Here is a 56589-nt window from a genome sequence, read left to right as displayed (position 1 = left end):
GCCGAAGCCGCCTCGGCCCTGAAGGCCCCCACGCCGCTGCTCGATGTGCCGCAATCGGTCACGGTGCTGACCCGCGAACAGCTCGACGATCAGGGCGTGACCCAGCTGGCCGATGCGCTGCGCTATGTACCCGGTGTCGTGCTCGGCCAGGGTGAAGGCAACCGCGATCAGATCGTGCTGCGCGGTCAGAACACCACAGCCGATTTCTATCTCGATGGCCTACGCGATGACACGCAGTACTACCGCTCGCTCTACAATATCGAACACGTCGAAGTGCTGCGCGGGGCCAATGCCCTGCTGTTTGGCCGGGGCGGCGGCGGCGGTGTGATCAACCGCGTGCGCAAGACGCCATCGCTTGCCGGTCTTGCGGTCGGGGCCAATGCTGCGGTCGGCACGTTCGGCGATTTCGCCCTTGCCGCCGATCTCAATGCGCCGCTGTCGCAAACCGTCGGCGCGCGCCTCAACGGCACTTACGAGGAATTCGACAACCATCGGCAGGACTATCATGGCCGCTATTTCGGCGTGAATCCCACGCTGGCCTTTGCGCCCAGCGCCGATACACGGATCGATCTTTCGTACAATTACGACGATGATCGCCGCACCGCCGATCGCGGCGTGCCCTCGCTCGGCGGCCTGCCGCTCGAAGGGTATCGCGACACGTTGTTCGGCCGCAAGGACACCAATGTGGCCGCCGTGCAGGCCCATATCGTCGAGGCGCGGCTGACCCAGCAGCTGGCCGACAGCCTGACGCTGACCGTCGCCGGGCAATACAGCCACACCGACAAGTACTATGGCAATATCTTCCCCGCCCACGCGGTTGATCCGGTCGCCCGCACGGTGGAACTCAGCGCCTACAACAGCAGCGTGCTGCGCAAGAGCTGGATCGGCCAGGCCAACATGACGTGGCAGGGCAAGACCGGCCCGATCAGCCACACGGTTATTGCCGGGATCGAAGGCGCCGATCAGGCGACCGACGCCGCGCGGACCGAAGGCATTTTCCCCGGCGGGGCGGCCTCGGTCGTGGTCTCGCTGGCGGATCGCATCGCCGTGCCTGCCATCACGTTCGGTGCGCCCAGCCGGTCCACCCACGCGAAGGTCGAAACGTTCTCGGCTTATGTGCAGGATCAGATCGAGCTGGCGCCGTTCCTCCAGATCGTTGGTGGCGTTCGCTATGATGCCTTCAAGATCCGCGCCGACAACCTGCTAAACGCGACCAGCGCCGCGCGCACCGATCGCAAATGGTCGCCCCGTGCGGGCGTGATCGTGAAGCCGATGGCCAATGTCTCACTCTACGGCAGCTATACCAAGAGCTTCCTGCCCCAATCGGGCGATCAGTTCAGCGCGCTCGATGCTGTGCAGGCCACGCTTGCGCCCGAGGAATTCCGCAATCTTGAAGTGGGCGCGAAATGGGACGTAACCCCGGTCCTTGCGCTGACCGTCGCTGCCTACCGGCTTGACCGCGAGAACTCGCGCTTCAACGATCCCGTCACCGGCCTGCCCCAGCTTTCCGGCAAGACTCGCACGCGCGGGATCGAGCTTTCCGCCACGGGCAAGATCCTGCCCCAATGGCAGGTCAGCGTTGGTTATGCGCTGCAGGATGGCAAGGTCCGCTCCAGCACAGCCACGGCGGCCGCTGGGCAGAGCCTGGCGCTGATCCCCGAAAGCCAGATCGCGTTGTGGACGCGCTACGATGTCAGCCCCCGGCTCGGCCTTGGTCTGGGCGTGACGCACCAGTCCTCCGTGTTCACCACGGTCAGCAACACCGTCACGCTCCCGGCGTGGACCCGCGTCGATACGGCGGTGTTCTACACGCTGTCCAAGGCGGTCTCGATCCAGCTCAACGTCAACAACCTGCTGAACGATCAGTATTTCCCGACCGCCCACACGGACAACAACATCTCCACCGCACAGCCCCGCAGCGCGCGGCTGGCCGTGCGGATGGGGTTCTAGAGCACTTTTTAAAGTGCTCTAAAGCCCGGGCGTTGTCGCCGTAGCCGGAACCGGCAGCGGCACGCCGGCCTCCGCGCCCCGTGCGATCCGCCCGGCGCGCTGGATCGTGCGGACAAGGCGCGGATAGACCCCGCAGCGGCAGATATTGGTGATCGCCGCCTTGATATCGGCTTCGGTCGGATCGGTGTTCTGGCTGAGCAGCGCGGCGGCGGCGATGATCAGGCCGGGCGTGCAGAACCCGCACTGGATCGCCTGTTCGGCCACGAAGGCCTGCTGCACCGGATGATTGCGATCAGCGCTGAGGCCTTCGATCGTGGTGACGGTGCGGCCTTCGGCTTCGCCCAGGGACAGGGTGCAGCTGGGCATGGCCTGCCCATCGACGATGACCATGCAGGCACCGCATTCGCCCGTGCCGCAGCCATACTTCGTGCCGGTGAGGTTGGCGGCATCGCGCAGCGCCCACAGCAGCGGGGTATCGGCCTCCAGCTTGATCTCGATCGGCTGGTTGTTGACGGTGAGGATGGCCATGGCGGCGGGGAACTAGCGCGCCGCCCGGCCCGCGGGCAACCTCAATCCCGCCAGGAGCGGTCGATCTGGTCGATCCGCCGCGTCCACGCGTTGAAATCGCCCACACCCGGCCCGCCGCCCGGAGGGTTGGCGAGGCTGAGATCGCGCTGGTGCACATCGATCACGTCCTGCGAAATCATGATCGGCGGACGGCCCATCGAAAGCGTCGCCATCTGGATTTCGCACGCGCGCTGCAGCGCCCATTGCTGCACGAACATCGCCTGCAGGCTCTTCGCCATGACCACCGGGCCGTGGTTGCGCAGCATCAGGATGTTCTTGTCTGCCAGATTGGCCAGCAGCCGCTCGCCTTCTTCGGCGCGCACGGTGATGCCTTCGAAATCGTGGTAAGCCAGCCGCCCGATGAAGTTGCAGGCATAGAAGTTGATAGGCATCAGCCCTTCTTCAAGGCTGCACACCGCCATCGTCGCCGTGGTGTGGACATGGCAGATGGCGTGCGCCCAATCGAGGTGGCGGTGGAAATAGCCGTGCTGGGTGAAGCCCGCGAGGTTCACCGGGTGCGGGTTATCGTCCAGCTTGTTGCCGTCGATGTCGATCTTCACCAGATTGCTGGCGCAGACTTCGGAATAGAGCAGGCCGAACGGATTGATCAGGAACGCGCCATCCTCTCCCGGCACGCGCAGCGAGATGTGGTTGTAGACCGATTCCGACCAGCCCATCAGATCGAAGATGCGGTAGCAGGCTGCCAGCTCCAGCCGCGCCTGCCATTCGGCGTCGCTGCAATGGATATTGGGGCGGATCTGGGTGGCCATCGCGTTCTCTCCCGCTATGCTGGCGTCGGTTATGTGCAATCTCTATCGCATGACGGCGGGCGCGCAAGCCATTGCGCAGCTGTTCCGGGCGGATGCCGCCGGGCGCAACTTGCCTGCGCTGGCGGAAATCTATCCGGATAGCGAGGCGCCGGTGGTGGTGGCGGATGGCGCTGCCCGGCGCTTGGATATGATGCGCTGGGGCTGGCCGCCGTTTGGCGAGATCAGGCGCCCGATCACCAATGTGCGCAATCTCGCCTCACCCATGTGGCGCAGCGCACTGGCCGATCCGGCGCGGCGGTGCCTGGTGCCGGTCACCGCGTTTTCCGAATGGTCCGCCGCGCCCGATCCGCAGACGGGGCGCAAGCGCAAGCACTGGTTCGATGTGCCGGACGATCCGCTGTTCGCCTTTGCCGGACTGTGGCGACCGGCGGAGGATGGCCCCCGGTTTGCCTTCCTCACGTGCGCGCCGAACGAAACGGTCGGCCGCGTGCATCCCAAGGCGATGCCCGTGATCCTGCGTCCGGGCGATCCCTGTGATCGCTGGCTGAGCGCAGACGGCGCAGGTGCGGCGGCGATGCAGGTGCCGCTGGGCGATGCATGGCTGCGCGAGATTGCAGAAGCCGCGCCGCAAGCAGCGCAGGACGTGCAGGGCCGCCTGCTGTGAACGCCGCGCCGGGAATGCAAGAATAGCACGAACATGGCAGCAAAACTGCGGCGCGGCTCTCGCCGTGCAAGTTGCCGTCAGGCGGGTTTGCTGTAGGGTGGCAATACTTGATCGGGGTGTCGTGCCATGTTCGATTTTCTGAAGAAGCAGTTCGTCGATGTCGTCGAATGGCTCGAACAGCCGGGAGAGCTGGCGTGGCGGGTGCCGTTCAAGGACCATGAAATTCAGCAGGGCGCACAATTGACCGTGCGCGAAGGCCAGATCGCGGCCTTTATCAACGAAGGCCAACTCGCCGATTACTTCGGGCCCGGGCTCCATACGCTTGAGACTGCCAACCTCCCGATCCTCACCAATCTGATGCATTGGGACAAGGCCTTCAAATCCCCGTTCAAGTCCGATGTGGTGTTCTTCTCGCTCAAGGAGCAGGCCGGGCTGAAATGGGGCACGGCCCAGCCGGTCACGGTGCGCGATGCCGAATTCGGCGCGCTGCGCCTCCGCGCCTTCGGCTCCTATTCCTTCGCGATCAACGAAATCGCACCTTTTGCGGCGCGCGTGCTCGGCACTTTGCCCGGCTTTGCCGTCAGCACGGTCGAACCGCAGCTGCGCGCCGCCATCCAGACCGCGCTTGCCACCGCGCTCGGCGGCAGCGGCGTGCCGTTCCTCGATCTCGCCGCCGATCAGCGGGCGCTGTCAGACCGGATCAGGCTCGAAGTCGACAAGGCCTTCGCGCAATGGGGCCTCACGTGCCGCTCGTTCCATGTCGAAAACATCTCGCTGCCCGATGCGGTGCAGGCGCATCTGGACAAGGCCAGTTCGATGCGCGTGCTGGGCGATCTGGGCAACTACACCCGCTTTCAGGCAGCCGAAGCGATCGAAGCCGCCGCCGGGGCGGAAGGCGGCCTTGCCGGGCTTGGCGCGGGCATCGGCGCGGCCGGCGTGCTCGGCCAGGCGATGGCGCAAGGGCTGGGTACGGCGCCATCATCTGCCGCTGGCGCGGCGGGGGGATCCTCCCCGCAGGAAGACCCGATCGCCGTGATCGAAAAGCTCCACCGGCTTGTCACCATCGGCGCGCTCAGCCAGCAGGAATTCGATGCCAAGAAGGCCGAACTGCTTGGCCGGATCGGCTGAAGCAGAGCTGACCCGCAAACCGATGAGCCTGTCTGAAGCGTGAGTGACGTGAACTGCCCGACATGCGGGGCCGGTGTGCCGATGCGGGGGGATGGCCTCCCCTATGCCACGTGTGCCTATTGCCGCACGCTGCTGATGCGCCATGGGCTGGCACTGGAGGCAGTCGGCACGGTAGCTGAACTGCCGGGCGATGTTTCCCCCATCCAGATCGGCACGTGCTTCACGGTCGATGCGCGCGAACTGCGCGCGGTTGGCCGCGTGCGCTGGGGGTGGAGCGGCGGTTCGTGGAACGAATGGCTGCTGCTTGCGGCCGATGGCACCCGGCATTGGCTGGGCGAGGCCATGGGCATGTACATGCTCACGGCCGAATACCCTGCCGCGCGCGATATTCCGGCGATCCGCAATTTCGCCGATGGCAACCCGATGGCGGTCGATGCCACGCTCAAGGCGGGCGGGCAGTGGTTCCACGTGGCCGACATCAAGGACGCCACGTGCCTTGGCAGCGAGGGCGATCTGCCCTTTCCCACCCTGCCCGGCTGGGCGATCACGAGCGTTGATTGCCGCAACGATGCGGGCGCCGCGCTCTCCGTGCAGCGCGACCGCGACGGCACGAGCGTGTGGCTCGGCCAGTGGTACGATCTTGCCAGCCTCGCCCCGCAAGGCCTGCGCGTGATCGAAGGCTGGGCGATACCGGGCGGCATGGCATGACGGCCATCCGCGCGATAACCTGTCCATCCTGCGGCGGTACGATCGAGGTGCGCGCGGCGGGCTATACGGTCACGCTCGCGTGCCAGCACTGCGGTTCGCTGCTCGATGCGACGCAGGCGGACGTCCAGATCATCACCGCCTACAAGCGCGCCGCGAAGAACTTCGCCATCGCGCTTGGCACGCGCGGCACTTTGCTCGGCACGGAATGGCAGGTGATCGGCGCGCTCAAGCGCTACAGCAGCGAAAGCGGCGATTGGCAGGAATTCCTGCTGTTCAATCCCTATGTTGGCTATCGCTGGCTCGTCGCGGCGGGCGGCGAATGGCAGTTCGGCACCATGCTGATGGACCGGCCCGATGGGAGCGGGCGCACGGTGGGCTGGCGCGGCCAGACTTATTCGATTGCGGGGACGGAAACCGCGAGCACCAGAACGGTGCTGGGCGAATTCTACTGGAAAGTGGCGCGCGGCGATTCCGCCGCATGCACCACGTATGAAGGCACCGACGAAGTCCTCTCGCGCGAGGAGATTGCGGGCGAGGTGACGTGGACGCAGCTGATCCCGGTCGATGCCGATGATGTCGCGTCGGCGTTTTCGGTCGCGCGCAAGTTCGAGCCCAAACCGGTTCGGTCCTCCTTCGCAGAGCGGTTCCTGAAGTCGCCCGGCCGTGGCGATCATGATCTGCCGATGATGTTTCTCATGGCGCTGGCTGCGCTGCTGGCCATCGGGCTGGTGCAGGAAGTCCTGAGTTACCCGCATGCGTGCACCAGAAGCCAGACCGAAGTCGTGGTCGGCGGTCCCACTTCGGTGCACCGGATCGGCGGAATCGAGGCGCGGCGGCCCTGGCAGTTCGTCACGATCGACGCGGTGAGCGACCAGTTCCACAACCGCTGGGTCGATCTCGACTACAGCCTCGTCAACCGCAAGACCCAGCGTTCGATCGATGCCTATGGCGTGGTCGAATACTACACCGGGACCGACAGCGACGGTCCGTGGAGCGAAGGCAGCTATGCGGCGCAGACGCTGTTTGCCAGTGTGCCGGGCGGGACATACGACATCTTCGTCGATACGGCGGCGCACGGCTGGCCGAGCGATCCGGTGGTTGCGCCCCCCGCCGATGGCACGGGCACCTGGGCTCCGTCCAATGCCGCAGAGCTCGCCGCGTCCGGCACCAATCCCTGGGCCGCACCCGAGAAGATCACGATCTGGTTCGAGGCGTGCACCGGCGGCTTCGCGTGGGACATGTTCTGGATGATGGCCTTCCTGCTGTTTGCCTTGCCCTTCACCATACTGTGGTGGAGGCACAACGACTGATGAGCAAATCGCTGATCCTGTTCGGCATCTGGTGTGCCTTCCTCGTCGCCTGCTCGGGCGTCGCCGCCTGGTATGGCTGGGCGCCATTTCCCGATAACGAACGCCCTTCATCCGCGTCCTATCGCGGCCCCACGCACAAGTAGCCCGCCCTTCAGGAGCCAAGCCCATGCTCAGTATCGATGTTGTCCTTGCCACGCTGCTGTATGCCGGTCTCGGCATCGTGATTTTCATCATCAGCTTCGTGCTGGTCGACAAGCTGACCCCGGGCGAGCTGTGGCGCGAGATCATCGAGCGCAAGAACATGGCCGTCGCCCTGCTTGCCGGGGCGGTCGCGATCGGCATTTCCAATATCATCGCCGCCGCCGTGCATGGCTGAAATCCCTTCGGGTGATGGGCCGGGTGAGGCCGAGGAGGCTGCGCCCGCTGCGCTGGCGGTCATCCTGCTGGTCTCGGTGCTGGTCGTCGCCACCTGCGGCCTGATCTACGAACTGCTCGCCGGCACGCTGGCGAGCTATCTTCTGGGCGACAGCGTCACCCAGTTTTCAACCGTGATCGGTACGTATCTCTTCGCGATGGGCGTGGGCAGCTGGCTTTCGCGCCACATCACGCGCGGCGAGCTGCAGGTCTTCGTGCGGGTCGAAATCCTGATCGCCGCGCTGGGTGGCTGGTCGGCGGCAGGGCTGTTCCTGCTGTTTCCCCATGTCGAGGATTTCCGCATCCCGCTCTATGCGCTAGTGCTGGCGATCGGGCTGTTCGTCGGCCTCGAGATTCCTCTGCTTATCCGCATCCTGCGCCACCGCTTCGCCTTCCGCGAGCTTGTCTCCAATGTCCTGACTTTCGATTATGTCGGCGCGCTCGTCGCCTCGCTGCTGTTCCCGCTGGTGCTCGTCCCATGGCTCGGCATGGTCCGCACGGGCTTCGTCTTCGGCCTCGCCAATATCGGTGTCGCGATTGCGCTGCTCGTGGCGATCCGCAAGCGCGAGAAGGTCGTCGCCGATCTTGCCGCGGCGCTATTGGTCGGTGCCTCGCTCGTCACAGGCCTCGTGCTGGCCGACCAGATCCAGCGCTGGTCCGAAATCGCCTTCTACGGCGAGCCTGTGATCTACGCCCGCTCGACACCTTACCAGCGCATAGTGATGACCCGGCGCGGCGCGGACATGCGGCTCTATCTCAATGGCAATCTCCAGTTCTCGACCCGCGACGAGTACCGCTATCACGAGGCGCTCGTCTGGCCCGTGCTCGGCCGGGTTGCCGATCCGCGCCGCGTGCTCATCCTCGGCGGCGGCGATGGGCTTGCCGCGCGCGAGGTGCTCAGCGATCCGCGCGTGGGTCATGTCACGCTGGTCGATCTCGATCCGGCGATGACGCGCCTGTTCCGCGATGCGCCGCAACTCGCCCGCCTCAATCGCGGCTCGCTGTCTTCCCCGCGTATCACCGTGATCAACGGCGATGCATTCCGCTGGGTGCGCCGCGCCGCTGGCCCTTATGACGCGATCCTGATCGACTTCCCCGATCCCACCGAATTCTCGCTTGGCAAGCTCTACACCGTCACCTTCTACCGCGAAGTGGCGCGCCTCCTGGCCCCCCGAGGCATGCTCACCGTCCAGAGCACGTCGCCGCTCGTCGCCCCGCGCTCCTACTGGACGGTGGCGAGCACGCTCGAAGCTGCCGGGCTCTCGGCGCGGGGCTATCATGCTTACGTGCCGAGCTTTGGCGAATGGGGCTTCACCTTGGCGGCGCACACGCCGCCGGGCGATGCCGTGGCGCTGCCGCAGGGCCTGCGCTTCCTCACCCGGTCGAGCGAGCGCGCGATGTTCGATTTTCCCCCGGACATGGCCCGGCGCGCCGTCCCGGTGAACCGGCTCGACAACCAGGCGCTCGTGCGCACGTTCGCCGAGGAATGGGGCCACTACGATGGCTGAGCCGACCCGCCGGCAAGTGCTGGGCGGTACTTTGGCGGGGGCAGGCGCACTGGCGCTGGGCGGTTGCAGCGAAACCCCGTTTCCCGGCACGCTCGGCGGTGCAAACCGCGAGCGCGGCCACTTGCTGCGCAGCCGCCGATATCCCGCAGTCGAAGGTGCCGCCAAGGAAATCGGGGTGATCATCGCAGGTGGCGGGGTGGCGGGTCTGGCGGCTGCATGGCGGTTTGCCGAAGCGGGCTACACCGATTTCGCCCTGCTTGAACTCGAAGACAGCACGGGCGGCAATGCCCGTTCTGGCCGCAATGCGGTCAGCGCCTATCCGCTCGGCGCGCACTACCTCCCCGTGCCCAACCGCGAGGCGGCTGCGCTGCGCCACATGCTCCGGCGCTTCGGCATCCTGCAAGGTGAGAAACAGGGCGAGAAGCAGGGCGCGCCGGTCTATGATCCCTATCAGCTCTGCGCCGATCTGGAGGAGCGCCTGTTCTGGCGCGGCGAATGGCAGGAAGGTCTCTACCCCGCGACCGGCCTTGCCGCCGCCGATAGCGCGCAGCGGGACCGCTTCAACGCCGCCATGGCCACCTACCGCGGTGCCATCGGCGCAGATGGCAAGCCCGCCTTTGCCATACCCCGCGCGCTCTCCAGCGCCGATCCGCGCTACACGGCGCTCGATGCGCAGTCCTTCAGCCAGTGGCTCGATGCGGGCGGCTACACCTCGGCCGTGCTGCGCGCCTATTTGCGCTATTGCATGCGCGACGATTACGGCACCGAGCCAGAACAGACCTCGGCCTGGGCCGGTATCCACTACTTTGCCGGCCGGCGCGGCTGGGCCGCGGATGGCGATGGCGACCGCGAACTGACCTGGCCCGAAGGCAACGGCCGCCTCGTCTCGCTCATGGCCGCAGCCGTCGCCCCGCACCTCCGCCCTGCGCACAGCGTCTTCGCCGTGCGGCGGGAAGGCGCGGGTGTCACGCTAAACGCGTTCGATCACGTCGCAGCCTGCAGCCGCCGCTGGCACGCGCGCAGCGTGATCCTTGCGGTGCCGCACTTCGTTGCCTCCCGGATCGCCCCTGCCGAAGCGGCGCAGGACGGCTTTCACTATGCGCCGTGGGTCGTCGCCAATGTCACGGTCAGCCGCCATCCGCGCGGGCCGGGCGTGGGCCTTGCGTGGGACAACGTCTCCACCGGCAGCGAATCGCTCGGCTATGTCGTGGCCACGCACCAGAGCCAGAGCAGCGGCGATGGCCCGACCGTGCTGACCTGGTACATGCCGCTCAGCCGCGAGACTCCTGCCGCAGCGCGCAAGATATTGATGACGCGCACGCTTGGCACCTGGCAGCGCCTGATCGCCGATGATCTCCTCACCATGAACCCCGATCTGGCAGGCGCCATCGAGCGGATCGACGTGTGGTGCTGGGGCCATGCGATGGCGCGGCCGTCGCCCGGTTTCCTCACCGATCCCGCCCGGATCGCGGCCATCGCCGCGCGCCCGCCAGTGGTCTTCGCGCATTCCGATCTTTCGGGCCTGTCTCTGTTCGAAGAAGCCCACTATCGCGGAATCGTCGCGGCGGAGGCGGTGCTCGGCCATGTCCACCACCCGTTTGAAAGCCTGCTCTGAGATGGCGCATCTTCCTGCCACCGGCCTCCACCTGATCGCCGATCTCAAAGGCGGCACCGGCCTCGGCGATTGCGCGCGCATCGAGCAGGCGGTTCGCGCCGCCGCCGCTGCGGCCAAGGCCCGCGTGATCGGCGCCCACTTCCACCACTTCGGCGAGGGACAAGGCGTCACCGGTGTCGCCCTCCTCGCCGAATCGCACATATCGATTCACACTTGGCCGGAAACGGGCGACACGGCGGTCGATCTCTTCATTTGCGGCCCTGCGGCAGATGTCGAAGCGGGCCTCGCCGTGATGGCCGAGATGCTGGGGGCCACTGTCGTGCGGCAACAGACCGTGGCGCGGCTGGGGCGCTAGACGACCGGGCCCGTTGTCTGGCTGATGGGCAGACGCCAAAGTTCAGAAAAGCCCGTCATCCTCGTCATCGTCATCCGTACCGCCGATTGCCATGCCTTCCGGCGCAGTGGCGATCACAGTGGCGATCTTTGTGTAGCGGTCATCAAGGGTCTGGTTGTGGACCTCCCGCTCATCGCCCATCGTGTAGGTGCGGGCCAGTTCATCCAGCATGGCCTGCACGGTGCTGGTCGTACCCGGATCGGCCTCGCCTGCTTGCAAACTAGCCTCACGCAGGGAATCGCTCACCTGAAGCATCGGCTGGACGAGCGCCGCGGCATCGCCGAGCGCGGACGTCGCGGAGGATAGATGGGAGCGCAAATCCTGCGCTTCGTCCTCAGCCTGTTGCATTGCCTGCCGTGCAGTTGTGTTGCAGTCGCCGATGGTGGCCAGAAACTGTGCGAGCAGATCGCCTGTCGTCGCACCGGATGGGCTGGCACGCGCCTGCAGGCGATGGCACGGTTCGGACAAGTTCCTTTGGGTCTCGTGGATGCTGTCGGCTATCGCATCGAGCCGGTTTGAGTAAGTCCTGATCTCGTTGGCTATCACCATCACCGGCCGCCCCACCTCTTGCGCAGTCCTGCAGCTCAGGCTGATATTGATCGCCATGTGCTGCACATCCAGCCGCAGCTCCGCTATGGCCTTGGCGCGCCTGGTAACTTCATCGACGGTGTTCAGGATGAGCGCCATCGTCGTCATCCCCTCGTTGTCGGCATGTTCAAGCTGCTGGAGCATGCCGTGGGCCTCGCCCACGCTGCACGCGATCCGGGCCAGAACGTCGGCATCGCCTTCGCCCGATCCGTCAGGTTTGAGATCGCCGAACTTCTGGCATTGCGCGCGAAGACGCTCCAGCGTGGCGGAAAGACTGTCCGTGTCGCGCGCATATTCCCTTGCCGCGGCTTCCGATAGCGCGGCGAGCAGCGCCAGAACCACGCTGGTATCGGCTTCGGGATCGAGCAGACTCAAGCCTTTCAGCACGTGCTCAAGCCGCTGGCGCACGCGATCCCCGATCTGGATTGCGGCAATGGCAGCGTGAAGCTCGGCCTGAATGGCCATGGCAATGGTCGACACAGTGCGCGCCATCAAGCCAAGGCTGGCCTGATGCGCCTGCAGTTTGTCCGCCTCGCCCAGCAGCGTTTCAGGTACCTTGGGAAAGACCCTGGCACATTCCAGATCGAGCTTGCGGTCGTTTAGGCTCATTGCCTGCAGGCTCGTGGTCAGCGCTTGCAGCATCTGGTCAAGACTTTGGCTGCCTGTGACCCCTTGGCCGAGCTTGGTGCGCATGGTGTCGGAAAACTCCATGAACTGCACCAGACCGGATGCCGTGATCTTGACGTTCATCCCGTAGATATCGAGCACCTTCAGGCACCGCAGGACTTCGGCCATACTGGCCCTGAGTTGGCAGGTGGCCCCATGCATGGTCGCGATTTCATCGGATCGCTGCTGGACGACCTGGCGCACGCCGAGCAGCGCGTTCGCAGCGTTCCGCAAGCCGCCGATGGCTTCAGAACCCACACCGCCATCGAAGATGCTCGAGACCTCGGTGAGGGCTGATACGATCCTTTCGATCCTGCCGACCGAGTGGCAGAGTTCCATGCTCGTACTGTTGAAACAACCGTCCAGCGACGCAAGAATTTCCCGAATGTCGTCCTGCAGAAGCCCCCATGCGGGAGCCTTCGTTGGTGCAGGTACGGCGAGTGTCAGTGCAGCCATCGCTCAGCGCGCCGCCGCGCGCAGGATTTCTCCGGCAATCGCGCCCAGGCTCAGGACCTTGTCGGCGGCACCGCGGGCAATCGCTTCCTTGGGCATTCCAAACACCACCGAGCTTGCCTCATCCTGCGCAAATGTGCGCGCACCAGCTTGCTTCATTTCAAGCAGGCCCTGCGCGCCATCGTCACCCATGCCGGTCATGATCACGCCGACCGCGTTCGACCCGGCGCAGCGTGCCGCCGAGCGGAAGAGCACGTCGACCGAAGGGCGATGTCGCGAGACGAGCGGTCCATCGCGGACCGAGACCAGATAGCGCGCCCCTTGCCGTTCGAGCAGCGTGTGCTTCCCGCCGGGCGCAATCAGCACATGGCCGCGCATGACCGTATCGCCTTCTTCGGCTTCCTTGACTGTGACCTCGCACAAGGAATTGAGACGGTTTGCAAAGGCCCGCGTGAACCGCTCCGGCATGTGCTGGACGACCACGATGCCGGGCGAGTTGGCGGGCAGCGCCTCAAGCACCTCGCGCAAGGCCTCGGTACCCCCGGTCGAAGCGCCGATGCAGACGGCCATTTCCGTGGTTCGGCTCATCGCCCTGCCGCTGGGGGGCGGGAGCACGGCATCGGCTGTGAGCTTCTGTTCCGGCCGCAGACGGGGCGGGGCAGGACGCCGCGCACTGACGCGGGCACGGGCTGCGCCTTTGACGACTTCGCGGATCATGTCGCGCGCCTCGGACAAGTGATCCGCTACGTCCATCCGGGGCTTGAGGATCACGTCGACAGCCCCTGCCTCCAGTGCCTGCAGCAGTGTTTCGGAACCCGCTTCGGTGAGCGACGAGCACATGACCACCGGCACCGGGCACTGGCTCATCAGCTTGCGCAGGAACGTGATGCCATCCATGCGCGGCATCTCCACGTCGAGGGTGATCACATCCGGCACCTGGGTCTGGATGATCCGCGCGGCGGCGAACGGGTCTGCGGCGGTGCCGATGACTTCGAGCCCGGGGTCTTCCTCGAGGATCGCTTTCAGTGTCTGGCGGACGCTCGCGCTGTCATCGACGATCAGCACGCGGACCCGGGGGGGGATAATGGGCATCATATCCTCCGGAACACGGTGCCGGCGACCTGTGTGAGGTCGTGCCGAAAGCCGGTGATCGATTCAGAGTGGCCGAGGAAGAGGTAGCCGCCGGGCAGAAGCTTTTCGCTGAGCCGCAAGACGACCTCTTCCTGCGTCTTCTTGTCGAAATAGATCAGGACATTGCGGCAAAAAATGACATGAACCGGCTCGTCGAGAGGGTAGGTATCGCCAATCAGGTTGAGCCGGCCAAACGCCACCTTGCGGCGCAGCTCGGGCGCAATGCGCACCTCGCCTCGCTGCGGATCCTTGGGTTCCAGCACGTAGCGCCTGCGCAAGTGGGGCGGTACGGGATCGAGCTGTTCGCGCGGATAGATGCCCTTGATGGCCGTTGCCAGAACGTCGGTATCGATGTCGGTTGCCATCACGCGGTAGTCCACACTCCGGACACGCGTGCAAAAGTCATCCAGCAGCATCGCCAGCGTATAAGGCTCCGCGCCTGTCGAGCACGCAGCGCTCCAGCATTTGATCTGGCGACAGCCCTCCTCGGCATAGAGCGGCAGCACCGTCTGCATCAGGTAATCGAAGTGCGCTGGCTCCCGGAAGAAGTCTGTCTTGTTGGTGGTGACGGCATTGATCAGGTGCTCGTGCTCGCCCGGTCCGACCGCTCCGCCGATCACCAGATCGCAATAGTCGCCGATGGTATCGAGGCCGAGCGCCTTCGCGCGCCGCCGCAACCGCCCCTCCAGCATCGTTTGCTTGCTGGCCTTGATGCTGATGCCGGTTTCGGCATGGATCAGGTCTGCCAGCACCTTGAACTGGCGCGGCGTGATCCGGTCATCTTCGGATGCCAGATGCATGGAAAGGGTACTGAGATCGTTCACGGTTGCACCATGGCGCCAGAGTGAAGCGAACGCGCCGCCCGGCTCATGCGGCCCGGCCGAAGTCGCTGTCTTCGTGATCGCTGCCGCCACTGGTCAGGTCGATGGCGAAGCCCTTCAGCCGTTCCTTCTGATGCGCCACCGAATTGGGCGTTGCGGGACGACCCTTGGCCCGCGCCAACGGTGCGGGCTTGGACTTTGGCTTGGCTGCGCGCTGCACCGGCTGGGAAACGCCGCGGCCCTCGTCACTCTGGAAGAATGCGGTGGTCTGCTGCAGTTCCTCCGCCCGTTCCGCGAGGGCATCGGACGTCGAGGAAATCTGCTCGGCAGCGCTCGCGTTCTGCTGGGTTACCTTGTCGAGTTGCTGGATGGCCTCGTTGATCTGCGAAGCGCCGATATCCTGCTCTCGGCATGCCGCGCTGATCTCGGTGACGAGTTCCGCAGTGCGGCGGATGTCCGGCACCAGCTTGCCCAGCATTTCGCCTGCCTCGCTGGCCGCTTTTACGGTCTCTGCCGAAACCGAAACGATCTCGGCCGCCGCAGTCTGGCTGCGTTCGGCCAGCTTGCGCACTTCGGAGGCGACAACCGCGAAGCCCTTGCCATGTTCGCCCGCGCGCGCCGCTTCCACCGCTGCGTTGAGGGCGAGGAGATCCGTCTGCCGCGCGATTTCCTGAACGATGCTGATCTTTTCGGCAATCGTGCGCATGGCGATCACGGCCTTGTCGACCGCGGCACCGGACAGTTCCGCATCGCGCGAGGATTGCCGGGCGATCTTCTCGGTCTGGGCGGCATTGTCGGCGTTCTGTTTGATGTTGGCGGCCATCTGCTCCATCGAGGCGGAGGCCTCTTCGGCGGATGCGGCCTGCTCGGTCGCCCCTTCCGAAAGCTGCTGCGAGCTGCTCGCCATCTGCGTGCTGCCATCGGCAACGTCGGTTGCCGCCGCGCTGACGTTGCCGGCAAATGCGCGAAGGTTGTCGACCAGCGTATTGATGGAATCGCGCATCTTCCGGTGATCGCCCTGGCATTCCAGTTCGACCCGCTCGCCCAGATCGCCGCCGCTGAGCTTGGTCAGGACCCGGTTGCCTTCTTCGATCGGCAGGATCGTGGCATCCAGCATCCCGTTGATACCGCTGATGAGGCGGGCAAAGTCTCCCACGAAACGCCGCTCGTCACCGCGTTCGCTCAGGCGCCCTGCGGTGGCCGCGTCGATCAGTGTCTGGATCTGCGAGGTAACCGCGCGCAAGTTCTGGCGCAGGGTTTCGATGGTATCGTTGATGAAGGCCTTCTTGCCCGGCAACTGCTCCATCGGCGCGTTGAAGTCACCCTCACCCAGCGCCTTGATGCAGGCCATTGCCTTCTTCTTTACCGCGATATGCTGGCTGACCATTTCGTTGATACCACGCGCAACCGTCGCGAAATCGCCCTCGAACTTTTGGTCATCGATGACCACGTCGATGTCGCCGCGCTCGTGCTCGGCCGACATGCGGTTCATATCCGCAATGAGCCCGACAAGGTTCTGCCGGAGCGCTTCGATGGTATCGTTGATGAACGCCTTCTTGCCCGGCAATTGCTCCAAGGGAGCCTTGAAGTTGCCGAGGCTGAACTCCCGGATCACGCTCATTGCCTGCTTCTTGACCGCGATATGTGCATTCACGAGGGTGTTGACGTCGCTTGCCATGCTCTCGATTTCGCCGTGAAACCGCCCGGCCGGGATCACCACATCGATGTCGCCGCGCGCATGCTCTGCCGTCATGTGCCGGATCGCACTGCCAAGCTCGACGAACGGCGAAAGCGACTTGTCGAGCAGGCCGTTGATCGCCTCGATCACACCAGCCGTGCGCGCGTTGCAACCCGGCGATTGCAGCCGCTCGCCCAGCTTGCCGCTGGCGATGGCGCTCTGGACCCGCGCAATCTCTTGCTCGAGAACCATGGGTGAAACCGTGTTGAAGGGATTGATCGACATATTTTTTCCTGTCCTGTTTGGTCATCGCCACAGCTGCGGATCTGCACGCCGTGCTTTGCCGCGAGGCGCTTCATGCGTTGGCCAATTGGCCTTCCCTGCGGACCGCGATGGCATCTTCGGTCGTGAAAATCCGGGCAGCGTCGACGATGACGACGAAGCCCGTGTCCCGGCGCACCACGCCGGTGATGTATTGTGAATTCCAGCGAATCCCGATGTCGGGCGCGGGTTCGATCTCCGCCTGCTCGAAGCTCGTGACACTCAGCACCCGATCAATCACCACGCCCAGGGTGAGCAAGCGATCGGCAAGCGGCACATCAAGAATGAGAATGCGCGTCGCCAGGGTCGGTTCAGCTACCGGCAGGCCCAGCCGTCGGCGGAAGTCCACAGTCGGTACGCCCTGCCCGCGCAAGTCGGTCAGGCCGACGAAGTACGCCGGACCGTTGGGCAAATGCGAGGGTGCGGCGTAATCGAGAATCTCGCGCACCAGCGACACCGGAAAGGCGAAGACCTCATTGCCAAGGCCGAACTCCACAACCTGCATTTCGCCCACGCCGCTCACGCCGCACGTCCGAAATCGGCATCGTCCACATCACTGCCGCCATCGGTCAGGTTGAGCGCGAAGCCGGACAGCCGGTCCATCTGATCTGCCACGGAATGGCGCGCGGCCGGCTTGGCCTGTGATCGCGGCGGCGCTGCGGGCTTGCGTGCCGGTGCAGTCTTGCGCCGGACTGGCGTGTTCTGGCGGATATCTCCGCCATGCTGATTGCCGGTGCGGAAGAAGGAGATGGCGCTTTGCAATTCCTCTGCCTGCGATGCCAGTTCTTCCGATGTTGCCGAGATCTGGTCCGATGCACTGGCGTTGATCTGGGTGACCTTGTCCAGCTGCTGGAGGGCTTCATTGATCTGCGATGCGCCAATGTCCTGTTCGCGGCAGGCTGCGCTGATTTCGGCGACAAGTTCGGCCGTGCGCCGGATATCCGGCACCAGCCGGGTCAGCATTTCGCCGGCATCGGTCGCCACTTTCACCGTCTCGGATGAAACCGAACCGATCTCGGCCGCAGCGCTCTGGCTGCGTTCGGCCAGCTTGCGCACCTCGGATGCCACCACGGCAAAGCCCTTGCCATGCTCGCCCGCGCGCGCGGCCTCCACCGCTGCGTTGAGCGCGAGAAGGTCGGTTTGGCGCGCGATCTCCTGCACGATGCTGATTTTTTCGGCAATCGTGCGCATCGCGCTGACGGCCTTGTCCACCGCCTCGCCCGAAGTTTCCGCGTCCTTCGAGGACTGCCGTGCGATCTTCTCGGTCTGTGCGGCGTTGTCGGCGTTCTGTTTGATGTTGGCAGCCATCTGCTCCATCGAAGCCGAGGCCTCTTCGGCGGATGCAGCCTGTTCGGTAGCGCCCTGCGAGACCTGGTCGGAGCTTGCCGCCAGCTGGCGGCTGCCCGCCGAAACATTGTCAATCGCTGCCGATGTCGTGCCGACTACGCTGCGCAGCCGGTCGATCATCCGGATCAGCGCATTGCCAAGCTGATCCTCATCCGATTGCGCCTTGTAGGCAACGGTGAGGTCTCCGTCGGAGATGCGATCCGCCACTTCTGCGGTCTGCTGCAAGCTTGCCACAAGCGCATTGATGGCATCGCGCATCCGCTGGTGATCGCCATGGCACTGGATATCGACCGTTTCCTGAAGATTGCCGACGCAGACGAGGCGCAAGACGCGATTGCCTTCCTCGATCGGCAGGATGATGGCATCGAGCATCCCGTTGATGCCCGAAACCAGCTTGGCAAAATCGCCGACGAAACGCGTTGCAACGCCGCGTTCGGAAAGTTGCCCGTCCGTTGCGGCTGCGATCAGGCGCTGGACCTCTGCGGTGATCTCGCGAAGGTTTGTCCGCAGCGTCTCGATGGTATCGTTGATGAAGGCTTTCTTGCCGGGGAACTGCTCCAGCGTGGCATCGAAATCGCCCTCGCCAAATGCCCGAATGCAGGCCATCGCCTTCTTCTTCACCGCGATATGGCCCGCGACCATCGCATTGATCCCGCGCGCCACGACGCCGAAATCGCCCTGAAATTTCCTGTCGTCGATCACCACATCGATGTCGCCGCGATCATGCTCCGCCGACATGTGGTTCATTTCTGCCATAAGGCCGACAAGGTTGCCGCGCAGGGTTTCGATGGTATCGTTGATGAAGGCCTTCTTGCCGGGAAACTTCTCGAGCGGCGCCTCGAAGTTGCCTTCGCCGAATGCCTGGACGCAAGCCATCGCCTTCTTCTTGACCGCAATGTGGCCCGCCACCATCGTATTGATCCCGCGCGCTACCACGCCGAAATCGCCGGGGAATTTGGCATGGTCGATGTCCACGTCGATATCGCCGCGCTCATGCTCCGCCGACATGTGGTTCATCTCGGCCAGCAAACCGGCAAGATTGCCGCGCAGCGCCTCGATGGTATCGTTGATGAAGGCCTTCTTGCCGGGCAGCTGCTCCATCGGTGCCTTGAAGTTGCCCAGGCTGAATTCGCGCAAGCAGGCCATTGCCTGCTTCTTCACGGTGATATGCGCGGCAACCAGATCGTTCACCTGCGTTGCCATCGTGCCGAACGTGCCTGGCAGCGCCCTGGCATCAATCACCACGTCGATGTCGCCGCGGCGGTGCTCATCGGTCATCCGCGCAATCTGCGCAGAAAGCTCCTCGACCGGCCTTGCGGCGGCGTCGAGGAGCCGGTTGAACGCGGCCATCACGGCGCGCGTCGGCTCATTGCCGGCGCTGTCATCAAGCCGCAGCGCCAGATTGCCGCCATTGAGCGCCTGCTCGATCCGGGCGATTTCCTGAAGGACCTGCCGTTCGGATACTTTTGAAAAGATGTTGCTCATTGCGCAGCCTCTGTCAGGGACATGAAAATTGCAGGCAGATCGGGAATGACGATGACCGAACCGGGCTGACGCACCAGTTCGCGCACGAATTCGCGTCGCCAGCGCAGGCCCAGCACGGGCGGCTTGCTGCTGTCGGCGCGTTCGAGGATCGTCACCTCATGGACCTTGTCGGACCGCAGGCCGATCTGCAGCACGTCTCCGCCGATCTCGGTCTCGATCACGACGATGCGGTGGTCCGGACTGGCTTCTTCCGCCGCATGGCGCGGTATGCCGAAGGCGACCCGCAAATCGGCAATCGGAATGATCTTGCCCCGGAAGTTTACCACGCTGCCGACAAGATCGGGCGCTCCGGGCACCGGGGTTTCCGGCAGAAGATCAAGGATTTCGCGAATGCTAACCGCCTCGATGGCAAGCCGCTCGTCACCAACGTCGAAGGTCAGCACTTCCAGCTGTCCGTTCGCGTCCCACGGCGCCTGGCCGGCGGCTGTGATGGTTTCACCCTGCAGCACGGAGGCGCTCCTCATGGCTCTGGCCCAGCGCGACGAGCTGGATGACATCAAGAATGAGCGCCACGCCGCCATCGCCAAGGATCGTTGCCCCCGAAAAGCTCGGGATCGACCGGTGCAGGCTCGAGAGTGACTTGATGACCGTCTGGTGGCTGCCGATGATCTGATCGACGACGAGGCCGACGCGCTCTCCGCCCGTGGCGATCACAACGATTTTCTGGAAAGGATCGGGCCGCGTGCCCGTGGCAAAGATCTCGCGCAGGCGCAGGAACGGCACCAGGGTCTCGCGCAGCTGGATCATGCTCCGCCCGCGCGACCGGATGTCCTCTTCGAGGCTCAGCTCAAGGCATTCCTCGACCGCGGCGAGCGGTATCACATAACAGCCCTTGCCAACCCGCACGAGCAGCCCGTCAATGATCGCCAAGGTCAGCGGTATGCGCAGGGTGATGACCGAACCCTTGCCCGGTTCACTGGTGATCTCGATATGGCCGCGCAGGCTTTCGATCGTGCGCTTGACCACATCCATGCCCACGCCGCGGCCCGAAAGGTTGGTGATCTGCGCCGCCGTGGAAAAGCCGGGTTGGAAGATCAGTTGCAGCAGCTCGCTGTCGGTCAGGACTTGGCCCGGCTGGATCAGGCCGCTGGCTTCGGCTTTGGCGCGCACACGGTCCCGGCTGATGCCCCGGCCATCGTCCTCGATGGTGATCAGCACTTCGCCGCCGGCCTGCTGCGCTGCCAGACGCAGACGTCCGGTGGGTGCCTTGCCCGCTGCAAGGCGTTCCTCTTGCGTCTCCAGCCCATGGTCGCACGAATTGCGGATCAGGTGGACGATCGGATCTGCGAGCCGTTCAAACACCGTCTTGTCGATCTCGGTCGTCTCGCCAGCGGTTTCCAGCTCGATCGACTTGCCCGTCTCGCGCGCCAGATCGTGGACCAGACGGCGGAACCGGCCGAAGAGTGATGCGATCGGCACCATGCGCAGCACCATCATCGTGTCGCGCAGTTCGTTGGCCAGGCGCTCGACCTCCTCCGAGATCGAGCGCAAGGCCAGTTCGCCCACGGCCCCGCTGGCACCGTCGGCGGCAAGCTGCGCCAGACGGCTCTGGACGATCACCAATTCACCCACCCGGTCCATCAGCAGGTCCAGCCGGTCGGCCGGAACCCGCACGCTCTCGCTCGATGTCCGTGACACCCGGCTGTTTTGCGCTTCAGCCACGGGAATGGCTTCCGCCGCGGTGCCGCCTGCGAGATCGTGCGCAGAATTGGCGAGCGGAGTGCGGTGGCGGTCGTCATCTTCATCCGCGCAGTCTGCGGCCTCAATCGATAGCTCCATGTCATCGATCACGAAGATGAAGACGTCCTCGATGGCTTCGCGGGTCACCGATGCGGGAAGATCGAGGGTCCATCCGAGATAACACTGCGCGGCGTCGAGCTCATCGAGCGGCGGCACCTGGGAATGATCGACCGCGAGATTCCGCGCGCCGAGTTCGCGCAGCTCATCCAGCAGGATTAGCGGATTCGTGCCGTTCGACAGGGCATCAGGCGGCAACCGGAAGCGCACGTGCCAGCCCCGCTTGTCGTCTCCCGACGGGTCGGCGTCCAACGTGCTTGTCGCAACGGCATCCGGCGCAGGGGAAGCACCGGTCAACCCTGTGCCAAGCAGTGCCTGCAGACGCGCCAGCAGGTCTTCACCGGCCGATCCGGCGCTTATTCCTTCGCGATCGTCGACCAGCTTGCGCATGTGGTCCATCGCTGCAAGCGTGAGGGCCACCAGTTCGGCGGAGGCTGGCATGTGCCCCTTGCGGACGCTGTCGAACGTCGTTTCGCAGTGATGGGTAAACGCGGCCAGCGCATCGAACCCGAACATCGCTCCTGAACCCTTGAGCGTGTGCATCCCGCGGAAGACCGTGTTGATCAGGTCGCGGCTGTCCAGATCATGGCTCAGATCAAGCAGCGCCTGTTCGGTCGCGTCGAGCAATTCGCCCGCCTCAAGCCGAAAGGCCTCGATCGGGTCCTGTCCACTCACTGGCCGAGGACCTTGCGCGTAACCTTGAGCAGGGCGTCTGCCGCGAAGGGTTTGACCAGCCAGCCGGTGGCACCTGCGGCTTTCGCCTGCTGCTTCATCCCTTCGTCGGATTCGGTGGTGAGGAAGATGATCGGCGTCCCGGCCTGCACCGGCAGCTTGCGAATCTCCCGGATCATCTCCAGCCCGTTCATGTTCGGCATGTTCAGGTCGGTGATGATCATGTCGAACTTGGTCGAAGCCGCGCGATCAAGCCCTTCCCTGCCATCCGCCGCTTCGGAAACGACGTGTCCGGCGCCAGCCAGGGCAAGGCGGATCGCCATGCGCACGCTCATGGAATCATCGACAGTCAGTATGTTGCTCATTGCCCGTTCGCTTCGTTCTTGCGCTGCCTGATCCCTGACCAGCCTTCAGGACTTCCAAACCCGGCACGTTCCATCAGCGCCGCAACCGCCGGAGCGGCCGGCTGCGGCATGGTGATCGCTTTGCCGAGGCGGTCCCCGAGCTTGAATGTGGATGTCAGGAGCTGGAGGAAGGTGAGGTCCACGTCCGTGAGGCTCGAACAATCGAGCGCGCAGGCATCGCCCGCATGCATCGCATCAAGGATTGCCTCTCGGATCTCGGCGACGTTTGCCAGATTGACTGTTGGACCTATCGTCACAGGCATTGCCGATCTCCCGCCCCACTGTGGTGACGGCGTTGATATTCCGGCAAAATTGTTGTCTTTTTGAGCGCGGTCTGGTGGTGGCGACTACGACAAGAGCTGGAATGGTATATTAACTTAAATATTTACAACAGTTTCACGGAATCTCGAAAATATAAATATGTCTCGAAATTTTTAATATTCTAATCGGAGTATTAGTTAAATAATAACGCTAATGGAAATATTAAAGCAGATAAACGTCACGGGTATTTTCATGAGATTTGTTCAATGGGCCCTGAAATCGCTATTTGTCCGATTATAACAGTCGCTTCCGCTGTTCGTGGGATGGATCTCGGGTAAGCCGTGCCTTCGGCGCCGTCTGCAACCCGCACACATATTGGGCCGAGCGCGTCGCGATGATGCCATGGTGCGCTCAGCTGGAAGAGCTGCGGAGTGTGGCCAAGGCGAGGCGCTCATGAAAGGCCCCAGATGCGCCCGGATGTGTGTCTTCCCAGGGACCCGCGGCCAGTCACCCACGGAAGCTGCACGCAAGGAAATCTGGGGCCTTGACGCCCTCAAACTCCTGCTCGGAAGAAAAATGGTGCCCAGAAGAGGAGGCAATAATAATAAGCAACAATTTGATATTGTTTTTTAAAGATAATTTGGTTTTTCTTCGTGGCACAAATGGTGGCACCGAAAAAACTATCTTGAGCGGTTCGTTTCCCGATCCAAGCTCAATTCATACTGTCGCAATACATTTCTTTCCGTCTCACGGCAAGCCGAATCGCCTTGTTTGACTTGGGACGCTGTGGACAGGAAGGCGGCATTGCCACCATCAATTGGCCGTTGGCTAAACCCGAAATGCGCACAGATCTCCCAGACTCTGGCTTTGCCACTGTCGCCTCAAGCTGGATCGCTCCGGTTCACGATGTGACTTCATCAGAATCGGCCGTTCGTTCGCCATGCCAGAATGGCAGTAACTGGACCGTGAAAAGATCGACAGGTTCCGGCCAGCGCTTGGGGAAAGCCGCCATTCCCCAGCCGGGTAGCAAGCTGGCGGCTCTCGACCAAAGTCGGCCGTTCAGATCAGCTATCGCGGATGTCCGCTTCTGACAGAACCTGCCGTAGGGCTCTGTCAAGTGGATTGTAAGCAATGCGCACCAGTCCTAGTCGTTGGGACGCATGCACTAGTTTATCGGAAGCGCACGTTAGTCTTTTGGCGCTCGAGTGGCGGGCATTCTCGGAATGCTCCTAGCTGCGGCTGCTGCTTCCCGCTGACATAATCCGCTGGCATCCGCCGCATAAATGAAAACGATTTCCCGAATTTCAGGTGCCTACCTAGTGTTCGGCACGTCAGAACAGAAACAGGGGAGATAGCCATGAGGCCGGTGCTGGAAGGAAAGGTGGTCCTAGTAACTGGGGGTGCCGGAGGTATCGGCGCGGCGGCCTGCTCGGTGCTCGCAGAGGCAGGCGCGCGACTGGTCATCAGCGATATCGCGATCGAGGCTGGTCAGGCCATTGCGGATGGGCTGTGCGCGAAGGGCCACGATGCCATCTTCGCGCCTGCCGACCTGTCGTCGGAAGCGGCAATCGAAGGCCTCGTTGCGGCGACGGTGGCCCACTATGGCCGCCTCGACGGAGCGTTCAACAACGCCGGGATGGAGCAGCACAACACGCCGCTTGATCAACTGACCCTAACGCAGTGGAACAGCGTCATCCAGATCGATCTGACGGCCGTGTTCCTTTGCATCAAGCACCAGGTTCCGGCGATGCTGAAGACCGGTGGCGGCTCCATCGTCAACACGGCTTCGGGGCTGGGGCAGATCGCCATTCCCAATGCGGCCGAATATGTTGCGGCCAAGCACGGCGTGATCGGCATAACCCGCGCGGCCGCAGCCGACTACGGCGCCAGGGGCATCCGTGTGAACGCCATTCTCCCGGGCATCGTCCGCACGCCGATGATCGAACGGCTGACCAGCGAGCCCAGTTTCAGCCAGCATGTCGAAAAGCTGAAAATGCGCCACCTGATGCAGCGATTTGCCGAGCCCCATGAGATCGGCGAGGCTGCCAAGTGGCTCCTTTCGGAAGGGGCCTCGTTCGTGAACGGCATCGCCCTGCCGGTCGATGGCGGCGCGCTGGCAAACTGACCCCGCACAAACCATCACCTGCTAGGATACAGCGCATGCAATGGTGGAGCGACTATTTCAACGACGTGGATACCATGGACCCCGAACGCTTCGGGGCATGGTTCGGTGATGATATCCAACTGCAATTCAACAATGCGCCGGTGATCGAAGGCAAGGCTGCCGTTCTCGCGTTCCTGCATGAATTCACCCGTAATTTCAGCTCGCTCAAGCACATCCACGGCCAGCTTGTCGGCGATGAGACAAGCGCAGCCGGTGAAGCCATGATCACCTTTGTCCGGCCCGATGATGCCCGATATGAGGTGCGCGGCGTGACCATGGTGGCTCGCGACCAGACCGGTTTTCGCCGCATGGCGATCTACGCCGATTTTTCCGAGATCTACGCAGCCGTGCAAGGGGCTTAGTAGGCAAGGGCTTGCTGCCGTCTCGCTTTCCGGGCCTCGCCAGCGTATCACATTAGAAACGTGCGGGATCACCGCACACGCGAGGGGATGTTCAGTGCAACGGTACAGGAGCCTGTTCGGCAAGGACCGCCATGCATTTTGACGGGCTCGATCTCAATCTTCTTGTGGCGCTCGATGCGTTGCTCAGCGAACAGAGCGTAACCCGCGCGGCCTCGCGGCTGTGCGTGACGCAGCCTGCGGTGAGCGTGGCCTTGCAAAAGCTCCGGGTCCAGTTCTCCGACCAATTGCTCGAACGCGTGGGCCGCCGGATGGAGCTGACACCGTTTGCGCAAGACCTTGCGCTCCCTGTGAAGGACCTGCTGCATCAGGTCAGGGCTCTGGTGGAAAGCCGATCAGGGTTCGATCCAGCGATCGACAGCCGCAGTTTCCGAATGCTGATGTCGAGCTCCATAGCGCAGATTTTCGGCGTTCCGGCGCTGCGCGCCATGCGCCAGCATGCGCCCAACGTGCATTGCCAGATCGATGTATTCGTCGCGCCTGATCTACTGCGCCGCTTGCAGGATGGCGAGATCGACTTGTGCATCCAGGTCTTTCAGCCGGGTGTCTGGGACCCGGGTATCGAATTGCAATCGTTCTCGCATGAAGCCCTGTTCACGGACCGCTACGTGCTGATCGGCGACACATCGAACCCACTCGTGTTCGAAGGCATGAGTTTTGATGACTTCTGCCGGATAGACCATGTCGAGACGCGGTTTGGCGGCAATCTCGTGAGCATTCCCGAGCGCAGCCTCAGCGGCATGCCCAAGCGACCCAATACGCCGATTGTCGTTCCGACCTACAACCTTGCGATCGAAGCCGTGATCGGCAGTGCGATGACGGCCATCGTGCCGCACAGGGTCATCGAAGCCGCCGCGCTGGATCAACGCCTGATCATCATCGAGCCGCCATTTGCGATCGGCCAACTCGAGCAAAGCATGATGTGGCACAAACGGTACGACAACGATCCCGGCCATATCTGGTTCCGGAACTACCTTGCGGAATTTGCGCGGACCAACCTGCTGCTTGCAGCTTAGGGTCAGGGCGCAATCCGACCGTCGCCGGTCCATTCCGGCAGATGGATAACCTCAAAAAATATTGGCCATAAAAACAAACCATTTTTCACCCCCATGGGGCGCTCCTAGCATTTCCTCACCAACGAACTTCCGCAGCAGAGCGGCAAGTCGAAAAGCGCCGATCCGGCAAAGTTGGTCCGCCACAAACGCGGGGCTCTGGCCGGATCGGAGACAAGAGGATGATGACATGAGCCTGGAACACCCGATTGCTGCCTCTTATGCCAACCTGACGCTTGAGGCGGCGGGCACCGCTCTGGCGGGCGGCGTGGCCGCAGCCAGTGCAATGGGCATCCCGATGTCCGTGGTCGCGGTGGACCGGGCGGGACAGATCGTTGCGTCAGTGCGGATGAACGGCGCCAGCGTTATGACCATGGACATCGCGTTCAAGAAGGCCTGGACCTCGGCCATGGCCTCTGCCCCCACGGCCTATGTCATGGGCTTTGTCACCAGCGATCAGGGCTCGACGATGTCGATGCCGCACCTCGACAACTTCTCCGTCATTGCCGGGGGCATTCCGGTCACGGTCGATGGCGCTTGCGTCGGCGGGATCGGCGTCAGCGGCGCCAGTGCTGAGCTTGATTTGAAGGTTGCCGAAGCTGCTATTGCCGCACTGCAGGCCTGACCGGCATGTTCTCGACAAACTGGCAGGTCTCGCCAAGGGCGCATGCGGTCCAGTCGCACCTGAACGTGAAGATCGCGATGTCGGACGGCGTCGAGGTAGCCGCGCAGATTTTCAGGCCGGATTCGCCGGGGCGATTTCCCGCCCTGCTCGGCGTCCACGCTTATGATGCAGCCATGCAGTATGCGCCCTCGCGCCCCCAGGCGGTGCAGGGCCGCAATGCCCAGGCCGAGGCGGGCGACCCGCAGTTCTTCGTCCGGCGCGGCTATGCCCATGTCATCGTCAATGCCCGTGGCACCGGCCAATCAGGCGGCGAATATGGCCACTACAGCCCGCGCGAGGTGCAGGATGTCGTCGAAGTCATCGCCTGGATCGATGCGCAGGACTGGTGCGACGGCAATGTCGGCATGTTCGGCGTGTCTTACTTTGCGGTCTGTGCCAAGCAGGTGGCAGCGCAGAACCCGCCTGCGCTCAAGGCGGTCTTCGCGCCTTATGGCTACACCGATTTCTACCGCGACAAGTTCTACCATGGCGGGATTCTTGCGCACAGCTTCCTGACCAACTGGTCGAAGCACCTCGCGGGCGTGCGGGTTCGCGGGTGGTCGCAGGAGGGCCTTGGCGAGGAGGAATACAACCGCCGCCTCGCCGCCTTGCGCCGCAACCGCGAAATTCTCGCCGTGCCCGAACTCGCTGCGGCGATTGCTGCGCCCGAAAAGGGTGCCAATCCCCTGATCCTCGACGTTCTGCTCAACCCGCAGGACGGTCCATATTGGCAGGAGCGCAACCCTTGCCTTGAGGATATCCGGGTACCGATGCTGATCGGATCCTCCTGGGACATGTACTTCCTGCATCTCCCCGGCGAATTCCGCGCCTGGGAGAAGATCTCTGCACCCAAGAAGCTGATCGTGGGGCCGCCGATCTATCTCGATCGCCCGGTCTACCAGTATGCCTTTGAATCGCTTCGCTGGTTCGATCACTGGCTCAAGGGTAACGATACCGGCTACATGGACGAGCCCGATGTCCGCGTGTTCGTCACCGGCGGCGACGGGCGGTGGAAGACGAGCACGGCCTGGCCGCTGCCCGAGACGTTGTGGCACCCCTTCTATCTGCACGGTGGCGGATTGCTCAGCGAGCATGAGCATTGGCCGCACGAAGGAGCGACCAGCTACGAGGATAACAATTACAATGCCCGCGGCGGGGCGGCGTTTGCGACCCCGCCGATGGTCGAGCGCACCGAGGTAATCGGGCCGCTGACGGCAACCATCTATGCCTCGACCAGCCAACCAGAGCTGCTGCTGTTTGCCTCGCTTTGGGATATCGCCCCGGACGGGACCAGCCGCCTGCTCACGCGCGGCTGGCTCAAGGGATCATTGGCCAAGACCAATCCCGAAACCTCACGCCCCTGGCTCTGGCAATATGATTTCACCGATCCGCAGCCAGTCGATACCACCGCGCCCCAGCGCTTCGACATCAATCTCGTGCCGACGGCGAATGTCTTCCAGAAAGGCCACCGGATCGGCTTGCGGATTAGTTCCTCCGATCAGGACCCGGCGGCGAGCCTGTTCGACATGCTGGGCCAGGGGCATCTGCTGCAGCAGGCACCTTCGTGGGTGACAATACATCACGACGCCGAGCACCCGTCGGTTCTCCATGTGCCGATTACCGAGGGGAACCGGATCGGCACCTACATGTCGGGCGGTACCGGCGCGAACCGCATGCCGGGCGCGCCCGCTACCCCGGCTGCCAACAGCACTTCATGGGACGAATGGCGATGAGTAATCCTTATGCCGAACGCGCACGCGATTTGCGCGATCTGATCGAAACCGAGGCGTCCAAGCCCGAGAACGCGGCTACCATGTCGCCGGTATCTGTCGCCGCCTTGCGCGATGCGGGGCTGTTCTGGCTGCTGGTGCCTAAAGCGCTGGGCGGCAGCGACGTATCGACCATGACCTTCATCGAAATGGTGGAGGAACTGGCCTCCACCGACGCGCCCACCGCGTGGTCGCTCATGGCCAATTCGGTGGCCACCATGGTCGCGGCGACCTACAGCAGCGATGCCCATGTGGAGCGGATGTTCGGCGGGGACCGCCTGCCGATCATGTCATCGACGTATGCGCCGACCGGAAAGGCAACCTTTGCCGATGGGCACTACCATGCGAGCGGCACGCACAATTGGGGCACCGGGATCGGCCATGCCGACTGGGTTTCGGGGGCCAATGTCGTGTTCGACAATGGCGCACCTCTCATGCAGAACGACGGAAAGCCTAGGGTGGTCGGTGCGTTCCTGCGCAAGGACCAGATCCGGCTGGCGGGCAACTGGGATGTCATCGGCCTGCAGGCCACGGGCAGCGTCGATTATGTCGTGCCCGAGCAGGACATTCCCGAGGACTGGACCTTCAACCAGTACTGGACCGAGCCGCAGCGTGCGTCGAAATCCGCCAGCCTCGGTACGCTGGTGGTCGTCTGCGCAGGGCATACTGCGGTCATGCTCGGCATTGCCCGGCGTGCCTTGAGCGAGGCGGCCAAGCAGGCTTCCAAGAAGAAGCGGCTCTATTCCGCCGATTGCATCGCGAACACGCCGGTATTCCAGAATGATTTCCTGAAGCATGAGGCGCTGTTTCAGGCGGCCCGCGCTCTCACGAGCAATGTGTTTTCGGAGGCTGATCGGCTGGCCGAAGCCGGTCAGGGCTTGTCCGATCTCCAGATCCAGCGCGTGCGGCAGGTGACCACGTGGACCCACCAGGTCTGCAAGGACGTGGTCAACTATGCCTTCGGATCGGTATCTTCCGCGCTGCGCAATCCCAGCCCGCTCGGCAAGTGCCTGACCGACGTTGCGGTTGCCGCGCACCACATCATTGCCGGCCCGATGTCGCTGATTGATGCTGCGCCGCCGATCATCGCCGGCTGGGCGGAGGATCGCTGGCCGACCTGAGTGCCGGCGGGCGCCGTTCATACGAAACCAATGCAAAACAAGGACACCAAGGCATGACAGGGCAGACGCCTCAGGGACAAGATCAGGGGCATGTCCGCATCGCCATCATCGGCGCAGGCATGGGCGGCGTGCTCATGGCCATCAAGCTCAAGGAAGCGGGGTTCACTGATTTCGTGATCCTCGAAAAGGGCGACCGCGTGGGCGGCACCTGGCGGGAGAACACTTATCCTGGGCTGCACTGCGATTTTCCCTCGCATTTCTACAGCTACTCGTTCTTCCAGAACCCCAACTGGTCGCGCCGCTTCTCGCCGGGGCCGGAAATCCGGGAGTACCTGGAGAGCGCTGCGCATGTCTTCGGCGTGCATGATGCCATCCGCTTCAACAGCAAGGTGGTCGACGGGCAGTGGGAGAACGATGCCTGGACGATCACGCTGGACAGCGGCGAGACGCTGGTCGCCGACATCCTGATCACCGCGACCGGCTATCTCCATGTGCCGAATTTCCCGGATATCGCGGGGCTTGAAAGCTTTGCCGGCGCGAAGTTCCACACCGCGCAGTGGGATCATGCGGTGCCGCTGGCCGACAAGCGGATCGGGATCATCGGCACCGGCTCGACTGCGACCCAGTTGGTTGCCGAACTGGCCGGGAAAGCGGCAAAGCTCACGGTGTTCCAGCGCACGCCGCAATGGGTCGCGCAGCAGGACAACCCGGCTTATACCGAGGAAGAGAAGGCCGCATTTGCCGCCGACCCCTCGTTGCTTGCAAAGATGTACCAGGACGAGAAGGCCGAGATGGTCACACTCGCCGACGGGGCCATTCTGGGCGGGAACGCCGATGCGCGGGCCTTTCTCGAAGGCAATGTCCGCGGCAATCTCGCGCGCGTGAAAGACCCGGAGCTGCGCGCCAAGCTGACGCCGGACTACGCCCCCGGTTGCAAGCGCATCGTGATCTCGCCGCGCTTCTATGAAGCGATTCAGGACCCCGGCTGCGAACTGGTGACGGACCGCATCACCGCCGTCGAGCCAGGCGGCGTCCGTACCGATGACGGCGCGCTGCATGAGCTTGATGTGCTCGTTCTGGCAACCGGCTACGACACGCAGGCCTACTTCAGGCCGCTGCGGCTGACGGGAGCAGGCGGTCGGCGAATCGAGGACATCTGGTGCGAACGGCCAGTGGCGTTTCGGACTATGACCGTGCCGCACATGCCGAACTTCTTCATGGTCGAGGGGCCGTTCAGCCCGATTGGCAATGTCTGCGCTTTCCTCACCGCGGAATTGCAGGTCGCGCATATCATCAAGCTGATCCACATCGCCGCTGATGAGAGCGTGGCGCTCTCCCCGCGCGAGGATGCGACCGCAGCGCTGCTGGCGACCTACCGCGATGCGGCGCGCACCACGATCTGGGCCACGGGCGGCTGCGTCAGCTGGTATCAGGATTCCGAAGGTGTGCCGACGCTCTATCCGTTCCCGAACCAGACTTTCGAGGCGGAGATGACCGCTGATCCCGACCTAGCCGAATATGTCGTCACGCCGCGCCGCGTGGAGGTTCCGGCATGAGCGGGCGCCTTGCGGGCAAGGTCTGCGTGATCACGGGGACCGGCGGCAGCATGGGGGGAGCTGCCGCCGAGATCTTTGCGCGCGAAGGGGCGAAAGTCGTCGGCTGTGATGTCAATCCGGAAGCGGCCCGGGCCTGTGTCGAGCGGGTTCACGCGGCGGGCGGCGCGATGGTCTCGCTGGAGCCTTGCGATCTGCGCGATCGCGCAGCATGTGACGCACTCGTCGCGCTGGCGCTCGAGGCGCATGGCACCATCGACGTGCTATTCAACAATGCTGCTGACGCTCAGTTTGGCTGGATCGAGGATCTCAGCCACGAAGCGTTTGCCGCCACGCTCGATGCCGAAGTCCAGATCGTCTTCAATCTGACCAAGGCCGCCTGGCCGGTCCTGAAACATCGCGGCGGTTCGATCATCAACATGGCCTCGGTTTCGGCCTGGAGCACCTACAAGGTTCTGCCCGGGCTGGCCCACGCGGCGGGTAAGGGCGCCGTGCTCTCGATGACGCGGCATCTCGCGCTCGAAGGGCGGCATCACGGCATCCGGGTCAATTCGCTCTCCCCCGGCCTGATCGAGACCGGCGCGACGCGGGCGCTTCTGCAGATGCCCGAATTTGCCGAAACCATGATCGACAAGATCATGCTGGGGAGGCCCGGACAGCCAAAGGAAGTCGCGTCTGCCGCGCTCTTCCTTGCCTCGGACGAGAGCAGCTTCATGACGGCCGCCGATATCCGCATCGATGGCGGAACGACGGCGTGGTGAGGGAACGAAGGGCGGGAGGACTGACATGGCTGTTCTAGGTGTTGCCGGATATGCGCTGGACGTCCCGGACCTCGATGCCGGGATTGCTTTCTACAGCGCGGCCGGGTTGGTCCCCGCGCGCTCGGGCGATCGGGCGCTGCTGTCTTGCCCCGGCGCGCCAAGCCCTTGCGTGACCCTGCTGCGCGCAGGAACGCGGATGCGGTTGCATCATGTGACCCTGCGGGCTGACGGGCTGGACGAGATGGCGAAGTTGGTGCCGCCGCACGGCGGCGCGGTGGTCGATGCGCCTGACGGATGGGACGCCACAGGGCTATGGGTCAGCGATCCACACGGCGTGCTGTTCCACCTGATCGAGGGCGAGGCCGCTGCGGTCGAACCCGTCGGCGAACGCTTCGTTATCAACGCGCCCGGCGCAATCGTGCGGGTTCGCCGCTCGGCCATGGCGCCAATGGCCAGCTATGCCCCGGCGCGCCCGCGCAAGCTCGGCCATGTCGCGCTGTTCACGCCCGATGTCATGGTGAGCGTCGCCTTCCTTACCGATGCTTTCGGCATGGGCCTCGCCGACCGTGCGCAAGACATCGTAGCCTTTTGCTGCGCGCGCCAGAACAGCGACCATCACGTGATTGCACTTGCGAAGTCACCCGGCGCCGGGCTGCATCACGCCAGCTTCCAGGTGGCCGATCCCGACGAGGTCGGCCGGGCGGGCCAAGCGCTCGCAGACAAGGCCGGACGCGGGCACTGGGGTTTCGGGCGCCACACGATCGGTTCGAACTTCTTCCACTACATCCAGGACCCCTGGGGTTCGTGGTTCGAATACTACGCGGACATGGACTTCATCGACGACCACGCCCTGTGGGAGCCCACCGTCTACGGCATGGAAGATGCCATGGCCAACTGGGGGCCGCCGGTGCCCGCTGATTTCGTTCACAATTATCAGGCTGAAAGTGGGCAATGACCGGCACCGCTGGCGAAAGTCCTGTCTGCGCCGTTGTCGGCGTCGGCCCCGGTAACGGAGCGGCCCTCGCTCGGTGCTTTGCAGCGGCAGGCTATGCCGTGGCGCTGATCGCGCGCAGCACAGAATTTTCCGCTGAGCTGGCCGGGCAGCTCGAAAACGCGAAGGCCTATGCTTGCGACATTGCTGACGCAGTGGCGGTTGCGGGCGTTTTCCGAAGCATCCGCGAAGAGCTTGGCGAAGTCGACGTACTGATCATGAACGCCGGCACCGGTGCATGGGGTTCAATCGAGCACGTTTCCGCTGCCCAGTTTGAAGCGGCTTGGCGCACCAGCGCGCTTGGGACATTCTTGGCCAGCCAGCAGGTTATCCCGGCGATGAAGCAGAGCGGGCAGGGCACGATCATTGTCATCGGAGCAACAGCATCGCTCCGAGGCGTGCCGAATACCGCAGCGGTTGCGCCTGCCAAGGCCGCCCAGCGCATTCTGGCCGAATCAATGGCGCGGACACTCGGACCATCAGGGATCCATGTCGCGGTTCTGATCCTCGACGGCGTAGTCGATATACCTGCCACCCGCGGCTACTTTGCGGACAAGCCGGACGATTACTTCATCAGGCCCGCTGCAGTGGCAGAGGCAGCCCTCACCCTTTCGCGGCAGGATCGTTCCGCGTGGTCGTTCCAGACCGAATTGCGGCCATTTGGCGAAAAGTGGTGACTATCATCCAGCCAACCTGTCGTCAGCGGACCATGTACCCGCCCTGGGACAGCACCAGAATCAGCGTTTTGGGAGTTATGTCATGAAGATTGCCTCGTTCGATGCGGGTGACGGCCCTGAAACCGGGGTCGTGATCGGTGATCGCATCCATTCGACCGGCATTGGCGGTTCGATGATCGACCTCATCGCGCAGTGGGACAAGGTTCGGGATGCCGTTGTGGCCAATGCGGAGCGCGATCCCGGTCTGGCGCTGGATGACATCCGCCTGCTCGCCCCCGTGGCCCGGCCCGGCAAGATCTTTGCGATCGGGCTGAATTACGCCGACCATATTGCCGAGAGCGGGATGGGAACGCCCGAGAAGCAGGTATGGTTCACCAAGGCAGTCACATCGGTCAACGCACCCGGTGATCCGGTGCTGATCGCAGCGGGTACGTCTGCGGTCGATTATGAAGTCGAACTCGTCGCGGTGATCGGCACGCGCGGCAAGCATATCGCGCGCGAGGACGCGGCAAGCCACGTGTTCGGTTATTGCGTTGGCAACGATGTCACCGAACGTGCCTGGCAGCATGCGACACCGCAGTGGTCGCTGGGCAAGTCGTTCGATACCCATGCGCCGATCGGGCCGTGGATCACCACAGCCGACGAGATCGGCGATCCCCATGCGCTCGATCTGCGCTGCCTCGTCAATGGCGCGGTGCGGCAATCCTCCAACACGCGGCATCTGGTTTTCGATCTGTGGGACCAGATTGCGCACCTCTCGCAGGCGATGACGCTTGAGGTGGGCGATCTGATCTTCACCGGCACGCCCGGCGGCGTCGGTGCGGCGATGAAGCCGCCGCAGTTTCTCAAGGCGGGCGACGTCATGCGCTGCGAAATCGAACGGCTCGGCGTGATCGAGGCGGTCCTGCAGGACGAAGGGACCGCCTAATGGCTGAGCACGACTGCGAGGTCCTCATCGTCGGGGGCGGACCGACCGGCATCACGCTCGGCCTGTTTCTGCAGGACGCGGGCGTGGCGACGATCATCGCCGAGAAGGAGCAGGATATCTATCCGCTGCCGCGCGGGGCCCATATCGATCACGAGATCGTCCGCATCCTGCAGAATGTCGGGGTGGCCGATGCGGTCATGGCGACGAGCAAGACGGGCGGGCGCTATGAGTTCCTCACCGCCGACCGGCAGATCCTGCTGAGCTTTGACTGGACCGAGCCCGGGGCTTCGGGCTGGCCTTACTCCAATATGATCCATCAGCCCTCGCTTGAGGCGGCGCTGCGCAAACGGCTCGTTGCGGTGCACGGCGCGAGGCTGCACACCCAGTGGGCGTTCCAGTCGATGGAACTCGATGACGGCGGCGTGACCGCCCGCTTCGCGACTCCGGACGGCGAGGAAACGATCCGCGCGCGTTATATCGTCGGCGCGGACGGCGCACGCAGCCCGGTCCGCGAGGCGGCGGGGATCGCCATCGACGATCTCGGCTTCGACGAACCCTGGCTGGTCGTTGATACCATCGTCCACGATCCTTCCCGCCTGCCCGACCGCAATCTGCAGATCTGCGATCCGGCGCGTCCGACGACCTGCGTCATGATGGGCAACGGTCGCCATCGCTGGGAATTCATGATCAAGCCGGGCGAGACGAGCGAGGATGTCCTCGATGACCGGTTCATCGCCGATCTGCTGAAACCCTGGAATGTCGAGGGGGCCGTGAGCCTAGAGCGCAAGGCCGTCTACCGCTTCTACGCCCGCCTTGCGAAGCAGTGGCGCAAGGGGCCGGTGCTGCTGGCCGGGGATGCGGCGCACCAAATGCCGCCGTTCGCGGGGCAAGGCATGTGTTCGGGCATGCGCGATGCGGCGAACATGTGGTGGAAACTGGCCGAAGTCATGCAGGGCGGGGCGGACGACCGCCTGCTTGATGCCTATCAGGCTGAACGCGAGCCCAATGTGCGCGGCATTGTCGACATGGCGATCCTCATGGGCCGCACGGTCTGCGTGACCGACCCGGCGGCGGCGGCGGAACGCGATGCCGCGATGCTTGCCGATCGGGCAGCTGGGCGCAGCCCCGATGCTCAGGCTGGCTATCCGCCGATCAGCGCAGGCCGGATTCTCGGCGGAAGCGCCGGGGCCGGCGCCTACTTTCCGCAGCCGTGGTCGGACGATGAACCCGCCCTCCGGCTAGACGACGGGACCGGCGCTGGCGCGGTACTGTTCAGCCGCGGCGGCACCCCGCCCGCAGGCAACAGCGGCGTGCGGGTCATGGATCTCGCCGATCCCGCCATCGCCTTTGCGAGGTCCGCGCTCGAAGGCTGGCTCGTTCGGCATGATGCTGATGCCGTGCTGGTCCGGCCCGATCACTACGTCTTCGGCAGCGGCGATCCGGCCCGGCTGATCGCGGCGTGGCAACCCTGAGTGCCGCCGTGCCGCAACTTCAAGTACACCCCTGAGAGGAACACCCATGGAAAATTCACCGTCCGGCCAGACCGCAACGCCACGGCGCGTGCTGGTCGTGGGGGCCACCGGGTTCCTGGGTGCCAAGATCGTTTCGAACCTGCTGCGCGATCCCGCCGTCACGGTCCGCGCGATGTCGCGCAAGGGCGCACCGGCCGATGCAGCGCCGAGTGCGGAATGGGTGCGCGGCGACATGATGGACCCCGCCTCGCTCGACCGCGCGCTGGACGGCGTGGACGTGGTGGTCAGCTCCGCCAATGGCTACATGAAGGAAAGCATCGAGATCGACTTTGCCGGCAACCGCAATCTGGTCGAGGCGGCGGCGCGGGCCGGGGTGCAGCGCTTCGTGTTTCTCAGCATCGTGGCCTGCGAACAGGCGGCGGATGTCCCGCATTTTCATGCCAAGAAAGTGGCGGAGGACCTCATCAAGGCCGCCGCCGTGCCGTACGTCTTTGTCCGCGCGCCCGCGTTCCTCGATCAGAGCGACGACTACATCGCCAAGGCCGTGAAGGGCGGGAAGTTCTACGCAGTCGGCGACAAGAACACGTGCTGGTCCTACGTTCTGACTGACGACCTCGCTACCAATCTGGCGATGGCGGCGGCCTATCCGGGTTATGAAATCACCGGCCTGACGATCGACGTCGGCTGGCGCGACGGCCCGAAAAGCCAGCAGGACATCGCCGACACTATCGGAGAGCTACTCGGCAAGCGGCTCAAGATCTGGACCGTGCCTTGGGCGGTGTTCAGCGTACTGGTCCGGCCGGTGCGGCTGATCTCGGAGCTCGGCTACGATCTCATGCGCATGTTCCTGTTCTTCCGGCGCGGCGTGTTCGTGTCCGATATCGCGCGGCAGGAGCGCTTCTTCGGACCAGCACCCTCATCAAGCGATGCCATTGCGCGCTGGGCGCAAGCAAACGGCCTGCTCTGACCAGGGCTTACTGCCGGACAGCACCGCCTCTCCCCAGCCGACAAGGAACCAGCCCATGTATCCGCTTGAAGACGGCAGCTTTGCCCCGCGCAATCAGTGGTATGTCGCCGCATGGTCGCAGGAGATCAAGCGGTCACCGCTTGAGCGGGTCATTCTGGACAATCCTGTGGTGCTATACCGCACGACAGACGGCAAGGTGGCCGCGCTCGCCGCATTCTGCCCACATCGCGGCTTTCCGCTCGCCAAGGGCGACGTGATCGCAGACGACATCGAATGCCCGTATCACGGATTGCGGTTCGGCCCGGACGGCGCCTGCACGCTCATTCCCTCGCAGGATGTCATCCCTGCCGCGTGCCGCCTGCGGGCCTATCCCGTCGCAGAGCGCTGGCAATGGGTCTGGATCTGGGTAGGTGATCCGGACCTTGCCGACGAAGCGCTGATCCCCGATCATTTCGAGGCCCGGCTGACCGACCCCGCCTATCGTAACGCTGGGGGCAACTACTTCGAAGTCCCGGGCCGTTACGTACTGCTCCACGACAATCTGCTCGATCTCAACCACGTCCCCTACCTCCACAAGGCCACATTCGGAGGCGATGGCGGCGGCGCGGTCCAGATCCCCGAGGTGGTGGCAAAAGAGACCACCATTTCCTGCACCTTCACGCAGCCCGCGATTGATTGTCCGCCGTTTCTCTCCGCGCTGTTTGGTTATTCCGGGCCGGTCTCGCGCACGTACGTGAGCTATTTCTACGCACCCTGCCTGCACGTCATCGTCGATTCCATCAGCCGGCTTGACCCGGCGACCGGGGTGACCGAACAGCTGGGGGACCTCCTGCACATTCACGCCGTCACGCCGGCAACCGCTACCACCGCGCACTACTTCCAGGGCGAGGGGCAAAATTTCTCGCACACCGAGCCCTGCCTCTCAGAAGCGTTCCGCTCGAGCGAGATGGTCCGGGCGGCGCTGGAGGAAGATGTCTCGGCGACGCGATTTATCGAGCAAAGCATCGCGATGAACCGCGGCCGCTTGTCCGAAATTCTGCTCAAGGCCGACAAGGCCGCGGTGCTGGGCCGGCGCATGTTGCAGGCGCTGATCGATGCCGAAGCGCCAGCCACACGCTGATGGCGGCTCGCATTCCTGCCGGAAATCAGGGCCTCGCGCCCGGATGAAGCTGCCTGCCGAAACGGTTTCCGCCGGAGCGGACTTACCGATAACCGAGCAGCATTATCGGCATAAATATAAACAATTTTTGCAAGGCACAGGCACTGCCTAAGCCGGTTGCATCAAGGAAGCAGAAGTTTCCGGACACGGTCGGTGGAGGGCCTGAGATGAGCTTACGTGTACCAGCGGGCGCGTGCCTGGCAGCGATCGCCTTTTGCCTCGCGGCACCCGCGCAGGCCCAGTCGGCAGCCGGAGCGGAGGCGGACAGCGCTGAAACAACCGGGGTCGCCGATATCGTCGTCACCGCGCAGAAACGCTCCGAGCGCATGCAGAGCGTGCCGGTCGCGGTTTCGGCCTTTTCGGGCGATAATCTCGCAGCCAAAGGGGTGAGGTCAATCACCGATCTCGGCGCGATCACGCCAGGGCTCGTTATCCCAACCGCCGGCATCGGCGGATCGCCGCGCATTCGCGGCGTCGGCACCCAAATCTCACAGGGCGGCAACGAGAACTCCGTCGCGATCTATGTCGACGGCGTTTACTATTCTTCGCCCGGCTCCGATGTCATGTCTTTCAACAACATCGCGCAGGTCGCGGTGCTCAAAGGACCGCAAGGCACCCTGTTCGGGCGCAACGCGACTGGCGGTCTGCTGCAAATCACCACGCGTGACCCGGGCAAGACCTTCGAAGGCAGCGCGCAGGTCGGCTACGGTAATCTCAACACCATTACCGGCAGCGCCTATTTGTCCGGCCCACTTAGCGGCGGCCTCTCCGCCGACATCTCAGTGGACTACAAGAACCGGCAGGACGGCTTCGGCAAGAACCTATTCAACGGCCTCGACGTCGGCACGATGGAATCGCTCTCGGTGCGAAGCAAGTGGAAGGCCGAGCTTGGTGAGGCAACCAGCGCAACACTGATCTTCGATTACAGCAAGCTCAAGGGGGCCTTCCCGGCCTATCGCCCCGTGCCGGATGAGCTGCCACTCACCGGGGTTCCCTTCGCCGGCCGCAAGTTCGACGTCAATTCCGACGTCCAGCCGCTCGCCGACAGTGAGGACTACGGGGTTAGCCTCAATCTCACCCACGAGTTCGCCGGGGCGAAGCTCGTCAGCATCTCGGCCTATCGCCATGGCAACTGGAAATTCGCCTTCGATTCCGAATCGCTGCCGCTGCCGATCCTCAGCGCCAACGGCGCGGTGCCGAACAAGGCGTTCAGCCAGGAACTGCAGCTGATCTCGAACGGGTCCGGTCCGCTCAGCTGGGCGCTCGGGCTCTACTACTTCAACCGCAAGAGCGGCTTCATTCCCGCCCATCTGGTCGCCCCCGCGCTGGGCTTCCTGCAGGACTTCTCGACATTCCAGAACACCGAATCCTTCGCCGGTTACGGGCAGGCAACTTACAAGGTGAGCGATGCGACCGCGCTCACCCTCGGCCTGCGCCTCACCAGCGAGACCAAGTCCTACTTTGCCGAGGGCGTGTTCCGCAATCTCTCGCCCGCGTTCAACGTCCCGCTGGGGCCAACGTCGGATAGCAAGAAGGTCACCAAGCTCACCTGGCGGGCGGCGCTCGATCATCACTTCACCAAGGGTGTGATGGTCTATGCATCGTACAACCGCGGCTTCAAGAGCGGTGGCTACGATCCAACCAGCGTAGCCGTGGCGTCCTACATCCGGCCGGAAGTGCTCGACGCGTTCGAAGTCGGCCTGAAGAGCGATCTGCTGGATCGCCACCTGCGCATCAACGCTGCTGGATATTACTACAGTTTCAAGGACATCCAGCTCAACACCTATCTGAATGGCCTGCCGGCGGTCTACAACGGCAAATCCGCCAAGATTTCTGGCTTTGATCTCGACGTCACCGCCATTCCCGTCACCGGCCTCACCCTGACCGCAGGTCTTGGCTATGTGCATGACCGCTTCGACGATTTCTCGATCGCGCGGACGGGGCTAATCCCGACCGGTGGCATCACCCAGCTTGCCAACATCAGCGCCAAGGGCAAGCGCCTGCCCAATACGCCGGACTGGACCGTCAATCTCGGCGCGGAATACAAAGTGGCGCTGGGCTCGGCCAATCTCGCGCTGGCGGCGGACTATTTCCACTCCACCAAGTGGTACAGCGATCCGGAAAACCGGCTGGCGCAGGAGGCCTACTCGCTGGTCAATGCCTCGGCCACGCTCTCGTTCGGCGAAGACCGCTACAGCGTGAAGGCCTGGGGCCGCAATCTGGGCAACGTGGCCTATGCCAGCCAGCTGTTCCCGCAGGTCCCGGTGGCCGATGTGGTCGCCTATGCCGAAGGACGCACCTTTGGCGTAACCTTGGGCGCGAAGTTCTAAGCGCTGCCGCTTGTCTGCCCGGCACGGCGCCGGGCAGACACTCCGCCATGGACGGGTTCCAGAAAGACGCCAGATGAGCAAAGTATTCCCCGATGCGGCCGCCGCGCTCGAGGGGCTGCTGCACGACGACATGCTGATCGCGGCAGGCGGCTTCGGACTCTGCGGGGTTCCGGAGCGGTTGATCGACGCGGTGGAGGCCAGCGGCGTGCGCGGTCTGACGATCGCCAGCAACAATGCCGGCCTCGATGGCCAGGGCCTCGGCAAGCTGCTCCGCAGCCGCCAGATCCGCAAGATGATCGCGAGCTACGTCGGCGACAACAAGGAGTTCGAGCGTCAGTACCTCGCCGGCGAACTCGAGGTGGAGTTCTCGCCGCAAGGCACGCTTGCCGAACGCATGCGCAGTGGCGGCGCCGGGATACCGGGGTTCTACACCAGGACCGGCGTCGGCACCCTCGTCGCCGAAGGCAAGCCGACGACGATGTTCGATGGCGAAGTGTATCTGCTGGAACGCGGCATCGTCGCCGATCTGGCGCTGGTGAAGGGCTGGAAAGCGGACACCGCCGGGAACATCGTTTTCCGCAAGACAGCGCGCAATTTCAACGGGCCCGCAGCGCAGTGCGGCCGGATCTGCGTCGCCGAAGTCGAAGAAATCGTCGCCCCCGGCACGCTCGGGGCGGATGCTGTCCATCTGCCGGGCATCTATGTGCACAGCCTCATTTGCGGCGCACCATACGACAAGCCGATCGAATTCCGCACCACGCGCAAACAGGACGCTACCTGATGGCTTGGACACGCGATCAGATGGCCGCTCGCGCCGCAAGGGAACTTCGCGAAGGCGACTTCGTCAATCTCGGAATCGGCATCCCGACCCTCGTCGCCAATCATGTGCCCGAGGGAATGACGGTGACGCTGCAAAGCGAAAACGGAATGCTCGGCATCGGGCCATTCCCTTTCGAAGGCGAGGAGGATGCCGACCTCATCAACGCGGGAAAGCAGACCATCAGCGAGCTGCCGCAATCGACCTACTTCGATTCCGCACAGAGTTTCGCCATGATCCGCGGCGGGAAGATCGACCTCACCGTGCTCGGCGCGATGGAAATCTCGCAAGGCGGCGACATCGCCAACTGGATGATCCCGGGCAAGATGATCAAGGGCATGGGCGGCGCGATGGACCTCGTCGCCGGGGTCAAGCGCATCGTCGTGGTGATGGAGCATTGCGCGCGCGATGGCAGCCCCAAGTTCCTGCCCGCCTGCACCCTTCCGCTAACGGGACGCAATGTCGTCGACATAATCATAACCGATCTCGCTGTCTTCGATCGGCCCGATCACCAATCGCCCTTCCGGCTGATCGAGGCGGCACCGGGCGTGACGACCGACGATGTTGCTGCGCGCACGACGGCCTCGTTTGTGTACTAGGCTGTGATTGGCGAATGACGCCTGGCCGTCTTGGCTAGGAGAATGTCCGCAGCCCTGGAGAATTACTGAACGCGGTCAGGTTGCAAGCGACACAGTCGTGGTCGGTATATGGAGCCTGTCGGGCGAACGTCGGATATCGGGTATTGGCAATAAACCTGCCGCAGGACTATTCGCCAGCGAACGAAGGCTTTGTCCCAATTCTCACCGATCGAGCGCAAGTAAATCAACGTCAGCTTTGGGCTGGATTGTGTATCTGCTCCAACAACCGGGATGGAACGAGTTGCTGACGCTGGAATCGAACAACTGGAACGGCGGCTATCGGCCTTTGCATCTCGGAAGCTGCCTTCCTTCCACCTCCATGCGAGCCGCAGCAGGTGGCGAGCGATGCATGATTTCAATCTACCTCAAGCCGACTCGGGGCTTCCTAAGCGCCTACTCTTAACGAGCAATCGACGGCATGGCGGTCCTTGGCAGCCTTGGCTCTACAACGTGTGAGGACTTCACGATTTTCGCGCTCCAGCCGCTCCGTGTCGAGCATCGCAGCCCAAGCCTCCGGATTTTGAGACCGGATCAACCTAATGCCCGCCTCCAGCACCGTTGGCGCGCCCATGAGACGCGCCGCCATACGCTCCGGCCAAAGCCAGCTTTCGGGCATGCTGCGGGCAATGGTTCCAGGGAGAAAAGACCATAGCAGGATACCTGCAAGCAGTGCTCCGCCAGCAACTTTGAAAAGTTGCTGGCGCTGATCGGCGACGGTGCGCGCATGCTCGGTGACACTGCGCAACGCTTGGGCGGCATGATGCAAATCATTCCGGGCCTGGCTGATCCGGTCCTGTTCGGTCCGGCGTGCCGATTCGGCAACTGCTGCGATCCGGTTGCCTATGCTGTCGGGCGTCATCTGCATGGCCGGATGTTCTGCCATGTTCTTCACGGACTTGTCGATCTCGCCCAACCATTTGACCGTATCAGTCAGCGTGGCTCGATAGTCGGGTATCACGATATCCGCGCGCTCGGCGGCGAGGTGCTGAACGGCGCGGCGCATCAGGGCCAGTTCGCCTTCAAGGCGCGCAAAAGCCTCAGCGGCGGGATCGCCTGCGGCCTGTGTGACAGGACGATCGGGTTCCGGCTCGAGATCCAGTTCAAGTTCCACGTGTTCGGGATCGGCATTGTCCATTTCGTTTCTCCTACAAGCCCATTTCAATTGACCGGCTCCGTGCCATCGACACGGAAGCCTCAAGGTCGCGGACCAGATCGCGACCGAGTTCTGGTTTGACGCCAAGCTCGCGGGTCCGACCGTGCAGCAGGGATTCGACCTGTGCGTCCCGCTCCAGGCCCTTCGCCATGTCAGTCATGCGACTGGACACTTCCCGCGCGCCCTTCGTGTCGCCGTCCTGCTGCATGACCGTGCGCGCCTGCCCGAGCCGCTGCCAGTCGCTCACAAAGCGATCGGCACGCTGCGCGGGATCGGTGCGGATTGCAGCCTCAACCTGCATGGCGCGGACTGCGCCTTGGCTGTGGCCATCGACAGCCTCACGGGCCAGTTCTGGCTGGCGCTGCAGGGCGCTGGCAAGGTCGGCTGCGGCATTGGGTCGGATCGCGTCGAGCGCCTTCGCGGCCTTCTCCAGCGCCTCGCGCTGGTGGGGCAGGATCGGCAGTCCCTGTTCGCGCATCTGCCCGATGTCGGTGGCGGCGCGCGCGTAGCGTTCGACGACACGGCGTTGATCAGACAGCTCGGTCTTTTCGATCGGCAGCGCTTCGAGCTTTTGTACCTGGGGACGGAAACCCGCAAAGATCGACTTCGCCCGCTCCGGCAACTGCCGTGCGATTTCGACAATGCGCTCGCGGAAGGTGATCCCGCGCCGCTCGGCAAACTGCTGTTCGGGCTTGTAATCGCTGGCCATGTCTTTGCCGCGCTCGCGGCTCAGCGTGCGGACAAGCTTTGACTGATCGGCGAAGTCATCGCGGCCATAGTGCAGCGCCATGCCGTCACGGTGGCGGGACAGCGCGACGTAAGCACCGTGGCTGTCCATGCCTGGCGTAGCAAGCACATGGGTGCGGTCCACCGTCATGCCCTGCGCCTTGTGGATCGTGGCGGCATAGCCATGATCAATGTGGGCATAGTCCTTGGTGCCGAACGCAACGCTGCGGCCATCGTTGGTGCGCACCGCCATGCGCTGCGGCGTCACCTGCTCGATGGTGCCGAGTGTACCGTTCTTGACCCCAAGCCCGCGCTCGTTGCGCAGGAACATGATGCGGTCGCCGCTGGCAAACTCACGCTCGCCGCGCTCGGTGCGGATGGTCACGTCGTTGCCCAACTCGCCGCTCGCACGCAGTCGTCCGCGCGCCGCGTCATTGAGTTCGCGCACTTCGTTGTTGGTGTGGGTGAGGATGATCCGGGTATCGCCGGGGCTGGCCTGCCGATCGTGATCCCAGCGCTCGATCAATTCGCCCCGCGCCGCTTCCCGCGTGTCGGCAGAATGGACCAGATCGCGCTCGCCATAGGCCTGAAGGGCAAGACCAGTGCGCGCGGTCGCAAGATGCCGTGTGGCGTCCTGCTGCCAGCCCTCGTGCTGACGGCGGACCTCGCTGATTTCAACGCCGCCGTGCCGTTCGTGGATCGCGCGGAATGCCGCTCCAGCTTCGATGGCCTGAAGCTGTTGCGGATCGCCGACCAGCACCACTTTCGCGCCTGCACTTGCGGCATGGGACAGCACGCGCTCCATCTGGCGCGTACCGACCATGCCCGCTTCGTCGATGACGAGGACGTCGCGCGAAGTAAGCTGTTCGCGGCCCTGGCCCCACTGATGTTCAAGGCTAGCGATCGTGCGCGATGCAATGCCCGAACCGTGCTCCAAGCCCTCGGCTGCAATGCCGGACAGCGCCGCGCCGTGAACGGTATAGCCCGCGCTCTCCCAAGCATCGCGCGCAATGCCCAGCATCGCGCTCTTGCCCGTCCCGGCATAGCCAACCACGACACTGAGGCCGCGACTATTGGTCACGTGCTCGAACGCCGCGCGCTGCTCGCCGGACAGGACCAACCCGCGTTCCGCCGCTCGCGCCAGCGCTCCCTTTCTGTCTTGCGGATCGACTCCATGCCGCTCGCGCTCGGCCATCGATTCCGAGGCGCGCCCAAGCCGCTGCTCGGTCTCGATCATCTGCCGCGATGTGAACCGCTCTTCGCCGCGACCATCCTTGCCCAATGCGATCAAGTCGGACGATCCGCGCATCGCGCTCATCGCCGCATCGAACTGCTCCTTCCCGTCGCTGTGCCGATGCACGAACATGGCAAGGTCGCGCTTCGTGAACGTCGCTTGGCTGTGGGTGATCGCATCAAGCGCGACGTTCGGATTGGCGATGATCCGCTCGCCATTGCGCTGCGCGACGGCGCGGTGTTCCTCGATCCGTTCAGCCTCAAGTCCGCGCACGCCCATGCGCGATGCGGCGGGGCCGATCTTGTCCTGCGGCTCCAGCGCAATGCCCTGCGCCTCCAGGCTGCGGTGATCGATCCGCGCGTCGATGTCGAGTTCGGCCAGACGCTGATTGACGTGATCGGCCCAGCGCTCGCGCCATTGCTCGACCAACTCAGCCTTGTTCCACTCGCGCACCTTCGCGCTGAACCCGTCTTTGCCGACCTCGCGCATGGTGAGCATGACATGGGCGTGGGGCTTGGCCTTGCCGTCCTTGCCGATATCCCAATGGACATTGAGATCGGCGATCATGCCCTTCTCGACGAACTCGACTTCGGCAAACTCCCGCGCCAGCTCGATCGCTTGTGCCTTGGTTAGCTCTCGAGGAAGCGCGAACTCTACCTCGCGCGCAAGCTGCGCGTCCTTGCGCTTCTCGGCGGCCTCGACCGCGTTCCAAAGCTTTTCGCGGTCGGCAAACTCCTCTGGTGCGCCTTCCGGCAAGAGCACTTCGGAGTGGACGACGCCGTCCTTGTTGGTGAAGTCATGGTCGCGGTCGAGCCGTTCGTCGTGCAGCCGCTCGCCCCCGCGATAGGCCGCTGCCGCCACAGCGCTGCGCCCGCTCGAACGGCTGATGACTTTAACGGAGAGGTGGAAGATCGCCATAACGGCAATCCATCTACGCCATGAGCGCCACGTCGGCACGACGTATAAGCGCGCCCTCCCTCGAAAATTTCTCGCTCGGGACTATGCTGTATCAGTATGTCTCAACGACTCTGAAGCAATGAAGGCCACTCGATATTATCATGGGCGCATCACCTCTCAAGGGAGAACTTCGATGCGCAAACCTCGTGACTTTGGTTCGGAGCTGAAGGCGCTTGCCGACAAGGCAAAGCAACTCAAGGAACGCCGCGTGCGGCAGCTTGGCGAATTGGTCATCGCCACCGGAGCCGACGCGACCGATGCGGAAACGCTGGCCGGAGCATTGCTGGTCATTGCGGAAAACAACGAACCCCAAAGGAAGGAGGCGTGGCGCAAGCGCGGTGCGGCCTTCTTTCAAAGCAAGGCCCGCAAGCGTGGCGAAGGACCTGAGCGCCAGCCGGATGGCACTCTGCCGTTTGACGGCGGCGCGGCATCGGCTTGAGGCACGAAAGGCAAGGACCGACATGCGCGAATGGCAAGTGAAGCGCCGCGATCGCACGCGGCAACTCATCGAACTTGGCGGCCTGGTCGTGAAGGCCGGACTGGTCGAACTCACCGACGATGATCGCGCAACACTCTACGGCGCGTTCCTTACCATAGCGGCCAAGTTGCGCGGCGACGAACGGGAGCAGGCGCTCGCGCTTCTGCGGCGCAAGGGCAAGCGGGCGTTTGAGATGGAAGCCAAGCCCGATCAGGCGGACCGCTAACAGCGGTGCTTCTTCGTGGGAGCACTATTGCGCGGCGAATGATGCACACCGGGCGGCGCAATACCGGCGAGCCACGTTTGCAGCGCGAGGGCGTCATCTTCGAGGGTGCCGCTGACGCGGTGACCTCTGCCGCCGGCGGCGATGTGCAGAAGATGTTCGGGCAACATTTGCGGCTCAGACCCAAAATACCAAGTTGCCTTCTGATCGAAGATCAGAACGGGGGCGGTGGTGTCCTTTCGAAACTCATCTGGACCGGGGTGGTACTGCGGTCGCAGTCGCTTAAATCCCCCGCTCGGCAGTTCCCGATATACAGCGTCGGCGCGACCCCCTCGCCGCTTGCAGCTATGCAGGCGTTCGTACTCGCCGACGTTGATGCATTCGGCGACTTGGCCGGCCCAAACGGCGAGGCCGCGCTGGGCAAGACTTGGGCGAAAGCCGACTACCCATTCGCCTGGCTTCGCGCTTGCCCTGATCTTCGGTTTGCATGTTGCCAGCGACACCAGCCCATGGTCGATGCACGGTGCCATTCCGGTATCGTGCTGTAAAATGTAGCGCAGTATTCTTGTCATGATCGGATTGTCTCGATGGTCCGATGCAGCCACTCGCGAGCAGGCAATTCATCGCCGATGTTTGCGACGAATTCCTGGCCGCGCGCCACGATCTCAAGTCGGTCGTCGGCCAACCAGCGCTCTGGCTTGCCATGGAAAGACAGGCCAATTGGCCGAAGCCAACTGGGTACAATCCAATGGCGCAGAGGACCGCCTGGCTGGGTCAAGCGCAACTCTTCATGATCCTTGGTCGCCACTGCGCCAGGGCCGCGATAGACAGTATTGTTGTCGTTCCATTCGCCCAGCGTGTGGGGATGTGGTCTGTCCAATGGTCCAAGCTCGCTAACAGCGGGCGAAATCATGTCCGCCACTTGGAGGTAGCCAAAAATGCGGTGGTGGCGGTCGCCAGTGCGCTCGTCGGAGAACAAGCCGAAAAACAGAAATACATCGCCAATGCCAACGCCCTGGTTCTGGAGGTGCGATTGAGCCGCACCAGTCTGGCCGAACATGCATTGGCCGCGTGTGAACATGGGGTCTTCGTGGCAAAGGTGATCTCGCGCAATCCTGCCCCGTGTAACGCGCTCGACAATCTCGCCAAATCCGAGATGGTCATAGGTTGTTATCGACCGGCGGCTGGTGGGAATCGGTAGGCTGATCGGCTTGCCGCCGATGATCGGCGAAGCGGTGCCACCGGAACCAGTGTCGAACCCCTTTCGACTGAAGACAATTCGCACCGCGCCCTCCAATTCCAAGACTCACGCCATCCGGAACATCGGCCCCGCGTAGCTAGTTACATAAACAGAACTTTCTCCAGCACATCGGCCAGTTCACGCCGCCGATTGGCAATGAGCCGGTCCAGATTTCGTTGCTTCCAAAGGATCGCAGGCAAGAGCTGGGCTTCCGGTACACCGAGAAGCTCCCAGTTCGGCTCGCCGCGCTTAAAACCTAGAAGGAAATGCCGATGCGCATCGGGCATGTCCGTGACCATCGCTGCGATGATTTCCTCACGTGCCGTTTCAAGATCGGCAAGCGCAACAGGTTCCTGCGTCATGCCCGCAAACCCCCGTGCAAATTCGTCCGCCAGTGGCTTGCGGGTTGGCGCCAGGACCTCGGCCATCGGGCGGTTGTGGCTGATGAGATAGACAAGGAATGCGCGCCGCAGTTCATTGCTGATACCTTCGTGCGCCAACAGGTCTCGAACGTCGAAAAGATCGCGCGGATGCTGGCGGTCGAGCGCTGCCACGATCTTGCCTGCATAGAGGTCGGCGAAGGACACGACCTGCATTTCAGCAAAGCCGAACTCGTCTTCCACGACTGGCACGACAGCTGTCACCGCAGGATCGTAAACCGTTCCGCGCAGCACGGGCGTAATTTCGATTTTGATCTGCACGTCCCCAGCCCGCACGATCAACTTGGTGACGACTTTCTCGTCTGCCGAGCGGGATGGATTGACCTTCGCGCCAGGGATTCCGGCCTCGATCCGTTCCGCGATTCGCAGCATGGCTGCGTTGATTGCGGCAAGTGAATTGGTGCGATCCTCGACTGGCAGGTATGTCAGGTCGATGTCCACAGACAGGCGCGGCATGTCGCGCACGAACAGGTTGATGGCTGTGCCGCCCTTGAGCGCGAATGCCGTTTCCTTCGCCACGAAAGGAATGGTGCGAATGAGAAGTGCGACCTGCTGCCGATAGATGTCGAGAAAGGCCATGAGTTCACTGCCCTCCCAGATCGGAAGGTACGGTTATCTGGTAAGTGGGGTCGAGCTTGCCGCCTTTGGCAAGGACGCGCTTGCCCGATCCCAGATCAACGCGTGACACGTCGAGCCGGGACCGCCAAGTATGACGGTGGCGGTCGGCAAAGAACAGGAACAGCCGCTTCACCTTCACGCTGGCGCACGATTCCAACAGGGTTTGCAGGCGGCGCGGACTGAGGTCGCTCAGGCCCTCCATCAGTGCGTCAACCTGGTGGAAGCTCTCACGATCGGGCAACTCGTCCAGCAGCTCCAGCACGGCGCGCTCCTTGCTCGAATATCGGATCGGCAAGTGCATTCCTGCGGCGCTGACTATGACAGGACTCGGCTCTGGCGGTGCATCGGCATCGCCGGGAAACAGGCGCAGGCTGTTATGCCAGTGGAAGGTAACTTCGAGCGGCAGATCGCCCATCCATGTCGGCACTCGCTTCGGCCCGTAGAGATGTACCTCTTGCATTTCAGCCGACAGGTAATGCGCATAACCTAGTTGTTCGAGCGCGGTGCGCCCGCCAACGGCCAAGGGCAATTCCAGCAATGTCTGGAGAGAGACGACCACCTGTTGCCAAGTCAGCGGCGTGCGCGAACGGCGATAAACTCGCCGCGCCGGGCTTTCGAGCCAGCCAGCACGAACATACTGGCTACGGAGCGCCGATGAATACCCGTGGGCTTCTAGCCAGCCAGCATCGGCTAGGAGACCGTCGGGGAGTTCCTGCTGGAGCCGGTTTAGTTTTCCATCAGAACGCGTAGCCATGCTTAGCATTTTGGCATATTTTCAAACTAGCGTCTAGTTTGCAATTCTGCAATTTCACTAAGTCAAACTTAGCATTTCCGTGCAATTATAAACCGTCGGCAAGCTTCACTAAGTTTGTGTCATGGCCGAGCAAGCCTCTCTCTGTGCAAACAGGAGGACACTGGCACGGCTACCCGCAGTTAGAAAGCGCGCGATTCGCCCGCAAAAACCGCCACTTTCGGCGGACATCTACGCCAATCATGGCAGTGATCGCGGCCCATTGGTAACACCCTTAGCGGCAGACCAAAATTTCGAACCGCAATTGACCGCCCCATGTGGGCGTCCGTTTTCATCTCTAGCCGTCCGTATACTTCTCCAGCCGTCTCACTGTCATTGCATCCGGACCGCATTGGAAGCTGGAGGTTGCAATATCGCGCTTGCACCCATGTTTCCGACCGTCAATTCTTGCATCCAAGGGGGTGCCAACGACTGTCAGAGAATGGAAGAGCGTCCAATGTCCAACCTTGAAAAAATCATCCGTATCAAGACCGTGCTCGCCCGCACCGGCCTGTCCCGTTCCACCCTTTACCGCAAGATCGCCGAAGGCACGTTCCCGTGCCAGGTGAAGATCAGCATCCACGGTGCGGGCTGGCGGGAGTCGTCCGTCAACCGCTGGATCGCCGATCCGATAGGCTTTCGCGAAGATCAGCTCGGCCAGAATTCGTAGTGCGCCGCTTTGAGTGCTGCGTCGCCGGGATACAGGGCAGGCGCTAGGCGCGCGCCCTGATCTTTTCTGGTTGGCTGATCGGCGCGGCGGCGCGCATCTCGTCGAGGTAGTCGCTCCACCACTGATGCATCGCAACGCGCTCCTCCCAATAGCGGCCCCGGTTGTAAACACCGCGAATGCTGTTGGCGTCGGCATGGGCGAGCGACCGCTCGATGGCATCCGAAGACCATTTCCCGCTCTCGTTGAGCAAGGTCGAGGCGGTGGTCCGCAATCCGTGTGCGGTCACTGCTCCAACGGCATAGCCCATGCGCCGGAAGCACTGATTGACGGTGTTCTCGCTGAGCGGTCGCCGCGATGTGTGGAACGCGGGGAAGACATAGCCATCCGGCCCGGTCATTGTGAACAATTCGTCCAAGTAGGCCAGCACCTGCCGCGAAAGGGGAACTTCGTGGGGGCGGCGCATTTTCATGCGCTCGGCAGGGATTTTCCAAACGGCGTTTTGGAGGTCGAACTCGGACCATTCCGCCATGCGCAGTTCGCCGGGGCGCGCCATCACGTGCGGCGACACCTGCATGGCGAGGCGGGTGATTGCATGGCCGGTGTAGGCATCAATCGCGCGCAGCAACTCGCCCATCTGCTTGGGCTCAAGGATCGCCGCGTGATGCTTCACCTTCGGTACAACCAGCGCGCCACGCAGGATCGAACTGGGATCGCTCTCGCCGCGCCCAGTAGCGACGGCATAGCGGAACACGCGACCGGCAAAGGATCGGCACCGCCGCGCCGTTTCATACTTCCCTTTGGCCTCGATACGCTTGAGCGCGGCCAGAACGTCGATCGGCTTGAGGTCGGCCACCGGGCGAGCGGCGATGGGCTCCAGTTGCTCCAGCAGCCAGTTGGCCTTCTGCGTGGTGGTATCGGCCTGACCCTGCGCCACCTGTTTGTCGATATACTCCTTGGCGATTTCGCCGAAGGTATTCGCGGCCTTGAACACGGCGACGAGTTTCTCGTGCTTGCGTTCGGCCAACGGGTCGGTTCCGGTTTCCAGCTGCCTGCGAGCATCGTCACGGCGTTTCCGCGCCTCAGCCAGACCGACATCGGGATAGCGGCCAAGGGCCAGCCGCTTCTGCTTGCCCATGTAGCGGTACTTGTAGCGCCACAGCTTGGACCCGTTGGGATGGACCTCCAGATAGAGGCCTCGCTCATCCGTGCATTGGGTCACTTTATCGGTCGGACGGATGTTCCGGATTTGCAGCTCTTTCAGCGCCACGGTCGAATCTCCTCAACGGGTCCGGGAGAGGACCAGCGAGGGCAGTTCCAGGGGCATGGGGCCATCGATTTTTGCCTGGGGCCATATCGCCCCAGCCGTGGCACCTCATGGCCCCGGATCGCCTGATATCGCTTGGCACAATCCGGGATTGGTGAGGCTTAAAAATGGCAGATTTCCGCCGGTTTGTCGACCCTTGCGGGATGCCCTGACACGGAAAAATGGTGCCCAGAAGAGGACTCGAACCTCCACGCCCTTGCGAGCGCCAGCACCTGAAGCTGGTGCGTCTACCAATTCCGCCATCTGGGCACGGTAGCGAGCAGCAAGTGCGCTGTTCGCCGGGTAGGAGCGGGCCGATAGGGCACCGCCGGGCTGCTTGTCAACCGCAGGTTTGCATTTGTGCCGCAACGGCGTGGTAAGCCATTGAAGTGGAGGGCGCGGGTGTGGCAAGGGCGGCTCGAAACCAGCATGGGCGAAGCAACGATGAGCAAGGATATGGCGCACGATCTTGATGGGCAGCTCATTGCATTGGTGGGCGGCAGCGGTTTCATCGGCACGCATGTGGCGCAGGCCCTGCTGGCGCGGGGCGCGCGGCTGCGGGTGTGCAGTCGCCATCCTGAGCGCGGCTACCGGGTGAAGACGCTCGGCGGGCTCGGCCAGGTCCAGCTGGTCGCGGTCGACGTGACCAAACCCCATACGCTGGAAGTGGCGCTCACCGGGTGTGACGCGGTGGTCAACCTTGTCGGCGCGTTCAAGGGCAAGCTCGATGCGGTGCAGGGTTCGGGCGCCGGGCAGCTTGCGGCGATCGCGCGGGCCAAGGGCGCCAAGGCGTTTGTCCATGTTTCGGCCATTGGTGCCGATGCCGCATCTCCGGTTGGCTATGCCAGCAGCAAGGCGGCGGGTGAGGCAGCGGTGCTGGCCGCCTTCCCCGATGCGGCGGTGCTGCGCCCTTCGGTCGTGTTTGGCGAGGATGACGCCTTCATCAATCTGTTCGCCGGGCTGATCTCCAGCGCGCCGATCATGCCGGTGTTCGCCGCGGATTCGCCGTTCCAGCCGGTGTTCGTGGATGATGTGGCCGATGCCATCGCCAATGCGCTGGCGGCGCCCGCGCGGTTCGCTGGCCAGACGTTCGAGCTGGGCGGCCCGGAAGTCATCACCATCGGCGATCTCAACCGCCGCATCGCCAAGGCTGCGGGCCGCGCGCCGCGCTTCCTTGAACTGTCTGACGGCCTGTCGTCGCTGTTCGTCGCCCTTACCGGCTGGCTCCCCGGCGCACCGATGAGCCGCGACCAGTGGGTGCTGCTGCGGCAGGGCAACGTGGCCAGCGGCACGCTGCCGGGCCTGGCCGAGCTGGGCGTGCAGGCGCGGCCGCTGGGGCTGTTCCTCGATCGCTGGATGGTGCGTTTCCGCAAGCATGGCCGCTTTGGCGCACGGGTGAAATCGGCCTGAGCCGCGCCCGCTGCGGCGGGTTCTGTAGCCCTATCCTCTTGTCAGGCCGCGCGAGAGCGCACAGTCTGGCCGGACAAGAAGGAATGGAGGGGGTAGCGATGCGTTCTGGCGCGCGTGCAATGCGTTTGGCTCTTGTGGCAGCGGCTGTCTGGCCCGCAACGGCGCTGGCCGCTCCTCCTGCTGCCGATCCGTTGCTCGCACCAAAGCCTGCCAGCCCCGCGACTATCGCCGCGCAGCAGGCTGCCCATGCCGCGTTGCCGCAGGAGGACGGGCGCGATGCCGCCTTTGCCGCGCAGGGCTTTGTGGCAAGCGCAGCCGATCCGGTGATCCGCGACGGTGCGGGCAAGCCAGTGTGGAACCTTGCGGGCTATGATTGGGTGCAAGGCCCCGCGCCCGCCAGCGTCAATCCTTCGCTGTGGCGCGAGGTCGGGCTGCTGAAAAAGCATGGTCTGTTCGCCGTGGCGGACGGGGTGTGGCAGGTGCGCGGGTTCGATGTTTCGAACATGACCGTGATCCGGGGCCAGACCGGCTGGGTGCTGGTCGATCCGCTGACGACGAAGGAAACCGCGGCGGCGGCGCTGGCGCTGGTCAACGCGCAACTGGGCGCGCGGCCGGTTTCGGCGGTGATCTACAGCCACAGCCATGCCGATCACTTTGGCGGGGTGCGCGGTGTGCTGGCCGAGGCGGACGTGGCGGCGGGCAAGGCGCTGGTCATCGCCCCGGCGCAGTTCATCGAAGAAGCGGCGAGCGAGAACATCCTGGCAGGTTCCGCGATGGGGCGGCGCGCGCAGTACCAGTTCGGCGGCGGCCTCGCGCCGGGCGCGCAGGGGCAGATGGGCAGCGGGATCGGGCTTGGCGTGTCTTCGGGCACGATCACGCTGATCGCGCCCAGCGATACCATCAGCCGCACCGGCGAGACGCGGACCGTGGACGGCGTGGCGATGGAGTTCCAGATCGTTTCGGGCAGCGAGGCGCCGAGCGAGCTCAACGTCTATCTGCCGGGGGCGAAAGTGCTGCTTTCGGCGGAGATGAGCACGTGTTCGCTGCACAATATCCTCACCCCGCGCGGGGCCAAAGTGCGCGATACGCGGGCGTGGGCGGGCTATCTCGATGAAGCGCTGCGGCTTTATGGCGGGCGCAGCGATGCGGTCATCTCAAGCCATTGCTGGCCGCGCTTCGGGCAGGCGGAAGTCAGCCGGATGCTGGCAAGCCAGCGCGACAACTACCGCGTGCTCCACGATCAGACGCTGCGGCTGATGAACCGGGGCGAGACTCCGGCGGAGATTGCCGATGCACTGGTGCAGCCGCCCGCGCTGGCGGCGGACTGGTTCAACCACGGCTATTACGGGACGTACAATCACAACGCGAAGGCAGTCTATCAGTTCTACCTCGGCTGGTATGATGCAGTGCCCGCGAACCTCAATCCGTGGCCGGCGGCAGAGCGGGCGAAGCGGCTGGTCGCAGCCATCGGCGGGGCGTCGAAAGTTCTGGCGCAAGGGCGGGCGGCGATGAAGGCGGGCGATTACCGCTGGGCCTCCGAACTGCTGAGCGCGGCGGTATTCGCCGATCCTGCCAACAAGGCGGCGAAGGCCTTGCTGGCCGACAGCTACGAACAGCAGGGTTATCAGGCGGAAAGCGCAATCTGGCGCAACCAGTTCCTCGCCGCCGCGAGCGAACTGAGGAACGGGCGGATTTCTTCCGCCACATCCAGCCAGAGCCAGGACATGATCGCGGCGGTGCCGACGCAGCTGCTGCTCGATTCGGTGGCGACGCGGCTCGATCCGGCGAAGCTGGCGGGGCGGCGCATGGCCATCAACCTCGTGATGCCAGAACGCGGCGAGATGGCGGGCGTGGAGCTGACCGGTACGGCCATGCTGGCACGGATGGGCGCGGCCGCCGGTCCGCAAGCCACGCTGACCGGTCCGCGCCGCCTGCTCTTGGGGCTGCTGTTCCTGAAGGTGCCGCTGGCGCAGCTGGAGGCCGCCGGGCTGAAGGTGGAAGGCGACCGGGCGGCGGTCGAGGCATGGCTCGCCGCGCTCGATCCGCTACCGGGGGCGTTCAACATCGCCGAGCCGTAAGCAGCGCGACGGTCCATACGAGGGAAACCACCGGCGCATGATCTTTGAGGCTGGGGCGTGTGGAATAGTGTTTGGGCGGATGTGCTGGCCTCGCTAGACCGCTCTGCATGACGACCGTCTATCTGCACGGCATGCCCGGATCACCGCGCGAACTGACGCTGTTTCCCGCGATTGATACAACGGGCTGGCTCGCGCCAGACCGCTCCGCACTGCGCTTGCAGGGCGAGCAGCGGGAGCGGCTCGACGTGTTGACCGATCTGGTGCGCGAGGTTTGCGGTCAGGGGCCCGTGCGGCTCGTGGGCTTTTCGCTGGGAGCCTGCACCGCGCTGGAAATCGCACGGGGCTTGCCCGCAGCCCCGCTCTCGCTCCATCTCGTCTCCGCAGCTGCGCCGCTCGAGAGTGGTGGCTTTCTGGACGACATGGCAGGCAAGGCCGTGTTTGCTGCCGCCTTGCAGAGCCCGCACCGGTTGTCGCTGTTGGTGCGCCTGCAAGCGGGTCTTGCGCGGGGTGTGCCGGGCCTGCTGGCCCGCATGCTGTTTGCCTCGGTACAAGGGAACGACCGTCTGCTGGCGAAAGACCCGGCCTTCCGAAGGATCATTGCCGATATCCTGCGCGATTGTCTGGCGGCCGACACTGCAAACTACCGCGCCGAGCTGGCTGCTTATGTCAGGCCTTGGGCGCATTGGCTCGGCGAAGTCCGCCATCCCATCACGCTGTGGCACGGCACGCGTGACACATGGGCACCGCCGGCAATGGCCGACGCGCTGGAGCGCCTGCTTCCCAACGTGATCGCCCATCATCGGTTCCAAGACTCGTCGCATTACTCCGCGCTGGGCGAAGCGCTGATGCGCCTGACACGGGGCGATGGCGCGCGTTGAACGCGGGAGCCATGAGGGCGCTGTAGCGACTGGCCTTCAGACCATCTTTTCGATCAAAATCGCGGCCCAGACCAGAAGGGTGAGCGCGCCGCCCGTGATGGTCCAGCGGATGGCGAGGCGCAAGTGCCGGGCCTGCGCATCTATGGAGTGCACGAAGCTGGCGAACAGGCGCTGGCGCAGCGCAGCATCGCCTTCCA

At 63.7% G+C, this 56589-nt stretch carries 53 protein-coding genes, 1 tRNA gene and 1 pseudogene (2 of these 55 running past the window's edge); 33 read left to right on the top strand and 22 right to left on the bottom strand.

What is annotated here, in order from left to right:
* Positions 1-1950: the 3' portion of a TonB-dependent siderophore receptor gene (locus CFE35_RS04005; protein ID WP_292928190.1), read on the top strand. Its footprint begins 168 nt before the window's first position; only the last 1950 of its 2118 coding nucleotides appear in the window; its start codon lies off the left edge, out of view; it ends in the stop codon at positions 1948-1950.
* 18 nt (positions 1951-1968) lie between these two features.
* Here the strand turns inward: CFE35_RS04005 and CFE35_RS04000 are convergent, their stop codons facing one another.
* Positions 1969-2478: a (2Fe-2S)-binding protein gene (locus CFE35_RS04000; protein WP_292928188.1), complete on the bottom strand. Its 510-nt coding sequence runs from the start codon at positions 2476-2478 to the stop codon at positions 1969-1971.
* A gap of 41 nt (positions 2479-2519) precedes the next feature.
* On the bottom strand, positions 2520-3287 hold the full coding sequence (locus CFE35_RS03995; protein WP_292928186.1) for a class II aldolase/adducin family protein: 768 nt from the start codon (positions 3285-3287) through the stop codon (positions 2520-2522).
* A gap of 16 nt (positions 3288-3303) precedes the next feature.
* Here CFE35_RS03995 and CFE35_RS03990 point away from each other — a divergent pair, with 16 nt between their 5' ends.
* The 9 genes from CFE35_RS03990 to speD all read left to right on the top strand — a co-directional run bounded on the left by CFE35_RS03990 (position 3304) and on the right by speD (position 10989).
* Positions 3304-3951: an SOS response-associated peptidase family protein gene (locus CFE35_RS03990; RefSeq protein WP_292928185.1), complete on the top strand. Its 648-nt coding sequence runs from the start codon at positions 3304-3306 to the stop codon at positions 3949-3951.
* Between the two features lie 126 nt (positions 3952-4077).
* The gene (locus CFE35_RS03985) at positions 4078-5079 is read left to right on the top strand and encodes an SPFH domain-containing protein (RefSeq protein ID WP_292928183.1); all 1002 of its coding nucleotides are present in this window, start codon (positions 4078-4080) and stop codon (positions 5077-5079) included.
* Positions 5080-5118: 39 nt separating this feature from the next.
* Positions 5119-5787, top strand: a complete 669-nt coding sequence (locus CFE35_RS03980) for a DUF4178 domain-containing protein (RefSeq protein ID WP_292928181.1) — start codon at positions 5119-5121, stop codon at positions 5785-5787.
* A complete protein-coding gene (locus CFE35_RS03975) occupies positions 5784-7097 on the top strand; it encodes a DUF4178 domain-containing protein (protein ID WP_292928179.1) in 1314 nt (437 codons plus the stop codon). The genes CFE35_RS03980 and CFE35_RS03975 overlap by 4 nt, the downstream gene beginning before the upstream one ends.
* A complete protein-coding gene (locus CFE35_RS03970; protein WP_292928177.1) occupies positions 7097-7240 on the top strand; it encodes a hypothetical protein in 144 nt (47 codons plus the stop codon). The genes CFE35_RS03975 and CFE35_RS03970 overlap by 1 nt, the downstream gene beginning before the upstream one ends.
* A gap of 23 nt (positions 7241-7263) precedes the next feature.
* Entirely contained in the window at positions 7264-7473 is a 210-nt protein-coding gene (locus tag CFE35_RS03965) for a DUF350 domain-containing protein (protein ID WP_292928175.1), read from the top strand.
* Entirely contained in the window at positions 7466-9019 is a 1554-nt protein-coding gene (locus tag CFE35_RS03960) for a polyamine aminopropyltransferase (RefSeq protein WP_292928173.1), read from the top strand. The genes CFE35_RS03965 and CFE35_RS03960 overlap by 8 nt, the downstream gene beginning before the upstream one ends.
* Positions 9012-10634 carry an FAD-dependent oxidoreductase gene (locus CFE35_RS03955; protein WP_292928171.1) on the top strand — a complete coding sequence of 541 codons (1623 nt, stop codon included), beginning with the start codon at positions 9012-9014 and terminating at the stop codon, positions 10632-10634. Before CFE35_RS03960 ends, CFE35_RS03955 begins: the two co-directional genes overlap by 8 nt.
* Position 10635: 1 nt before the next feature.
* Positions 10636-10989 carry an adenosylmethionine decarboxylase gene (speD, locus tag CFE35_RS03950; RefSeq protein WP_292928169.1) on the top strand — a complete coding sequence of 118 codons (354 nt, stop codon included), beginning with the start codon at positions 10636-10638 and terminating at the stop codon, positions 10987-10989.
* A 42-nt stretch (positions 10990-11031) separates the two neighbouring features.
* Here speD and CFE35_RS03945 read toward each other — a convergent pair whose 3' ends face one another.
* From CFE35_RS03945 to CFE35_RS03895, 11 genes and pseudogenes are all read right to left on the bottom strand, one after another.
* Positions 11032-12738, bottom strand: coding sequence for a hypothetical protein (locus CFE35_RS03945; RefSeq protein WP_292928167.1), 1707 nt, complete (start codon positions 12736-12738; stop codon positions 11032-11034).
* 3 nt (positions 12739-12741) lie between these two features.
* Positions 12742-13818, bottom strand: a complete 1077-nt coding sequence (locus CFE35_RS03940) for a chemotaxis response regulator protein-glutamate methylesterase (protein WP_292928853.1) — start codon at positions 13816-13818, stop codon at positions 12742-12744.
* Between the two features lie 8 nt (positions 13819-13826).
* Positions 13827-14780 carry a protein-glutamate O-methyltransferase CheR gene (locus CFE35_RS03935; RefSeq protein WP_292928165.1) on the bottom strand — a complete coding sequence of 318 codons (954 nt, stop codon included), beginning with the start codon at positions 14778-14780 and terminating at the stop codon, positions 13827-13829.
* Complete coding sequence (locus CFE35_RS03930; RefSeq protein ID WP_292928163.1) at positions 14734-16650, bottom strand: methyl-accepting chemotaxis protein; 1917 nt, start codon at positions 16648-16650, stop codon at positions 14734-14736. The genes CFE35_RS03935 and CFE35_RS03930 overlap by 47 nt, the downstream gene beginning before the upstream one ends.
* Positions 16651-16720: 70 nt before the next feature.
* Positions 16721-17209: a chemotaxis protein CheW gene (locus CFE35_RS03925; RefSeq protein ID WP_292928161.1), complete on the bottom strand. Its 489-nt coding sequence runs from the start codon at positions 17207-17209 to the stop codon at positions 16721-16723.
* Entirely contained in the window at positions 17206-19050 is a 1845-nt protein-coding gene (locus tag CFE35_RS03920) for a methyl-accepting chemotaxis protein (RefSeq protein ID WP_292928851.1), read from the bottom strand. The genes CFE35_RS03925 and CFE35_RS03920 overlap by 4 nt, the downstream gene beginning before the upstream one ends.
* A gap of 30 nt (positions 19051-19080) precedes the next feature.
* Positions 19081-19236, bottom strand: a pseudogene (locus CFE35_RS03915) (hypothetical protein); the annotation flags it as partial.
* 278 nt (positions 19237-19514) lie between these two features.
* Positions 19515-20042, bottom strand: coding sequence for a chemotaxis protein CheW (locus CFE35_RS03910; protein WP_292928159.1), 528 nt, complete (start codon positions 20040-20042; stop codon positions 19515-19517).
* On the bottom strand, positions 20014-22050 hold the full coding sequence (locus tag CFE35_RS03905; RefSeq protein ID WP_292928157.1) for a chemotaxis protein CheA: 2037 nt from the start codon (positions 22048-22050) through the stop codon (positions 20014-20016). The genes CFE35_RS03910 and CFE35_RS03905 overlap by 29 nt, the downstream gene beginning before the upstream one ends.
* A complete protein-coding gene (locus tag CFE35_RS03900) occupies positions 22047-22412 on the bottom strand; it encodes a response regulator (RefSeq protein ID WP_292928155.1) in 366 nt (121 codons plus the stop codon). Before CFE35_RS03900 ends, CFE35_RS03905 begins: the two co-directional genes overlap by 4 nt.
* Positions 22409-22714: an STAS domain-containing protein gene (locus tag CFE35_RS03895; RefSeq protein ID WP_292928153.1), complete on the bottom strand. Its 306-nt coding sequence runs from the start codon at positions 22712-22714 to the stop codon at positions 22409-22411. The genes CFE35_RS03900 and CFE35_RS03895 overlap by 4 nt, the downstream gene beginning before the upstream one ends.
* 1379 nt (positions 22715-24093) lie before the next feature.
* Here CFE35_RS03895 and CFE35_RS03890 point away from each other — a divergent pair.
* From CFE35_RS03890 to CFE35_RS03810, 17 genes are all read left to right on the top strand, one after another.
* Entirely contained in the window at positions 24094-24837 is a 744-nt protein-coding gene (locus tag CFE35_RS03890; RefSeq protein ID WP_292928151.1) for an SDR family oxidoreductase, read from the top strand.
* Between the two features lie 35 nt (positions 24838-24872).
* Complete coding sequence (locus CFE35_RS03885; RefSeq protein ID WP_292928149.1) at positions 24873-25238, top strand: nuclear transport factor 2 family protein; 366 nt, start codon at positions 24873-24875, stop codon at positions 25236-25238.
* Between the two features lie 164 nt (positions 25239-25402).
* Complete coding sequence (locus tag CFE35_RS03880; RefSeq protein WP_292928147.1) at positions 25403-26311, top strand: LysR family transcriptional regulator; 909 nt, start codon at positions 25403-25405, stop codon at positions 26309-26311.
* Positions 26312-26537: 226 nt separating this feature from the next.
* Positions 26538-26972 (top strand): heme-binding protein, encoded by a 435-nt coding sequence (locus tag CFE35_RS03875; RefSeq protein ID WP_292928145.1) that lies wholly within the window; start codon positions 26538-26540, stop codon positions 26970-26972.
* 5 nt (positions 26973-26977) lie between these two features.
* A complete protein-coding gene (locus CFE35_RS03870; RefSeq protein ID WP_292928143.1) occupies positions 26978-28744 on the top strand; it encodes a CocE/NonD family hydrolase in 1767 nt (588 codons plus the stop codon).
* Positions 28741-29901 (top strand): acyl-CoA dehydrogenase family protein, encoded by a 1161-nt coding sequence (locus CFE35_RS03865; RefSeq protein WP_292928141.1) that lies wholly within the window; start codon positions 28741-28743, stop codon positions 29899-29901. The genes CFE35_RS03870 and CFE35_RS03865 overlap by 4 nt, the downstream gene beginning before the upstream one ends.
* A 53-nt stretch (positions 29902-29954) precedes the next feature.
* Complete coding sequence (locus CFE35_RS03860) at positions 29955-31457, top strand: NAD(P)/FAD-dependent oxidoreductase (RefSeq protein ID WP_292928139.1); 1503 nt, start codon at positions 29955-29957, stop codon at positions 31455-31457.
* Positions 31454-32215, top strand: coding sequence for an SDR family NAD(P)-dependent oxidoreductase (locus CFE35_RS03855; protein WP_292928137.1), 762 nt, complete (start codon positions 31454-31456; stop codon positions 32213-32215). The genes CFE35_RS03860 and CFE35_RS03855 overlap by 4 nt, the downstream gene beginning before the upstream one ends.
* A 25-nt stretch (positions 32216-32240) precedes the next feature.
* Positions 32241-33170 (top strand): VOC family protein, encoded by a 930-nt coding sequence (locus CFE35_RS03850; protein WP_292928135.1) that lies wholly within the window; start codon positions 32241-32243, stop codon positions 33168-33170.
* On the top strand, positions 33167-33883 hold the full coding sequence (locus CFE35_RS03845) for an SDR family NAD(P)-dependent oxidoreductase (RefSeq protein ID WP_292928133.1): 717 nt from the start codon (positions 33167-33169) through the stop codon (positions 33881-33883). Before CFE35_RS03850 ends, CFE35_RS03845 begins: the two co-directional genes overlap by 4 nt.
* 82 nt (positions 33884-33965) lie before the next feature.
* Positions 33966-34811 (top strand): fumarylacetoacetate hydrolase family protein, encoded by an 846-nt coding sequence (locus tag CFE35_RS03840; protein WP_292928131.1) that lies wholly within the window; start codon positions 33966-33968, stop codon positions 34809-34811.
* Positions 34811-36283 (top strand): bifunctional 3-(3-hydroxy-phenyl)propionate/3-hydroxycinnamic acid hydroxylase, encoded by a 1473-nt coding sequence (locus CFE35_RS03835; protein WP_292928129.1) that lies wholly within the window; start codon positions 34811-34813, stop codon positions 36281-36283. Before CFE35_RS03840 ends, CFE35_RS03835 begins: the two co-directional genes overlap by 1 nt.
* Positions 36284-36329: 46 nt before the next feature.
* Positions 36330-37250 carry an SDR family oxidoreductase gene (locus CFE35_RS03830; protein WP_292928127.1) on the top strand — a complete coding sequence of 307 codons (921 nt, stop codon included), beginning with the start codon at positions 36330-36332 and terminating at the stop codon, positions 37248-37250.
* 55 nt (positions 37251-37305) lie between these two features.
* On the top strand, positions 37306-38370 hold the full coding sequence (locus CFE35_RS03825) for a Rieske 2Fe-2S domain-containing protein (RefSeq protein ID WP_292928125.1): 1065 nt from the start codon (positions 37306-37308) through the stop codon (positions 38368-38370).
* A gap of 206 nt (positions 38371-38576) precedes the next feature.
* On the top strand, positions 38577-40739 hold the full coding sequence (locus CFE35_RS03820) for a TonB-dependent receptor (RefSeq protein ID WP_292928123.1): 2163 nt from the start codon (positions 38577-38579) through the stop codon (positions 40737-40739).
* A gap of 73 nt (positions 40740-40812) precedes the next feature.
* Complete coding sequence (locus tag CFE35_RS03815; RefSeq protein WP_292928121.1) at positions 40813-41520, top strand: CoA transferase subunit A; 708 nt, start codon at positions 40813-40815, stop codon at positions 41518-41520.
* Positions 41520-42155 carry a CoA transferase subunit B gene (locus CFE35_RS03810; protein WP_292928119.1) on the top strand — a complete coding sequence of 212 codons (636 nt, stop codon included), beginning with the start codon at positions 41520-41522 and terminating at the stop codon, positions 42153-42155. Before CFE35_RS03815 ends, CFE35_RS03810 begins: the two co-directional genes overlap by 1 nt.
* A gap of 424 nt (positions 42156-42579) precedes the next feature.
* Here CFE35_RS03810 and CFE35_RS03805 read toward each other — a convergent pair whose 3' ends face one another.
* Both CFE35_RS03805 and traA read right to left on the bottom strand, forming a co-directional pair.
* Positions 42580-43329, bottom strand: coding sequence for a DUF6118 family protein (locus CFE35_RS03805; RefSeq protein ID WP_292928117.1), 750 nt, complete (start codon positions 43327-43329; stop codon positions 42580-42582).
* Between the two features lie 10 nt (positions 43330-43339).
* The gene (traA, locus tag CFE35_RS03800) at positions 43340-46225 is read right to left on the bottom strand and encodes a Ti-type conjugative transfer relaxase TraA (RefSeq protein WP_292928115.1); all 2886 of its coding nucleotides are present in this window, start codon (positions 46223-46225) and stop codon (positions 43340-43342) included.
* 172 nt (positions 46226-46397) lie between these two features.
* Between traA and CFE35_RS03795 the strand changes: the two genes are divergently transcribed.
* On the top strand, positions 46398-46703 hold the full coding sequence (locus CFE35_RS03795; RefSeq protein ID WP_292928113.1) for a conjugal transfer protein TraD: 306 nt from the start codon (positions 46398-46400) through the stop codon (positions 46701-46703).
* A gap of 22 nt (positions 46704-46725) precedes the next feature.
* The gene (locus CFE35_RS03790; protein WP_292928111.1) at positions 46726-46968 is read left to right on the top strand and encodes a conjugal transfer protein TraD; all 243 of its coding nucleotides are present in this window, start codon (positions 46726-46728) and stop codon (positions 46966-46968) included.
* Here CFE35_RS03790 and CFE35_RS22515 read toward each other — a convergent pair.
* From CFE35_RS22515 to CFE35_RS03770, 4 genes are read right to left on the bottom strand one after another with little or no spacing between them, the layout of a single operon-like run.
* On the bottom strand, positions 46965-47495 hold the full coding sequence (locus CFE35_RS22515) for a hypothetical protein (protein WP_366557117.1): 531 nt from the start codon (positions 47493-47495) through the stop codon (positions 46965-46967). The genes CFE35_RS03790 and CFE35_RS22515 overlap by 4 nt on opposite strands.
* A gap of 38 nt (positions 47496-47533) precedes the next feature.
* Positions 47534-48268, bottom strand: a complete 735-nt coding sequence (locus CFE35_RS03780; RefSeq protein ID WP_292928107.1) for a hypothetical protein — start codon at positions 48266-48268, stop codon at positions 47534-47536.
* 38 nt (positions 48269-48306) lie between these two features.
* Positions 48307-49224 carry a nucleotidyl transferase AbiEii/AbiGii toxin family protein gene (locus CFE35_RS03775; RefSeq protein WP_292928106.1) on the bottom strand — a complete coding sequence of 306 codons (918 nt, stop codon included), beginning with the start codon at positions 49222-49224 and terminating at the stop codon, positions 48307-48309.
* Positions 49225-49228: 4 nt separating this feature from the next.
* Complete coding sequence (locus tag CFE35_RS03770; protein WP_292928104.1) at positions 49229-50017, bottom strand: type IV toxin-antitoxin system AbiEi family antitoxin; 789 nt, start codon at positions 50015-50017, stop codon at positions 49229-49231.
* Between the two features lie 493 nt (positions 50018-50510).
* On the opposite strand from CFE35_RS03770, the gene CFE35_RS03765 reads away from it, so the two are divergent.
* A complete protein-coding gene (locus tag CFE35_RS03765) occupies positions 50511-50723 on the top strand; it encodes an AlpA family phage regulatory protein (RefSeq protein ID WP_292928102.1) in 213 nt (70 codons plus the stop codon).
* A gap of 43 nt (positions 50724-50766) precedes the next feature.
* Here the strand turns inward: CFE35_RS03765 and CFE35_RS03760 are convergent, their stop codons facing one another.
* Together CFE35_RS03760 and CFE35_RS03755 are read right to left on the bottom strand one after the other, a co-directional pair.
* Positions 50767-51990 carry an integrase arm-type DNA-binding domain-containing protein gene (locus CFE35_RS03760; protein ID WP_292928100.1) on the bottom strand — a complete coding sequence of 408 codons (1224 nt, stop codon included), beginning with the start codon at positions 51988-51990 and terminating at the stop codon, positions 50767-50769.
* 219 nt (positions 51991-52209) lie between these two features.
* A tRNA-Leu gene (locus tag CFE35_RS03755) sits at positions 52210-52296 on the bottom strand.
* A 174-nt stretch (positions 52297-52470) separates the two neighbouring features.
* Between CFE35_RS03755 and CFE35_RS03750 the strand changes: the two genes are divergently transcribed.
* The 3 genes from CFE35_RS03750 (at position 52471) to CFE35_RS03740 (ending at position 56392) form a co-directional block, all read left to right on the top strand.
* Complete coding sequence (locus CFE35_RS03750; protein WP_292928098.1) at positions 52471-53436, top strand: complex I NDUFA9 subunit family protein; 966 nt, start codon at positions 52471-52473, stop codon at positions 53434-53436.
* 119 nt (positions 53437-53555) lie between these two features.
* Positions 53556-55514, top strand: a complete 1959-nt coding sequence (locus CFE35_RS03745; RefSeq protein WP_292928096.1) for an alkyl sulfatase dimerization domain-containing protein — start codon at positions 53556-53558, stop codon at positions 55512-55514.
* 107 nt (positions 55515-55621) lie between these two features.
* Entirely contained in the window at positions 55622-56392 is a 771-nt protein-coding gene (locus CFE35_RS03740) for an alpha/beta fold hydrolase (protein ID WP_292928094.1), read from the top strand.
* Between the two features lie 36 nt (positions 56393-56428).
* Here the strand turns inward: CFE35_RS03740 and CFE35_RS03735 are convergent, their stop codons facing one another.
* Positions 56429-56589, bottom strand: the 3' portion of a protein-coding gene (locus CFE35_RS03735; protein WP_292928092.1) for a hypothetical protein. 334 nt of this gene lie beyond the right edge of the window; only the last 161 of its 495 coding nucleotides appear in the window; its start codon lies off the right edge, out of view; its stop codon occupies positions 56429-56431.

It is taken from the genome of Novosphingobium sp. PASSN1 (genome assembly GCF_002278815.1).
The sequence above is the reverse complement of the archived record's forward strand: the minus strand, read 5'-3'. Positions and strand labels throughout refer to the sequence as shown.

What these genes read in the sequence shown, in the direction of transcription:
- CFE35_RS03775 (WP_292928106.1), bottom strand. Translation starts at nt 49,224, where the DNA reads ATGGCCTTTCTCGACATCTATCGGCAGCAGGTCGCACTTCTCATTCGC.
- CFE35_RS03825 (WP_292928125.1), top strand. Translation starts at nt 37,306, where the DNA reads ATGTATCCGCTTGAAGACGGCAGCTTTGCCCCGCGCAATCAGTGGTAT.
- CFE35_RS03945 (WP_292928167.1), bottom strand. Translation starts at nt 12,738, where the DNA reads ATGGCTGCACTGACACTCGCCGTACCTGCACCAACGAAGGCTCCCGCA.
- CFE35_RS03865 (WP_292928141.1), top strand. Translation starts at nt 28,741, where the DNA reads ATGAGTAATCCTTATGCCGAACGCGCACGCGATTTGCGCGATCTGATC.
- CFE35_RS03740 (WP_292928094.1), top strand. Translation starts at nt 55,622, where the DNA reads ATGACGACCGTCTATCTGCACGGCATGCCCGGATCACCGCGCGAACTG.
- CFE35_RS03860 (WP_292928139.1), top strand. Translation starts at nt 29,955, where the DNA reads ATGACAGGGCAGACGCCTCAGGGACAAGATCAGGGGCATGTCCGCATC.
- CFE35_RS03750 (WP_292928098.1), top strand. Translation starts at nt 52,471, where the DNA reads ATGAGCAAGGATATGGCGCACGATCTTGATGGGCAGCTCATTGCATTG.
- CFE35_RS04000 (WP_292928188.1), bottom strand. Translation starts at nt 2,478, where the DNA reads ATGGCCATCCTCACCGTCAACAACCAGCCGATCGAGATCAAGCTGGAG.
- CFE35_RS03810 (WP_292928119.1), top strand. Translation starts at nt 41,520, where the DNA reads ATGGCTTGGACACGCGATCAGATGGCCGCTCGCGCCGCAAGGGAACTT.
- CFE35_RS03895 (WP_292928153.1), bottom strand. Translation starts at nt 22,714, where the DNA reads ATGCCTGTGACGATAGGTCCAACAGTCAATCTGGCAAACGTCGCCGAG.
- CFE35_RS03995 (WP_292928186.1), bottom strand. Translation starts at nt 3,287, where the DNA reads ATGGCCACCCAGATCCGCCCCAATATCCATTGCAGCGACGCCGAATGG.
- CFE35_RS03850 (WP_292928135.1), top strand. Translation starts at nt 32,241, where the DNA reads ATGGCTGTTCTAGGTGTTGCCGGATATGCGCTGGACGTCCCGGACCTC.
- CFE35_RS03885 (WP_292928149.1), top strand. Translation starts at nt 24,873, where the DNA reads ATGCAATGGTGGAGCGACTATTTCAACGACGTGGATACCATGGACCCC.
- traA (WP_292928115.1), bottom strand. Translation starts at nt 46,225, where the DNA reads ATGGCGATCTTCCACCTCTCCGTTAAAGTCATCAGCCGTTCGAGCGGG.
- CFE35_RS03840 (WP_292928131.1), top strand. Translation starts at nt 33,966, where the DNA reads ATGAAGATTGCCTCGTTCGATGCGGGTGACGGCCCTGAAACCGGGGTC.
- CFE35_RS03955 (WP_292928171.1), top strand. Translation starts at nt 9,012, where the DNA reads ATGGCTGAGCCGACCCGCCGGCAAGTGCTGGGCGGTACTTTGGCGGGG.
- CFE35_RS22515 (WP_366557117.1), bottom strand. Translation starts at nt 47,495, where the DNA reads ATGGCACCGTGCATCGACCATGGGCTGGTGTCGCTGGCAACATGCAAA.
- CFE35_RS03900 (WP_292928155.1), bottom strand. Translation starts at nt 22,412, where the DNA reads ATGAGCAACATACTGACTGTCGATGATTCCATGAGCGTGCGCATGGCG.
- CFE35_RS03990 (WP_292928185.1), top strand. Translation starts at nt 3,304, where the DNA reads ATGCTGGCGTCGGTTATGTGCAATCTCTATCGCATGACGGCGGGCGCG.
- CFE35_RS03970 (WP_292928177.1), top strand. Translation starts at nt 7,097, where the DNA reads ATGAGCAAATCGCTGATCCTGTTCGGCATCTGGTGTGCCTTCCTCGTC.
- CFE35_RS03830 (WP_292928127.1), top strand. Translation starts at nt 36,330, where the DNA reads ATGGAAAATTCACCGTCCGGCCAGACCGCAACGCCACGGCGCGTGCTG.
- speD (WP_292928169.1), top strand. Translation starts at nt 10,636, where the DNA reads ATGGCGCATCTTCCTGCCACCGGCCTCCACCTGATCGCCGATCTCAAA.
- CFE35_RS03875 (WP_292928145.1), top strand. Translation starts at nt 26,538, where the DNA reads ATGAGCCTGGAACACCCGATTGCTGCCTCTTATGCCAACCTGACGCTT.
- CFE35_RS03870 (WP_292928143.1), top strand. Translation starts at nt 26,978, where the DNA reads ATGTTCTCGACAAACTGGCAGGTCTCGCCAAGGGCGCATGCGGTCCAG.
- CFE35_RS03765 (WP_292928102.1), top strand. Translation starts at nt 50,511, where the DNA reads ATGTCCAACCTTGAAAAAATCATCCGTATCAAGACCGTGCTCGCCCGC.
- CFE35_RS03855 (WP_292928137.1), top strand. Translation starts at nt 31,454, where the DNA reads ATGAGCGGGCGCCTTGCGGGCAAGGTCTGCGTGATCACGGGGACCGGC.
- CFE35_RS03930 (WP_292928163.1), bottom strand. Translation starts at nt 16,650, where the DNA reads ATGTCGATCAATCCCTTCAACACGGTTTCACCCATGGTTCTCGAGCAA.
- CFE35_RS03985 (WP_292928183.1), top strand. Translation starts at nt 4,078, where the DNA reads ATGTTCGATTTTCTGAAGAAGCAGTTCGTCGATGTCGTCGAATGGCTC.
- CFE35_RS03790 (WP_292928111.1), top strand. Translation starts at nt 46,726, where the DNA reads ATGCGCGAATGGCAAGTGAAGCGCCGCGATCGCACGCGGCAACTCATC.
- CFE35_RS03920 (WP_292928851.1), bottom strand. Translation starts at nt 19,050, where the DNA reads ATGAACCACATGTCGGCGGAGCATGAGCGCGGCGATATCGACGTGGAC.
- CFE35_RS03815 (WP_292928121.1), top strand. Translation starts at nt 40,813, where the DNA reads ATGAGCAAAGTATTCCCCGATGCGGCCGCCGCGCTCGAGGGGCTGCTG.
- CFE35_RS03835 (WP_292928129.1), top strand. Translation starts at nt 34,811, where the DNA reads ATGGCTGAGCACGACTGCGAGGTCCTCATCGTCGGGGGCGGACCGACC.
- CFE35_RS03965 (WP_292928175.1), top strand. Translation starts at nt 7,264, where the DNA reads ATGCTCAGTATCGATGTTGTCCTTGCCACGCTGCTGTATGCCGGTCTC.
- CFE35_RS03805 (WP_292928117.1), bottom strand. Translation starts at nt 43,329, where the DNA reads ATGGACAATGCCGATCCCGAACACGTGGAACTTGAACTGGATCTCGAG.
- CFE35_RS03975 (WP_292928179.1), top strand. Translation starts at nt 5,784, where the DNA reads ATGACGGCCATCCGCGCGATAACCTGTCCATCCTGCGGCGGTACGATC.
- CFE35_RS03745 (WP_292928096.1), top strand. Translation starts at nt 53,556, where the DNA reads ATGCGTTTGGCTCTTGTGGCAGCGGCTGTCTGGCCCGCAACGGCGCTG.
- CFE35_RS03820 (WP_292928123.1), top strand. Translation starts at nt 38,577, where the DNA reads ATGAGCTTACGTGTACCAGCGGGCGCGTGCCTGGCAGCGATCGCCTTT.
- CFE35_RS03795 (WP_292928113.1), top strand. Translation starts at nt 46,398, where the DNA reads ATGCGCAAACCTCGTGACTTTGGTTCGGAGCTGAAGGCGCTTGCCGAC.
- CFE35_RS03960 (WP_292928173.1), top strand. Translation starts at nt 7,466, where the DNA reads ATGGCTGAAATCCCTTCGGGTGATGGGCCGGGTGAGGCCGAGGAGGCT.
- CFE35_RS03910 (WP_292928159.1), bottom strand. Translation starts at nt 20,042, where the DNA reads ATGAGGAGCGCCTCCGTGCTGCAGGGTGAAACCATCACAGCCGCCGGC.
- CFE35_RS03845 (WP_292928133.1), top strand. Translation starts at nt 33,167, where the DNA reads ATGACCGGCACCGCTGGCGAAAGTCCTGTCTGCGCCGTTGTCGGCGTC.
- CFE35_RS03770 (WP_292928104.1), bottom strand. Translation starts at nt 50,017, where the DNA reads ATGGCTACGCGTTCTGATGGAAAACTAAACCGGCTCCAGCAGGAACTC.